The sequence below is a fragment of the Paenibacillus sp. Root444D2 genome (assembly GCF_001426375.1).
Classification (GTDB): Bacteria; Bacillota; Bacilli; order Paenibacillales; family NBRC-103111; genus Paenibacillus_E.
Genome location: NZ_LMEO01000025.1, coordinates 1 through 57671 on the forward strand (window position 1 = coordinate 1; position 57671 = coordinate 57671).

42 protein-coding genes and 1 pseudogene are annotated in these 57671 nt (G+C 46.8%); 6 read left to right on the forward strand and 37 right to left on the reverse strand.

Annotated elements, in window-relative coordinates:
- The first annotated feature begins 309 nt into the window (after positions 1–309).
- Positions 310–918: a DUF3298 and DUF4163 domain-containing protein gene (locus ASD40_RS16435; protein ID WP_057304289.1), complete on the forward strand. Its 609-nt coding sequence runs from the start codon at positions 310–312 to the stop codon at positions 916–918.
- 2 nt (positions 919–920) lie between these two features.
- Here ASD40_RS16435 and ASD40_RS16440 read toward each other — a convergent pair whose 3' ends face one another.
- Together ASD40_RS16440 and ASD40_RS16445 are read right to left on the reverse strand one after the other, a co-directional pair.
- Positions 921–1967: a TRM11 family SAM-dependent methyltransferase gene (locus tag ASD40_RS16440; RefSeq protein ID WP_057304290.1), complete on the reverse strand. Its 1047-nt coding sequence runs from the start codon at positions 1965–1967 to the stop codon at positions 921–923.
- Between the two features lie 92 nt (positions 1968–2059).
- A complete protein-coding gene (locus ASD40_RS16445; protein WP_057304291.1) occupies positions 2060–2935 on the reverse strand; it encodes a LysR family transcriptional regulator in 876 nt (291 codons plus the stop codon).
- Positions 2936–3061: 126 nt separating this feature from the next.
- Here ASD40_RS16445 and ASD40_RS16450 point away from each other — a divergent pair, with 126 nt between their 5' ends.
- Positions 3062–4132, forward strand: a complete 1071-nt coding sequence (locus ASD40_RS16450; RefSeq protein WP_156390040.1) for a branched-chain amino acid aminotransferase — start codon at positions 3062–3064, stop codon at positions 4130–4132.
- Between the two features lie 701 nt (positions 4133–4833).
- Here ASD40_RS16450 and ASD40_RS16455 read toward each other — a convergent pair.
- The 10 genes and pseudogenes from ASD40_RS16455 to ASD40_RS16505 form a co-directional block, all read right to left on the reverse strand.
- Entirely contained in the window at positions 4834–5268 is a 435-nt protein-coding gene (locus tag ASD40_RS16455; RefSeq protein WP_057304293.1) for a YkvA family protein, read from the reverse strand.
- A gap of 281 nt (positions 5269–5549) precedes the next feature.
- Positions 5550–7463 (reverse strand): annotated as a pseudogene (locus ASD40_RS39075) (protein phosphatase 2C domain-containing protein).
- Positions 7438–9018, reverse strand: a complete 1581-nt coding sequence (locus ASD40_RS16470) for an extracellular solute-binding protein (protein ID WP_057304296.1) — start codon at positions 9016–9018, stop codon at positions 7438–7440. The pseudogene ASD40_RS39075 and the gene ASD40_RS16470 overlap by 26 nt, the downstream one beginning before the upstream one ends.
- A 52-nt stretch (positions 9019–9070) precedes the next feature.
- A complete protein-coding gene (locus ASD40_RS16475; protein WP_057304297.1) occupies positions 9071–9949 on the reverse strand; it encodes a carbohydrate ABC transporter permease in 879 nt (292 codons plus the stop codon).
- Between the two features lies 1 nt (position 9950).
- Positions 9951–10916 (reverse strand): ABC transporter permease, encoded by a 966-nt coding sequence (locus tag ASD40_RS16480; RefSeq protein ID WP_057304298.1) that lies wholly within the window; start codon positions 10914–10916, stop codon positions 9951–9953.
- A 169-nt stretch (positions 10917–11085) separates the two neighbouring features.
- On the reverse strand, positions 11086–13380 hold the full coding sequence (locus ASD40_RS16485) for an AraC family transcriptional regulator (RefSeq protein ID WP_057304299.1): 2295 nt from the start codon (positions 13378–13380) through the stop codon (positions 11086–11088).
- A gap of 129 nt (positions 13381–13509) precedes the next feature.
- Entirely contained in the window at positions 13510–14451 is a 942-nt protein-coding gene (locus ASD40_RS16490) for a DUF1861 family protein (protein ID WP_057304300.1), read from the reverse strand.
- Between the two features lie 663 nt (positions 14452–15114).
- Entirely contained in the window at positions 15115–15735 is a 621-nt protein-coding gene (locus ASD40_RS16495) for a LysE/ArgO family amino acid transporter (RefSeq protein WP_057304301.1), read from the reverse strand.
- A gap of 5 nt (positions 15736–15740) precedes the next feature.
- On the reverse strand, positions 15741–16616 hold the full coding sequence (gene aguB, locus ASD40_RS16500; RefSeq protein WP_057304325.1) for an N-carbamoylputrescine amidase: 876 nt from the start codon (positions 16614–16616) through the stop codon (positions 15741–15743).
- A gap of 5 nt (positions 16617–16621) precedes the next feature.
- Positions 16622–17656 carry an agmatine deiminase family protein gene (locus ASD40_RS16505; protein WP_057304302.1) on the reverse strand — a complete coding sequence of 345 codons (1035 nt, stop codon included), beginning with the start codon at positions 17654–17656 and terminating at the stop codon, positions 16622–16624.
- Between the two features lie 231 nt (positions 17657–17887).
- Between ASD40_RS16505 and ASD40_RS16510 the strand changes: the two genes are divergently transcribed.
- Positions 17888–18523 carry an FMN-dependent NADH-azoreductase gene (locus ASD40_RS16510; protein ID WP_057304303.1) on the forward strand — a complete coding sequence of 212 codons (636 nt, stop codon included), beginning with the start codon at positions 17888–17890 and terminating at the stop codon, positions 18521–18523.
- 93 nt (positions 18524–18616) lie between these two features.
- Here ASD40_RS16510 and ASD40_RS39080 read toward each other — a convergent pair whose 3' ends face one another.
- The 3 genes from ASD40_RS39080 to ASD40_RS16520 form a co-directional block, all read right to left on the reverse strand.
- Positions 18617–18748 (reverse strand): hypothetical protein, encoded by a 132-nt coding sequence (locus tag ASD40_RS39080; protein ID WP_268795898.1) that lies wholly within the window; start codon positions 18746–18748, stop codon positions 18617–18619.
- 414 nt (positions 18749–19162) lie between these two features.
- The gene (locus ASD40_RS16515; RefSeq protein ID WP_057304326.1) at positions 19163–19897 is read right to left on the reverse strand and encodes a metallophosphoesterase family protein; all 735 of its coding nucleotides are present in this window, start codon (positions 19895–19897) and stop codon (positions 19163–19165) included.
- A gap of 19 nt (positions 19898–19916) precedes the next feature.
- A complete protein-coding gene (locus ASD40_RS16520) occupies positions 19917–21212 on the reverse strand; it encodes a hypothetical protein (RefSeq protein ID WP_235549282.1) in 1296 nt (431 codons plus the stop codon).
- Positions 21213–21223: 11 nt separating this feature from the next.
- Between ASD40_RS16520 and ASD40_RS38640 the strand changes: the two genes are divergently transcribed.
- Positions 21224–21511 (forward strand): hypothetical protein, encoded by a 288-nt coding sequence (locus tag ASD40_RS38640; protein WP_235549283.1) that lies wholly within the window; start codon positions 21224–21226, stop codon positions 21509–21511.
- Between the two features lie 540 nt (positions 21512–22051).
- Positions 22052–23266 (forward strand): NO-inducible flavohemoprotein, encoded by a 1215-nt coding sequence (gene hmpA, locus ASD40_RS16525; protein ID WP_057304305.1) that lies wholly within the window; start codon positions 22052–22054, stop codon positions 23264–23266.
- A gap of 28 nt (positions 23267–23294) precedes the next feature.
- Here hmpA and ASD40_RS16530 read toward each other — a convergent pair whose 3' ends face one another.
- From ASD40_RS16530 to ASD40_RS16540, 3 genes are all read right to left on the reverse strand, one after another.
- A complete protein-coding gene (locus ASD40_RS16530; RefSeq protein ID WP_057304306.1) occupies positions 23295–23798 on the reverse strand; it encodes a Crp/Fnr family transcriptional regulator in 504 nt (167 codons plus the stop codon).
- 72 nt (positions 23799–23870) lie between these two features.
- Positions 23871–24374 carry a hypothetical protein gene (locus ASD40_RS16535; protein WP_162251261.1) on the reverse strand — a complete coding sequence of 168 codons (504 nt, stop codon included), beginning with the start codon at positions 24372–24374 and terminating at the stop codon, positions 23871–23873.
- 99 nt (positions 24375–24473) lie between these two features.
- On the reverse strand, positions 24474–25652 hold the full coding sequence (locus tag ASD40_RS16540) for an ROK family transcriptional regulator (protein WP_057304308.1): 1179 nt from the start codon (positions 25650–25652) through the stop codon (positions 24474–24476).
- 171 nt (positions 25653–25823) lie between these two features.
- Between ASD40_RS16540 and xylA the strand changes: the two genes are divergently transcribed.
- Positions 25824–27143, forward strand: coding sequence for a xylose isomerase (gene xylA / locus ASD40_RS16545; protein WP_057304309.1), 1320 nt, complete (start codon positions 25824–25826; stop codon positions 27141–27143).
- 978 nt (positions 27144–28121) lie between these two features.
- Here the strand turns inward: xylA and ASD40_RS16550 are convergent.
- The 19 genes from ASD40_RS16550 to ASD40_RS16640 form a co-directional block, all read right to left on the reverse strand.
- Positions 28122–28874 (reverse strand): MgtC/SapB family protein, encoded by a 753-nt coding sequence (locus ASD40_RS16550; protein WP_057304310.1) that lies wholly within the window; start codon positions 28872–28874, stop codon positions 28122–28124.
- Complete coding sequence (locus ASD40_RS16555) at positions 28871–31123, reverse strand: glycoside hydrolase family 88/105 protein (RefSeq protein ID WP_057304311.1); 2253 nt, start codon at positions 31121–31123, stop codon at positions 28871–28873. The genes ASD40_RS16550 and ASD40_RS16555 overlap by 4 nt, the downstream gene beginning before the upstream one ends.
- 14 nt (positions 31124–31137) lie before the next feature.
- Positions 31138–32874: a hypothetical protein gene (locus tag ASD40_RS16560; protein WP_057304312.1), complete on the reverse strand. Its 1737-nt coding sequence runs from the start codon at positions 32872–32874 to the stop codon at positions 31138–31140.
- Positions 32875–32886: 12 nt separating this feature from the next.
- Positions 32887–33834, reverse strand: coding sequence for a sugar phosphate isomerase/epimerase family protein (locus tag ASD40_RS16565; protein WP_057304313.1), 948 nt, complete (start codon positions 33832–33834; stop codon positions 32887–32889).
- 109 nt (positions 33835–33943) lie between these two features.
- A complete protein-coding gene (locus ASD40_RS16570; protein ID WP_057304314.1) occupies positions 33944–34966 on the reverse strand; it encodes a Gfo/Idh/MocA family protein in 1023 nt (340 codons plus the stop codon).
- 27 nt (positions 34967–34993) lie between these two features.
- Positions 34994–36073, reverse strand: a complete 1080-nt coding sequence (locus ASD40_RS16575) for a Gfo/Idh/MocA family protein (protein WP_057304315.1) — start codon at positions 36071–36073, stop codon at positions 34994–34996.
- Positions 36074–36200: 127 nt separating this feature from the next.
- Positions 36201–37871, reverse strand: a complete 1671-nt coding sequence (locus tag ASD40_RS16580; RefSeq protein ID WP_057304316.1) for an extracellular solute-binding protein — start codon at positions 37869–37871, stop codon at positions 36201–36203.
- A gap of 57 nt (positions 37872–37928) precedes the next feature.
- Entirely contained in the window at positions 37929–38801 is an 873-nt protein-coding gene (locus ASD40_RS16585; protein WP_057304317.1) for a carbohydrate ABC transporter permease, read from the reverse strand.
- 20 nt (positions 38802–38821) lie between these two features.
- Positions 38822–39676, reverse strand: a complete 855-nt coding sequence (locus ASD40_RS16590) for an ABC transporter permease (RefSeq protein ID WP_082562255.1) — start codon at positions 39674–39676, stop codon at positions 38822–38824.
- Positions 39677–40500: 824 nt separating this feature from the next.
- Complete coding sequence (locus ASD40_RS16595) at positions 40501–43269, reverse strand: alpha-mannosidase (protein WP_057304318.1); 2769 nt, start codon at positions 43267–43269, stop codon at positions 40501–40503.
- 32 nt (positions 43270–43301) lie between these two features.
- Positions 43302–44345 (reverse strand): family 20 glycosylhydrolase, encoded by a 1044-nt coding sequence (locus ASD40_RS16600; RefSeq protein ID WP_057304319.1) that lies wholly within the window; start codon positions 44343–44345, stop codon positions 43302–43304.
- A 30-nt stretch (positions 44346–44375) separates the two neighbouring features.
- On the reverse strand, positions 44376–45329 hold the full coding sequence (locus ASD40_RS16605) for a carbohydrate ABC transporter permease (RefSeq protein ID WP_057304320.1): 954 nt from the start codon (positions 45327–45329) through the stop codon (positions 44376–44378).
- 15 nt (positions 45330–45344) lie between these two features.
- Positions 45345–46250, reverse strand: a complete 906-nt coding sequence (locus tag ASD40_RS16610; RefSeq protein ID WP_414858708.1) for a carbohydrate ABC transporter permease — start codon at positions 46248–46250, stop codon at positions 45345–45347.
- Positions 46243–48843: a DUF5696 domain-containing protein gene (locus ASD40_RS16615; protein ID WP_057304322.1), complete on the reverse strand. Its 2601-nt coding sequence runs from the start codon at positions 48841–48843 to the stop codon at positions 46243–46245. The genes ASD40_RS16610 and ASD40_RS16615 overlap by 8 nt, the downstream gene beginning before the upstream one ends.
- A 75-nt stretch (positions 48844–48918) precedes the next feature.
- Positions 48919–50982, reverse strand: coding sequence for a YIP1 family protein (locus tag ASD40_RS16620; protein WP_057304323.1), 2064 nt, complete (start codon positions 50980–50982; stop codon positions 48919–48921).
- A 15-nt stretch (positions 50983–50997) separates the two neighbouring features.
- Complete coding sequence (locus ASD40_RS16625; protein WP_057304328.1) at positions 50998–51870, reverse strand: carbohydrate ABC transporter permease; 873 nt, start codon at positions 51868–51870, stop codon at positions 50998–51000.
- A gap of 5 nt (positions 51871–51875) precedes the next feature.
- A complete protein-coding gene (locus ASD40_RS16630; RefSeq protein WP_057304329.1) occupies positions 51876–52799 on the reverse strand; it encodes a carbohydrate ABC transporter permease in 924 nt (307 codons plus the stop codon).
- A 66-nt stretch (positions 52800–52865) separates the two neighbouring features.
- The gene (locus ASD40_RS16635) at positions 52866–55817 is read right to left on the reverse strand and encodes an extracellular solute-binding protein (protein ID WP_082562254.1); all 2952 of its coding nucleotides are present in this window, start codon (positions 55815–55817) and stop codon (positions 52866–52868) included.
- A gap of 74 nt (positions 55818–55891) precedes the next feature.
- A complete protein-coding gene (locus tag ASD40_RS16640; protein ID WP_057304324.1) occupies positions 55892–57280 on the reverse strand; it encodes an ABC transporter substrate-binding protein in 1389 nt (462 codons plus the stop codon).
- Positions 57281–57671: the final 391 nt, after the last annotated feature.

Below are 57671 nucleotides of genomic sequence, written 5' to 3' on the forward strand. Positions count from 1 at the left end.
TGGTGGTACTTACACTTTCGATTAGATGGGGAGGTTCTCCTTTTTGCATGCTCCGGAAACCCTTATGCCATGCAGGTTTTGAATTGTGAAACGTACTCTTCGAGACTCTTATTTTCGTAAAAAGGGGATTTGGGTTGGTATATGGGGGGAAATAGAAGTCTTTTGGGGCTTCTATTCATGTGTTTGTTGTATTTTATTCTGAAATAGGAGCCTTTGGAGACTCTTATTCCCCAACATTCCCGAGAACATTGAACCAAACGCCCACCTACGGAATAAATTGTAGCAAAAACGTATGGATGGATGATGAAAATGAACGGATTAGATGAACCCGTTAGTATACAGACGTACAAAGTGCTTCGTGATAAATTAAACCTGCTGTACCCAGCTGTTGTGAAGCATACGCCTTACACGGCAGAACTTGCAATGAACACAGCGATTGTTAACGCAGTTAATAAGCAGCTTCGTGAACAAGGCTATCCGCAAAATCCGCAGACAGACGTGACGGCCCATTATGAGCTTAAGACGAATGAACGCGGCATCCTTAGCTTAACCTTATGGAATTATGCTTTTTCGGGCGGAGCCCATGGACTAACGATCCAAAATGCACTGACCTTCAACACGGAATCAGGCAAAGCCTATGCGCTCAAAGATTTGTTTAAGCCCGGCAGCGATTACGTTGCCAAGCTTAGTGCCATAATTAAGGCTGAGCTTAAAACACGGGATATTCCTTTGTTGGTAGAATTTAATAGTATTAGACCAGATCAGGATTTTTATATTGCCGATAAGGCTTTGGTCGTTTATTTTCAAGTGTATGAGCTTGCCGCTTATGTCTACGGATTTTTGTATTTTCCTATTTCTGTGTATGCCATCCAGGATATCATCGCTGAAGATGGTCCGCTAGGTAAAATGCTTTATTAGTGCTATATGCAGACGATAATTTGTCTGCTGAAGTTACCTTTATTGACGGTGCAGCGCTCTGCAATGCGAAATCCTGCTAGCACGATGAGCGGATCGATCTGCTCCGTTGTAACGATAACTGCGCGCTTCGCTAATTGCCGGGCGCTTTGGAGCATTTGCAGCTGCTCGTCCTCTGGCAGCTTCGAGCAAAGATTATACGGCATGTCTAGGATGAGCGCATCATAGCGGATCAGCGGGCTGGTCGGTGACTCAGTCACCTGCTCGYCTATGCGTCCAAGGCTGGTCGGTGACTCAGTCACCTGCTCGYCTATGCGTCCAAGGCTGGTCGGTGACGAAACCATCTCACCTACCAAGCCTAGGGTCCGCATATCTGCGATGTTCACCACGTTCGGCATGCCGAAGTGGTCGAGATTCACCCGCGCGCCGCGCACCGCCAGCGGGTTGATGTCATAGCCCACGATGTCGATCCCCATCGACATCGCCTCCACCAGCACCGTGCCGATGCCGCAGCACGGGTCAATGGCCTTCGTGCCCGCAACAATGGGCACGGCAATGTTCACCACCGCCCGCGCTACGCGCGTACTCAGGGCGGTGGAGTAGTTCTGTGGCTTCTGCTGATGCTGAAGCCACACGGCTTCGCCGTAGCTGCAGTGGCCGAACAACCATCGGCCTCCCAGCTCCGTCACGGCGAACCATTGCTCCGGCCGTCGCATTTCGGCTTTGCCGCGAAGATGCCGGCCTATCTCGCGAGCGACCTCGCGCTGGCCGTCAGAGCTGACCGCAGCGCCTGTCTCCGCGAACGCAACCTTGAACGTTGACCCCTGCACGGTCAACGTTGCCACCAACGAGGCCAGCTCCGGCAAGCTGCCGGCCTCGAACAACACGTCCAGCCGCAGCTTTAGAAACGGGCTGCGGCTCGGCTCCACACGACGCGCGCTAACCGCGTAGCGCGCGCCAAGCACTGTCTCTGCGCCCAGTAAGGTGCGCAGCTCTAACTGGCACAGCGCCTGCTCGTCTTCGTGGCAGGCGTATACGTATATATGTTCCATGCTTCATCCCTCATTTTACATGTTAAATGCCAATCAGTTTAAATCAGTTTTGCTTTTAAATTTCTGTTTTCCCGGCACCTAACGCAAAACAGCTACAAAAACTGCTGCATCAACTGCTTCATAAACATATCCGTTGTCTTACATAGGAACATATCCTTACGATACACAATGCCGACATCCTTCTGGGGAATCGGGTCAATAATCGGGATGCTCCGAATGGCGCCGGTGCGGAAACTGTCCACATACGACCTCGGCAATATAGCTCCGCCTTCTACATTGTTTTTAGCCATCTGAAGCAGTGACTCCAGAGTCGAGAGTTCTATCGCTGGCTTCCATACAAAACCAGACTGCTCACAGCAATCATCCATCATTTGCCGAACATAAAATTTTTTCTGGAGCATAGCGACTGGAAGCTGAACCAAATCCGCCAAACGAATAGCTTTCGCCTGAGCAAGCGGATGCTTGTCCGAAATAACAAGCCGCAGCTGTTCCTTGTACAACGGGATGTAATGAAACTGTTCATCTTCATCAGGCAGGAAAACAACACCAATGTCAAGCTGGTTGCTCAGCAGTCGCTCTTTCGTCTCCTCGGTAGCGAGTTCTGTTACAGATAGCTCGATTTTCGGGTAAAGGGCATGGAAAGCAATAATCGTCGCGGTGAGCAAATGATTACCAGAGCAGCCAATACGCAGCCGTCCCCGCTGCATACCTTGGATCTCATTAATGGCCGCCTGCGCTTGATTCAACTCATGGAACATGTTCCTGCTGTGTTTATGAAGGATCTCTCCCGCTTCTGTGACATAAATCTTTTTTCCGATTCGCTGAAAAAGAGGTGATCCTACCCGATGCTCCAACAGACGAATCTGTTGACTAAGTGTAGGTTGGCTGATGCCAAGCTTTTCCGCTGCCTTCGTAAAGTGAAGTTCTTCGCATACCGCTAAAAAGTATTCCAATAACCGATGCTCCATCTTGGTATGCCTCCGATCATAGTTATTAACTATGATGGTAATTGATTATTTGCAATTGATCAATGATTGTTATTTAACTATAGTAACGATAACAAGTATGCACATTCGAAAAGGTGGTTGATGGCGATGTATGGACAGATTCGAATCGAACACAATCTGAGTTGTAAAGCAAAGCCCCGTTTTGAAGAAGACTTAGGATTTGGACGTCATTTTACAGATCATATGTTTAAGATGGATTTCGAGGAAGGAAAGGGCTGGCATGATCCGCGTATTATCCCTTATGGGCCTATTTCCCATGACCCTTCAGCGATGGTTTTTCATTATGGGCAAGCCGTGTTCGAGGGGTTAAAGGCTTTTCGTACGGAAAAGGATGAGATTGTTTTATTTCGACCTGACCAAAATGCACAGCGACTAAACCGTTCCAGCGACCGGCTGCAAATGCCGCAAATGGATGAGAATTTCGTCGTAGGCGCTATTCAAACCCTTGTTCGTATGGATGCCGAATGGGTACCCCGAAAAAAGGGGTCCTCTTTATATATTCGTCCTTTTGTAATTGCTACCGAAGCAGGCCTAGGCGTACGTGCCTCATCGCGCTATTCGTTCGTAATCATTATGTCGCCGGTAGACTCCTACTATGAGGAAGGGCTTCAGCCCATTAATCTCCTTGTAGAAAGCCATTATGCCAGGGCCGTTCAAGGTGGTACGGGCAATGCCAAAACAGCCGGCAATTACGCTGCTACCCTCAAGGCACAAGCCCTCGCCAAAGAACATAACTGCGCGCAAGTGCTCTGGCTGGATGCCATCGAGAAGATTTATATAGAAGAAGCCGGCAGCATGAATGTCTTTTTCAAAATCAATGGGGAAGTTGTGACCCCGAGTCTTAGCGGCAGTATTCTGGATGGCATCACGCGAAAAAGCATCATTCACCTGCTAAAGGAGTGGGCCATTCCGGTTACAGAGCGGAAAATTTCGATCGATGAGATCGTTCTGGCCTATGAGAACGGAACCTTGGAGGAGGCCTTCGGTACCGGTACGGCTGCTGTCGTATCCCCCATTGGCAATCTCCTGTGGAAAGGTACGCCTATGGTGATTAACCAAGGTAACATCGGTGATCTGGTTCGTCGGCTTTACGACACGATTACCGGGATTCAATACGGAAGGATTGAGGATTCTTACGGGTGGACGATTTCTTGTTAGATGCATGTTGCAAAAAAATCAATTTACGCCGTCCTTAGTTGAGAGTGTTTGTTAAAGTTGATGCAACGAAAATTACGCCTATGACGTGTATGGAAGAATCATTCTCTGTTGCTTACACGTGTAATGTTGTATTTTGTACATTATTAGGCAAGCTAATCGGCTTTTTCTATGCAATTGTTGTAAAAAACACAACAATTTCAGCCCAAATTAGCTTTATAGCCTCTAACACGGCTAATTTGTTGCACAACATACAACAATCTTAACTTTCCCTGAAGAAATCAAGGAAATTGTTGTACGCTGTACAACTTGCCTTGCCTTCCCAATTCTCTCTAAACCCAGGAAAATATAATCCCCATCCCCTTGCCCTAAAACATATAAAATAGCCTGTGTGTTTGTGTGTGTGTTGTGTGTCTGTGTTGTGTGTCTGTGTTGTGTGTCTGTGTTGTGTGTCTGTGTTGTGTGTCTGTGTTGTGTGTGTGTGTTGTGTGTCTGTGTTGTGTGTCTGTGTTATGTGTGTGTGTTATGTGTGTGTGTTGTGTGTGTGTGTGTTGTGTGTGTGTGTGCAAAAAAGACACCTCGCGGGTGTCTTTTTTCATGTGGAGGCTATATAGTAGCTCCTTAGGCCTTTAGATTACTTGGAGCAGCTAACGCTTTGCCATACATGTGTGTGTGAACAGCCCAGGGACAGTCAAAGTAGTACCCTATTTTGCTGACTGCTCATCACTCTCTGACTCCTTCTCTTTCTGTTCAACGAGCTGCCCATCAATGTCGATAATATCCTTGCTGTTCATCACATCATCACCAAGAAAATCCCTCAGCTTGTTCTTCGCTTTGCGTTTCACATCGTCATCGATACTCCTTGCGACAGATGCCAAGGCTAACCCCAAAGCACTTAAATCATCTACATATCCGACAATCGGCAGCAAATCCGGCAAGAGATCCAACGGCAAAATGAGATAGCCCAGCGCGCCGTATATTTGAACTTTTGCTCTAAGCGGTGTTTTCGGACTTTCTAAGGCGTAAAAGAGCAGCAGTCCGCTGTAAATGACTTTGCTACCTGCCTTTTTGGCGCCCTTTTTCAATTTCCACCAGAAGCCGTCGGGTGAGAAATATTTCTGATATTTGGAAGAGTCCATCGCACGATCACTCCAATCATTTATATATATTTACCCCATATACAACGGAAATCAAGCATCCCCTAATGATATTCATATGTGCTATGCCGTTAGTGTGCTCAGCCCAACGCCAAGAAACTCCCGTTTCTAAGCTTGCGCCTCACTTAGTGAGTCTATGTTGATTTTGTCACAGAATTGAGGAGATATGCAAGGAGTCCATGAAGAAAAAGAACTAGACAGAAGAGTGACTTCTCTCCGGCCTAGTTCTAACAAAGAAGTGCGCCGTGCAGCACACGCCTCGTTTATAATTCTAAATAAATAGCTGTTTTATCATCAGACTTTTTCACTCTTGGAAACTGCAAGCAATCTGGATCTGCTTCCTCTATTTGGATAAGCCAATGGATATAATTTTCCAGCCCCATCGATTTGACTCTAAAGACGATCTGCTTTAAATCTTCATCAAGTGAATGCTCCCGTTGAGGATCAATTAGGCCATCAGAGAATAGAAATAATGATGTTAATTGCGCTCTGCTAATTCGGCCATATTCCATATGATCTGCCAGTTCCGGTTCTCCATTTAAGACGGAATACCCATTTACGGTATTCATTAATGCTCTTCCAGCATGAATCTGCGGCTTTACAAACTGCCATAATTCCTCGCGGGAAGTCAGTCCTGACGCAACTCCCTCCGCCCAAAGCTGACGGGTGGGGCGATCCACAACCTCCAACTGGTCTCGGGTTACAAGCCTAGTCGTACCATCTTCATACATTGCGACCAGCATACAATCACCTGCATGTGCGAACTCAACTTGGGTGTCATTTACACGAACAAGTAAAGCACAAGCACTCCACAATTGTTCTTTACGTGTCACGTCCACACCTGTTGCAATCATCTCGTCACGCAGCTGCTGATTGGCTTGCATCAGCATACATTGCGGAGAAAGCTTTTGCCCAATTTTATCCTGGGACAAAGCAATAATTGCTTTGGCTATCAGCTGTGCAGCCAAATAACCACCCGTCTCACCATCCAAGCCTCTGTAAGGTTCTAATGAAGTAGCCCCATCTATGACACCATAAAGTTGAATAGTATCGTTAACAATTAGCGAATCCTCATTCCATACGCCTTCGTGGTAGACGAGACCTTCTACGAAGCATACATGATTGATTTGGCCATTCATTTCGTATTCTTTGTCAGGCATCAAAAAGGGCTTAGTTGAGCGTGCGATTACGACGCTGGGGTCTTTCAGATCGAACAGAACTTGCGCAGCGCAATAAGCGCCTGTCGTATAGTTTGGATCTCCATGTTGACCATGATTTTTGCTGTTATAGATGAGCAAAATCCCCTGTTCCATGATGATGGCTTGCGGACCAGGCTCAATGAGATCACTATCGAAATGATGCTTTCTTATTGACAAAAGAGGAAGCAGAAAAGGCTCAGCATGGTAGCCTCGCGGATCTTCCGCTTCCACTGGTGTCCAGTGGATCAAATCCAACGAAGTGGCGGCATAGATGTTGGACTCACCCCAATACATCCAGTACAAGCCGTCAATTCGTTCAGCGATGAACTTCTCTCCAACACGTTTGGTAACAATAGCCCCTGATTTGGTCCAAATGTCTGCGTATTTGCCATCTTACGCTTGACCAAAGGCCAATCCATGCTTCGACCATGACGTTAGATTAACGGATGTCGCCACACAAAGTCTGGCTTTGATGCCATCATAAGCGGTATACATCATATAGTACGTGCCATTTGTATCCTCTACGATACGCGGGTCCTCGCAGCCACCTTCCCATTCAAGCGTATGGAATGAATCCTGTTCAGGATATAAGACGGGTTCCCGCTCCTTCTTAAACTGCAGTCCATCTCTGCTCACCGCATGTCCGATCCGAGATGTACCTTCGTACTTCCCTACCCTATCCTCCGCACGATATAAGAGATGCACCTCACCCTCTCGAACAATAGCAGTAGGATTGAATAAATCCTTCTCCTCCCAGTTCACCTCACCATTTCGAACCGGACAGATGAATGATGCCTCGGCTTCGGGAAGCAATATGGGATTAATCTCATCTGCTTTGATAAATGGACCCAGCTCCCATTCCAACTTACCATCTCGATACATGTTTATATTCCCCTCACTCATAGATGAGGCTACTCCAGTTTTTCTTTTTGGAGTAGCCCACCGTAGTTCATTATTTTTTGGACGCTTTATAAGCATCTAATTGTTTTTGATACTCTGCTATTACTTTATCAATACCTGCTGCTTTTAGCTTATCAATAGCTGCTTTGCTCTTCTGATCATAATCGAGCACACCATCGTAGATAGGCATAATATCCGATGTATAAACAGCCTGAATATTAGACATCTCAGATTTAACCGCAGTCGGATCGAAGAAGAAGTCTGCGGCGAAGAATGTTTTCGCATTCGGATCTGCAACGAACAAAGCTTTGTTAGCGCTTAACGTATTGGGATCGATACGAATATACTTTAGGTTCCCGATCATCCAGTCTTCCTGCAAATAGAGATTCGTCTTACCATCAGCATCCTTCAGGTATTCAATGCCGCGATCGCCGACTTTTTTGTATGTTTTGCCTTCAATCCCATACATGAACAAATCATAATTTTCCTGGGAGGTATATAACCAATTCAAGAACTGTACAGCGGCTTCCGGATGTTTGCTGTTCGCAGCTACAGCATTAACGTTCTTCGCGTTAAACATTCTGTAATGCGGTTTATCCGGATTTAACCGTTGAAGTGTAAAATCTTCGTCTTTCATATTTGGATACGTCTTTTTCATTTCGTTAACGTTATTTGGTGTACCGAATAAAAATGGATATATGGCGCTATTGATTTGCTTATCGATTTGCTCTTGCTTAACAACGAGAATATCTGGGTTTGTAAGCTTTTTCTGGTAAGCTGTACGGAAGAAAGCCGAATCCTTTTTAAATTCTTCTGTTTCAGCCCAGCTCTTAACTTTGCCGTCCTTATCAATGAAAGCAATTTTATCTTTCACTGCAAACGGATATGAGTCATACGCTCGGTGCAGCACATCGGATGCATCACGTAGTCCGCCGCGAATAGGAAGATACGGCTTGGAAGCGCCATGATCTGTTGACATTACTTTTTCCATAGCTGCAAGCATTTCTTCCTGGGTCTTAGGAACATCCGTGACACCAGCTTGATTCAACAAGATGCGATTCGCCGTGAAGGAACCGTCAACGGCAGGTTCATACCAATAGGATGGAATACCGAACGTTTTTCCGTCTTTTTGTACACCGCTCCAAACGGAATCAGGTATAGCTTTCTTTAACTCCGGCCCATATTTGGCAACCTCGGGTCCAACATCTTTGACAGCTCCGCGACCAATATAATTGGCCAAAGAAATCCAGTCATTCATGACGTGGAACATATCAAAATCTTCACCAGTTGAAAGCTTGAGGTTCAGCTTTTGTTCCCAAGCTCCCCAGTCAATGTATTCTTTGACGATTTTCACATTTACACCGTCTGCTTGCAGCTTCTTATCTACAGCGTCTTTTACGGCAGCCCACTCTTTGGGTTCATTTCCGGGTAACACATATTTCAAAGTGACGACTTCTGCTGGTTTTGCCGATTCTTTGACACTCTTGTCTTCTGGTTTTGCCGATTCTTTGACACTCTTGTCTTCTGTTTTTGCCGATGCAGAAGCTTCAGGCTTTTCATTTGTTGCCCCGCAGCCTGCAATAAAGGATACTGCCAACAGACTAGATATTGACACCATGGATAGCTTTTTCATTTGACCCTCTCCCTTTGAGTTAATCTTATATAAACCTCTTCCGAGGAAAATATCAACCTTTAACTGAACCTACGATAAGTCCTTTGACAAAGTATCGTTGGAGAAATGGATATAAAAAGACGATAGGGCCAAGTGTTATCACTACGGTTGCCATTTTCGCGGATTCTGCAGGAGCGGTATATTGACTGCTTGCGCCTGCCGGAATCATGCTGAGCATTTCAATGTTGGATCGGATTTTAAATAAAACATACTGCAGAGGGTATAAGCTCTTATCATCGACTAACATGATCGCATTAAACCAATCGTTCCAGTAGGCGAGCGCATAGAAAAGAAGAATGGTCGCTAGTACGGGGACGCATAAGGGCAAGTAAATCTGAAAAGCAATTCGTACATCATTAGCCCCATCCATATAGGCTGATTCCCTAAGCGCACCCGGCAGTGCTTCCATAAAGTTGCGTACTAGAAACATATTGAATGCATTGAATAGCAGCATAGGAACAATAAGAGCAAACAGATTATCTACCAGTCCTAACTTTTTACACATGATATACCATGGAACCAAACCGCCGTTAAAAAGCAGTGTAATAAAAAAGTATAAATTAAGTCCTGCGCGATATTTCACCTTCGGGTTGGAGAGCGTATATGCAGCCATGGCCGTGATAATCACAGCGATCAGGCTGCCGACCACGGTTACCGTGATCGTCACCAGATAGCTCTTGAGCAATACGGTCTTATTGTTGAGTAAAGTGCGATAAGCTTCTAATGAAAAATGTTCTGGAATCAGCTGATACCCGTGCCGAATAATGCTGTTTTCATCCGATATGGATACCATCACCGTAAGGAACATAGGCAGAATACATAGGAGAGCATAGATGGCTAGCACAAAATAGATAAACATCCCCGCCAAGTCGAAGCGTTTCATTGTCTTCATCTTAATAAAGCGCCCCTTCCTTGAAATATCTACGGGTAAACCAATTCGCGACGAAAACAAGCACTAAACCTACTGTTGATTGGAACAAGCCTACAGCCGCTGCGTTGGATGGATCTCCTATTTGACGAAGCGATCGAAACACGTACGTATCAATGACATCTGTCGTTGGATACAACACACCATTATCGCCGATGATGGCATAGATCATGCCGAAATCCCCATAGAAGATTTTGCCTAAGTTTAGTAAGGTCAATATCGCAATTGTCGGTGCTAAGAGAGGCATTGTAATCCTCCAAATTTTGTCCCATCTTGTAGCTCCATCGATTTCAGCAGATTCATAAAGCGAATGATCGATGCCAGTGATCGCTGCCAAATATATGATCGAGCCCATTCCCGCTTCTTTCCAAATTTTCATAGCCACGAGAATCCATGGCCAGGCCTCCGCTTTCGTGTACCAGTTCACGGTTTCCATCCTGAAGAAAGTAAGCATCTGATTGATCATTCCAAAATCTGTGGAAAAAAGTCCGTACATCATGTAGCTGACAATAATCCATGAAAGAAAATTCGGAAATATCATTGTTGTTTGTGCGAATCGTTGAAACAAGCGGCTTCTTATTTCGTTAAACAAGATTGCGATGAATACCGCGCTAACGGTGCCGGCGATAAGAAACATGACATTTAACTTCACCGTATTTATGGTAATCAGCATCACATCGCTTGTCTTAAAGAAAAATTCGAAATTTTTGAAGCCGATCCACTCACTGCCAAACACACCCTTTTGGTAATTAAAATGTTGAAAGGCTATCAAGAGGTAGGGGTAAGTGGCATACGAGAAAATAAAAGCATATAGGAGGGCAGGGACAATTAATAAGTAGGAGAACCGGTTGATGAAAAGTTCTTGCAGTACTCCAGTTTTCTTTTTGATTGTGGAAACGCTCTTTTTTTTCAAGGATGTTCGTGTCTGCATACAGCACCTCTCACTTTCGGGTTGACTACAGCATAGGAGATTACCCCGGCACTGTAAATTTCGAGTATTCGTACTCCTTTCAATAATTCGTGTTTCGGCTTATTAAAAATAAGATATGCTATCAAAAAAGACGATTGAGTGCCGGTTAGAGCCCCAATCGTCCAATTTTTTACGTATTTTGTTGATGTTGTTCACGAAAGCGTGAGGGCGTAACTCCGTATTTTTTCTTAAATAGCGTTGAAAAATAAGAAACATTGTAAATCCCGACTTGCTCGCCAATTTGAGCAACGGTATCGCTCGTTCCTGCCAACAGTGTTTTTGCCTGCTCCATGCGAATATGTGTAACATGATCATTAAAAGATGTGCCCACCATACTTTTGAACATTTTACCAATGTAACCCGAAGTTAGTCCTACCTGATCCGATACGATCTCAAGTGAGAGATTAGGGTCGTGGTAGTGCTGCTGTAAATATTGCTTAACCTCTTCAATCACCTTGGAGTTCTTCAAAGCGGCCAAACTCGTTTTATTTTCTTCGATCATATCTACAATTCGGAAGCAAAAAAGCTTCACCATGTTTTGAATTTCATCCAACGTTTCCGCCTGTGGAAGGTCATTCAAAGCCAAATATAGCTCCTTGGGATCAGCATCCCACCATTCCACAATACTTTCAAATTCTCGCGTGATAGCCAGATGTAAAAAGCTTGCATACTGTAACGTTAATGACGGAGAACCGCTGCGGGATAATAAGGAGATCCATTCCGCGATCTCTTTTTGAATGGTTTTGGGCTGACAAAGCTTGATGGCATCAATGATTTTGCGTTCCATTGCTGCTGGGTAACGAATAGGTTCGCCAGGAACGATAGATTTCATCGCATCAAGCAAGCTGCCATACCCCCAAAACAGCTTCAATGCCATATACCTTTGTGTAGATCGATACGAACGCTCTATGTCTCCAATAGCCGACACCGCATCTCCAATACTTACCGATATAGATGTTTTGTAATAATCTTTAACAGTCGCTTGAATTTCATTCAGAATGTAATATAACTGCATATCCGGTGAAGACTGCTCCAATTGAATAATCATCGTTATTTCATTTTCTTCGAGAATAACCTGATCCGTCCGATAGATCTTGCCGAGCATCTCTTGTGCAATATTGCTTATGGCAAAGCGAATGAGTTCCCTGTCAAGAGCGCTGAACGTGTTCTTAAAACTAGGGTATTGATCAATTTGAAACTGAATAACGGCAAAATAAGGACCTTGCATACGAGAAAGCAACTGCTTTTCAATATCCCCTTTATAACCAGATGACTGTAAATGTCCTTTCAGCATGTTATACATATAGCCGTTCTTCAGTAAATCAGAAGAGCGTGACAGCGTCACTTCCATTGATTTGGTCACCTGTATGGAGTTAGAGAATGCCTCCGATAACAGCTTGTACTCATCCAACCGGAGAAGTGATTTTCCTTCAGAAGTTCCACTCTCTGTTACCTTGTCTACTAGTGCTTTGATTGGGTTATACAGGTTACCAGTTACAATTAATGAGATACCAGCCCCTGTAATGAAAAGAAATAGCGCAATAAGGAGCGTCCAATTACGAAGCTCATAAATGTTCGAAAGCAATTGATCATAAGGACGAGCGCTAACAAACACCCAATCCAATTTTTCTGACTTCACATAAGTAATGAGAAATTTGTGATGTTCAAGTGATTGAACAAAGCTGCCATGACTTCCCTCCTCTGATAAAATACGTTGAACATAATCGTTATCCGAGAAATTTTTCATAAATTGCTCAGAATTCGAATGAGAGATCACGGTGCCTTTTGAATCCATAACAAAGGTACTTGTATTGCTAGACGAATTGCTAATACTGCTCATCGTATTCTGAATATATGTCTCTTTTAAATCGAGTACGATTGCCGACTTGGTAGCCCCAGAAAAGACAGGTTCAGGAATAATTTTGAACGTTAGTAATTGTAACGGATGGCCATTTCCATCTAGAACTTTACGAGGATAAAAGCCAAGATAACCGGTTTGTCTTCTTTCCCCCATTTGCGGGTCTGGAGGCAGAGAAGCAACATCAACATAAGCCTTATTGGTGAAATTATAAATGCTGATATTGGCTAAGAAAGGATACACGCTTTGCATCTTCGATAATAGAAGATTAGCATTATAATTCGCGACTTTATCATCATCTTTGGCATACATGAAGGTGATAATCTGGTTATCACTCATCAATTGGTTCGTAATGTTCTGCACTTGTTCAAAAACGACATTCGCCGTATAACTTACTTGCGAAAGCATTTCTCGCGAAGAGAGATCAATTTCTTTGACTGCTCTATTTGAAAACATCGAATATAAAATGGTGCATAATAGACCGATCGTCACCATAATTAAGAACAAGTAGGACAATATTAGTCTTCTATATACGCGATAGTGTTGAATACGCTTTAAAAATCCCATGATGTAGTCCCCCTTGACTCCATCATAACTCATCCCGCTTCATTAAAGCATCCTTGAAAAAGCTGACTCTATTTTAAAAATCAGCAAAAAGCTCCTCCTGATCGACAATCAGGAGGAGCATGTTCTCACCTATTTTTCGTATTCCTCGAATGGATCGTCAATAAGCAGTCTATGTGCTTCTGCATCGCTTACACCTGCATACAGCATCGCCTTTCCATCCTCCAAGCGATGAAGACCCCCGCTGAAAATCACATCGATGAGATCATTTCTCTTGGCAGGTCCTTGCGGAAATTGATCACGTGTTGCGATGATCTTAATTGGACTTCTTTCCGAACTCTTCGGATCGAAAGCAAACGTCATGGCATGGTAATGGCGAATATCGCCTTCTTGCATGTAAGAGATGTGACCAAGAACACCCGCTAGCCCGTTCTTTAACAAGTGTACTTCATTCACGCCTCCCCATTCATCCTTCATAAACTGATCCGTGAATACAGGAGCTTCATCGATCACGGCTTCATTCAAATCTTCGAGCTTTTCAATTTCTGTATAACCAATGACAGCCCGGGCTCCTTCAACACCAAATGGCCGTGTAAATACACCTATTCGACCGTTTGCATACTCAATTAGTCGGATATCTTTCATGTGATCAGGACCGCAGGCAAAGTAAGTTAAATCTTGTATATCCGTCCCCTTATAGAACAAGGTGCGCCATGTTATGACATGCTTAGGATTCTCCGTATCAAAGACGACCTCGACACCGCCGAAAACTAACTCCCCGGAGATAAAAGTGAAAAAGGGGTCCTGCAAACCGAAGGTAACAGCCCCTGCCCTCGGTATCCAAGTACCGCCGCGATTCACGAAAAACATAACCTCTGAACGCTCTGAATCTCGGGACTCCACACGACCAGCAAGAACCATCTCGCCATCATCCATAAAAGGAGCCGCAATATTGTATACATCCTTCTCGCCAACGCCTGCGAAGACAAGTTTTTCCGCACCGTAAGCTTTCTTGTTAAAGTCCTCTAGCAACTGCTTGGAGGACTTTACTTCGTTACGCAAAGAAAGTGTCAATGTACCTTCTCCCCATTCCTATTTGTGATGTTTTTGATCATAAAATAGGCATAGCGAAAAGTAAATTTCGATTTTCAGGAATGAGTATTGAGAATTAACAATCGTTGATTTTTATAGATTCTCGCTATTTTTCTTTACTTAGCACCTCGTAGCTAGCCAGCCATTCTTTGCCGTTGCCCCATGCTTTCACCGGGTTTTTCTCACCAAGAATGTATACATGCATAGGCCATGATCCATTCTTTGAGACAATTTTTCTCGCTGGCTTTGAGAGTTTGCGTCAAATAGACGAGCGCTGCATCCCCGCGGCTGACGATATCGTCGTAGGATTTTTGTTGACTAGAAATATAGACACCGGGATTACTACTTAATTGCGACATAGGGTCAGTCGTGATCTATTCAACTAGTTAAACAGAACGTAAAGCCCTTATTTCTCCTCCGCAGGCAGTATTTCAATGAAGAATTGGCAAAATAACGCCTCCATGTTCCCTTTACGCTCAAAAAAGCTGGATATTGGATACATAGCGCATCGTAGTTCCGTTTGCTACATCCGAACCCTGCAGGCGTTGCCTAAATGAGCGGTTCCCACCATCGCCACAGCTTTTGTTCGACAATGAAATCAGAGTCAAGCTTCCGGTTTGGCATAAAATCGAGTCAAAAAAAGGGCTACTCCCCAAGGAGCAGCCCTATGATGGCTACCAAGCCAAACACGGTTAATATGACACCCGATATTCGGTTGATCCAACGAAAAGCCGAAACATGAATGCGATCTCGAAGCATGCCAATCACAGTACTTAGCGCAAGCCACCATAAGGCGGAGCCTACGAATACACCGATCACCAGGGCAACAGCTGAAGCAATGCCTGTCTGTGAGCCACCCATTCCCAAACCAGCAAAAGCGCCAAGAAAAGACATAATGGTCATCGGATTCGTAATGGTCAGCATCAGTGTGGAGGCGTACGATCTGAAAAGCGTATTACCTGAGGCTTTGGCTGCCTCGGCAGCAGGCCTAGAGCTGAAGGTCCGCACGCCCAAATAACATAAGAACAAGCCACCGACCGCTTGCAGCAGCACTTTTTGGTCAAGCAGGAAGCTGGTGATCAGCGTGAGACCGAAGCCGGCGATGAAGCCGTAGAAAGCGTCAGCCGACGCAGCTCCCAATCCTGACAAAAACCCATGCAGTCTGCCTAATGTGATCGTTCTACGTATACATAAAATACCGATGGGTCCGACCGGTGCAGCGATCGAGAGCCCCAGTACAATTCCTTTCAACAACGGAATGAGCATCTTGACTACAGTACCTGCTCACCATCATACGTAGCAATCTTCTTATAAAGATCCGGACGGCGGTCACGGAAAATGCCCCACTCGATACGCTGAATTTCTAGCTGATCGAGGTCAAATTCGGCAACAAGCACCGTTTCCTCATTGCGGCCAGCTTCCTCAATCATATTGCCCTGCGGGCCTGCGATGAAAGACGAACCATAGAAGTTGATGCTGGATTCCTCATCTTCTTCCTTGCCGATGCGATTCGACGCGATAACAGGCATCAAGTTTGCCGCGGCGTGGCCGCGCATGCACATTTGCCAGTGATCCTTAGAATCGATTGAACCATCCTGCGGCTCGGAGCCGATAGCGGTCGGGTAGAACAGCAGCTCTGCACCCATCAATGCCATAACCCTTGCAGCTTCCGGGTACCATTGATCCCAACATACGCCTACGCCGATTTTGGCATAGCGTGTTTTCCAAACCTTAAACCCGGTATCGCCAGGGTTAAAATAAAATTTCTCCTCATACCCCGGACCATCAGGGATATGACTTTTGCGATAGAGGCCTAGCACTTCACCATCTGCATCGATGACAGCTAACGAGTTGTAGCGCGCATAATTCTTTTTCTCATAAAAGCTTATCGGCAGTACGACCTTAAGCTCCTTAGCAATTTCGCGGAAATGTTTGATCGCTTTGTTGTTCTCCAGCTCAGTCGCATAATGGTAGTAGTCGGACTTCTCTTTTTGGCAGAAATACGGTGTCTCAAATAGCTCTTGGATCAAAATAATTTGAGCGCCCTTCGCGGCAGCTTGACGAACCAAAGTCTCTGCTTTGCGAATATTTTCTTCTATATTATCGGAACAGCTCATTTGTGTTGCTGCTACTGTGACATTTCTCAATGGAATCACCCTTTCTTGCTTGCTGGCATTTGCTGTGTCGTACAGTGGACGTTGCCGCCTTCTTTGATAATGGACATGCCGTTAATGGTGCGGATTCTGCGATCTGGGAAAGCTGCGCTTAGCACCTCTGCCGCCTTACGATCCGTCTCTTCCGCAGTTCCGCCAAACACCGGCAAAATAATGCCGCCGTTTACGAAATAAAAGTTCAAATAGCTCAGCGTCAGACGCTGCTCTTCAAAGAACGTTAACGGAGGCTGCTCGATCTGGATAATTTCAAAAGAACGTCCCTTAGCATCCGTCGCATTGCGTAGAATTTCTAAATTCTCCTGTGTAATCGCATAGTTTGCATCCGCTTGGTCGTTGCAGACCTGTAAAATGATTTTGCCTGGACCCGCGAAGCAAGCAATATTGTCGACATGACCGTCCGTTTCATCGCCGTCCAGCCCTTTATTCAGCCAGATGATCTTCTCGACGTTGACGAAGTTTTTCACATACTCCTCAATTTGTTTGCGGCTTAGGTCCGGATTGCGGTTCGTGTTCAGAAGACATTCCTCCGTAGTCAAAAGCGTACCTTCTCCATCCACATGAATGGAGCCGCCTTCCATGACGAGCGGAGCGTCAAAACGCTTCACACCGTGATGCTCCAAAATTTGCGGAGCCACGTTATCATCAAGATCCCACGGCGCATATTTGCCGCCCCACGCGTTGAATTTCCAATTCACAGCTGCGATTTCCTGCTGTTCATTTAACAAGAATGTTGGGCCGTTATCACGGAACCAAGCATCGTTATGCGGAATGATCAGAAAATCAACGTTCTTCTCGTCAAACATAGCCTTTACTTGCTCAGCATCCGCCGGGTTCACAATCACTGTCACTGGCTCGAACTCAGCAATGGCCTTGGCCAAATCTGCATAGCCTTTTGATACAATCGCGTGATCCTCTGGGTAAACCATCGAAGATTGAACGGGCCAAGAAATAAAGGTACGTTCGTGTGTTGTCCACTCTGCTGGCATTCTATAGTGTAAATCCTTAGGTTTCATCTCATCCATCTCACTTTATATAAATTTGTCGGCAGCCATATGAAGGGCAAATTTCGAAGTCAAATGCACCGTCTTTCATCATATACCAAAAGGAGCTTAGGCTCAATGTACATAGGTTTACAAATTTAGCAATCGTTTAAAAACAATTTGCTCTGCCCTGCATATTTTGTTTGCTTTTAATGAACATTATATATGGCTTTAATATGCAACCAAATGAAAGGGCGGATCACATTGGCAACAGTTTTACACATCACAGCACATCCCCATGACCACCAAACATCATTCAGTATGGCTGTAGGAAAAGCCTTTATTGATACCTATCGGGAAGCCAACCCTAATGATGAAGTCATCCATCTGGACTTGTACAGTATTCAATTGCCTCACATTGATGCCGATGTATTCAGCGGGTGGGGGAAATTACGAGGCGGTCAGCAATTCTCAGATTTGAGCAAGGAAGAACAAGCAAAAGTAGGTCGACTAGGCGAAATAACGGATCAGTTTGTAGCAGCGGATAAATACGTATTTGTTACGCCAATGTGGAATTTCTCATTCCCACCGCTTATGAAAGCCTATATTGATGCGATTTGTATAGCTGGCAAGACGTTTAAGTACACAGAAACTGGCCCTGTAGGCTTGTTGCCTGACAAAAAAGCGCTGCATATTCAAGCTAGCGGCGGCGTTTATTCGGAAGGGCCTGCTGCCGCTATGGAAATGGGACATCGTTATTTAAGTGTCATCATGTCATTCTTCGGCATTACAGATTTCCAAGGACTTTTTGTTGAGGGCATGGCTCAGTCACCTGACAAAGCTCCGCAAATTAAAGAGGATGCGATTAGCCGTGCGCAAGCATTAGCTAAAACGTTCTAGCAAATGATAAAAGAGTCTATCTCAAAAGTAACAAGATAGATGTGTGGGACAGATCCAATTGTTTAAAATAGTGATATTTAAATGAAAAAGGAGCTAAGCGGCTTGAATGTGCTTAGCTCCTTTGTTTTTGACGTCCACCGGCTCGGGCTCGATCATACGTCGAACCGCTAGCGCGCTGCCTTCTTCGCTCTGAAATTTTTCACGTGCCTGATTTTTTAAACGCAAATACTTTATGCTCACTTTGACAAGCCAATTTGATCCAAGGTATATGGATTTTTTTACACAGACGCTTTTGCTGCAATGATGTATTTCATCGTTAGATTCAAGTTGAGGCACATTGCGATTGCTGCATCGATGTTTTACATCGTTAGGAGGGCGAATGGGAGTATAAACTCCCATAAAAGATTAATGGAACGATGTTTTACATTGTTGCAAGGGAGCTCAATCATCGTTTTCATGCTGTAACGATACTTTTCATCATTGCGTCACAGGTCGGCAAACTCTGCATGTACAGCCTGTCTCTCAGACATCTTTGACTACTTTTTTGACAGCCACTAGTTCAGCAGCGCCTAATGGAGACCTATGGTAATAAAGAGGCTGCCCGAAAGCAGATACTACTTTTGAAACAGCCCTTGGTACCTATTTCGTCTTTCTCCCGCGATATTGACCCGTTCGCAATTCCAAGATATAGGCGTCCGAATCTGGCATCCGCTCATCCTTCGCGTGCTGAACAGCGAGTTCAATGTCGTAAGGCACTCGCACATGCTGAAGATTGAACGCTGCGGGCTGTTTGCTGTGGTAATTCCCCTCAAGAAGGACATAGGAAGCTTGTGTTAAATCCAGCGGATTTCCTACGCTTCCTGTATTGAAAAGCATTTTACCCTTAAGAATCTGCAAATAGGCGTTGTGAACATCACCATACCCTGCCACGTCGGCTTGCAAAGGCTCCTCGCACACTTCCGAGGACTCAAACATCGACATACGGCTTTCCATCTGGTCCCATGGCTGAATACGTTCATATACGCTTCTTGGCGAAGCATGAAATAACCTCACGAACTTCCCGCTCATCCAAAATTCATAGCAAAAAGGCAGCCCTTTCAAATAAGTCAACCGCTCGTGCCCAAGCCTAGTCTGCTGCCAAAGCAAAACCTGATCTTCGGTAGGATTACCGATGAAATCATCCCAGTTTCCCATAATAACCTTATGGCAAACCTCCCTCACGTGATCAACAACGAGATCCGAATGCGGTCCCTTCCCTACTAAATCCCCTAGACAAATGATCTCCGTAACATGTCGATGCTGAATATCCTTCATAACCGCTTCGAATGCAGGCATATTACCATGGATATCTGAAATAATGGCTAGTTTCTCCATCGACCCACCTGCCTTTATGTTAATATTTTTCGTTACGCGCAATGGATGCTTCTCTCCTACCCGCTCTGCCAACCAAAAACGGATACATCAGATACAATCCAACGACATACAGCAGAACGGCTATATAAACAGGCAACAAATGAATGAAGTCCATATAGCCAATGTGAACATGCACCAGAAGTCCGGCCGCAAATCCGGGAAGACCGCCCCAGAGAAACGTCCACCACAACCAGCTTTCGCCTTGGTTGACCCCCCATAAAGCGGAGGCTGTAATCGCTACCGCTAATGAAAAGAGCGCTCCGCCGAATCCTGCCCGGTCATGAGCAATGAGCGGAATGATGTGATCGTTCCAAGCAGCAAGCTGTTGGACTGTCAGGTCAAGATAGGCTAAATCTGTCGGTACGAACACGGTAGTGATACCTACGAAAGATATCGTCAAGCCTCCGATTGCTAAACCAAATCCGAGTATAACGAAGCAGCATTGCCCCCACTGCGCTCTGAGCCAAACAGAATCATTCTGCACGCCAGGCTTCTTACGGGAAGGATAATCTTTCAATTCGCGCAAGGTCAGCAGCAGCATCGGAAGGAGCACGGCCGCAACTGCGGCATGAAGAGGATCAAAATAGCCATAGCCGAGATAAAGGAAAAAGCTGCCAAACCCCACCGCACTCGAAGTAACCACCGCAGTTCGCGCCCAGTGAAGCCCGTAGCGCAAGCCATGACGAGCCAGTTGATAATAAAAGACACCTATCGAAATCATCGTTCCGGCTAAAGTAATGCGGTCATGGGACATGAAATGTATAATATGCCCATTAAAACGATTTATGACACTTCGGCTCACGCCAAGAAAAGTTTCGTCGTATGGCAATAGAACGCTTGTGGACGCAATAAGCCATGCGAGCACACCGCCAATCATCATGCCGATACCCAGCAGGCTCATCCAGCCCCAGTTGGCCCAAAACGAAGGCGGCTGGGGCTCAGCTGTTTGCTTGATGCGATCATGAATGATCGCTTCGTTGATTCGCTTGGGCAGCCCTGGCCCCGCGTACACCAGACCGCTGTGCAGCTGGACGCTATTTGCTCCGGCTGCCAATAGCTCTAGTGCATCCTGCGGCTTATGAACACTGCCAGCCGCGACAATCGTGCTCCGCTCGCCGAGCGACTCGCGGAGCAGCCGGACCTGGCTCAGCTGCGCAGTGAGCGCCTCCGCACCGCCGCCGACGCGTTCGCGGCGGGTGCCCGGCTCGCGCAGCGCTTCGCCGACGACGACACCGCTGATGCTCGCGGCGGTGTCGGCGAGTTCACGCAGCAGCATCCCAATGGGAGTTGGCTGCGGCAGGTAGAGCAGCAGCGGCTTCCCTGGGGCCGCTGCTTCAGCTATATGGCGTACCTCGCGGAGGTACGCTATGGCTTCATCCGGTGGCCAGCCTTCGGCGAGGCCATCGATGTAGAACCCCGCCGCGTACGGCGCCAGCTTCGAGAGCAGCTCCTGCTGCTCAAGCAGCGCCTTGCGCGGCGAACTGCCCGGCATCGGCCGCAGCCGCACGAAGTGCGGCAGGCGATGCCCAGTGCCCTTGCGCAGGCGCTGGACGATTGCATCCGCGCCGTCATTGACATAGCCATCGGGGTAGATGATGGCCTCACACAAAGCGTCGCACTCGATCGGCGCGTCATTGCGCACTTCTCGGACCGTCACAGGTCCGATCTCGATGAAGCCGAACCCGAACTGGGCCAGCGCCTTGTGCGCGGTCCCGTGCGGATCAAGCGTGCCGCTGAGGCCGATAGGACATTGAATCGGCACCCCCGCCAGCTCATCCTCGAGGATCGGCGACAGCTCCATGTGACCCATAGTTTTAATCACGAACGTTCCGCCTGGGACACGGCTTAAACCACCTATGGCATGAAGGGTCAAGTTCCGGGCTATGCGCCCTGGCAGTCGAAATAGCAACGGACGAAATATCGCGTGATAAGACCAATCAGGCATCGATAGGTACTCCTGTATTTGTTTATTTTACCCAGTATACCGCTTATTCGGCGTCATGCCTACGTCACAGATTGTTGCTATTCCCTGTGATTAAAATCACACCGCCTCCATCGTCTTGTTCTCTATACTAAGGGTATCAAGTTAATCTATGTGAAGTGAGGCGTTCCTTTATGTTAAATGAGCAAACCATCCGCGTTATTAAATCTACAGTTCCCGTACTGGAAGTTCACGGTGTAGCGATAACCAAACGTTTCTATGAAAAGTTGTTCACAGCACATCCCGAGCTGCTGAATATCTTCAATCATGCGAATCAAAAACAAGGCCGGCAGCAAACAGCACTAGCCAACGCCGTGTATGCGGCAGCCCTGCATATTGATCGGCTCGAGGCCATTTTGCCTGCTGTGAAACAAATTGCCCATAAGCATCGTAGCCTAGGCGTCAAGGCGGAGCATTATCCGATTGTCGGCCAACATTTGCTTGCAGCTATCAAAGAAGTGCTGGGCGATGCAGCAACCGATGAAATTCTTCAAGCTTGGGCTGAAGCCTATGGGGTCATAGCGGATGCTTTCATCGGTATTGAAGCCGAGATGTATGATACATCTGCACAACAACCCGGAGGCTGGAAGGATTTCAGACCGTTCCGAGTCGAACGCAAAAACAAAGAAAGCGACGTCATCACTTCCTTCTACCTGGCACCCCAAGATGGAGGCGCACTCGCAACATTTGAACCGGGGCAGTATGTGAGTATCCGAATTCAGATTCCAGGGGAAGAACATACCCATATTCGGCAGTACAGCCTCTCGCATGCACCCGGGGAGATTTACTATCGCATCTCCGTAAAACGCGAGGATCACAATCCTGCTGTTCCTGCTGGCAAAGCTTCGGTCTATCTGCACAACCAGGTGCAAGAGGGCGATGTGCTGTGGTTGTCCGCGCCTGCTGGCGATTTTACACTGGATCAAAAGGACACTCGGCCTGTCGTACTTATCAGCGGCGGTGTTGGGCTGACGCCAATGGTCAGTATGCTTCACACCCTTGCAAACACGTCACCGAATCGTCAGGTTACTTTTATCCATGCGGCTCAGAACGGTCAGCATCACGCGCTGCGCAGGGAAGTTGAAGAACTCGCCACGTTGCATCCACAAGTGACTGTTGCCTGGTGCTATGAGCAACCGACGGAAGCTGATGCAGCCGAGCAGGCTTTTCAAAAAACAGGATATATCGATTTGCCATGGCTCCAAAGCATTGTTCCGACTGTCGAAGCTAGCTTTTATTTCTGCGGACCCGTACCGTTTATGAAAACAGTGAACCAAGCGCTCCGCGAATGGGGTGTTCCCGACTCAGACCGCCACTATGAATTTTTTGGTCCTGCGGGCACTCTGTAAACGGATTGGTGATCTGATTTCGCCTGTATTATGGTTTTGTGTTCTCCCTCAGTAGACGATTCACGGTCTCCCGGCGAAGCCCGATGAACTGACCGATTTCCTCCTGCGTTAGCACGTCTGTCAGCTTCGACGTTCCCAGGTAGTGCCCAAACCAGCGTTCCAGCTTCTTCAGCTTGACAGCGGGAGCCATTTCGGTCAATTGATCAATACGCTGCTGCATCATGCGCAGTTTATCCTGTAATTGTCGGGCAATCGTGCGGAAATGCTCCGGGCTGCGCTCCAGCTCCTCGTACCACTGTGCAGCAGGAAGTACCTCTATGTCACTAGTGACAAGCGCTATCGCAGTACCGTAGTAAGGACTTGGACTAATGAGCGAATGATGTGGAATGGTCTCGCCAGGCACAATGATATTCACGAGTGTCGTATTCCCATCCTCATGAGCACGGACAATTTTCAACAGACCGGTTTGGAGCTGGTACAGTGGACCCGTGTCTCCTTGCCGGAATAGGATTTCTCCTTTGTGCAGTTTCATTTTCATTCTCCTTCATATCAAAAAAAGCGACAGCATTCACCTGCTGATCGCTTTTTTTGTATTTGCTAGCTGCTAACCAGCTACATCCTCTTTTTTAAACGGCTCCAGCTTCGTGCGAAGCGGCGAAAGTGCAAGTGACAATCTGGCAACCCAATTAAACTGCTCAACCTTGCCAATGAGCCAAATCGATCCTATCAGCCCCAGGAGTGAAACAAGGACAGCTGCAGGCAGCGCCCAGAATGCGACTGGATGCGCAAAAAATGGAATGAACGAAACGGCCAAAATCGGGGCTGCGTTCCATTTGAACCACTGGATGAGAGAGATGGTAAGTATTGCTGTTATGAAAAATGACATTGCGCCGTGACTTATCGCATACATGCTGCTGCCGATTGTCACTGCAATGATAGCACCCATCGTGATGCGTCCTATGTCTTTAATTTGGTCCACACGGTGCATAAAAAGAAAGCTGAATGCTCCAAGCGTTGGATAAAACACCATCTTCATTGATGGGAAATGGTAGGAAGCCCAGTAAGCTCCCATGAGATAGCAGCACATCACTAGTGAACGTAGAAACATCGTTGGTTCCAGTCCTTTGTTCTCGAATTTTTGGCACTTTTCTCATTGTACAAAAGTGACCATCCTTCGGTCAATCATATGGTGTGAATTCCCACTTCCTTAGTTCCGATCAACCGAAACCGTTGTCTCCACGAAAAATGTGGCCACCGCAAAAGATGCCGCCCCAAGCACCGTCGACTTATCGCTCAACTCGCTGAACGCAACTTTCAGCTGCTTGCGCGGATGCGGCAGGGAACGCTTCTCGAGCAGGGCCAGCAGCGGTTTCATCAGCCATCTTTCGGCACTGGCTAACCGGCCGCCGAGAATGATGTATTCGGGATTATATCCATTAATAATGTTAACCACGCCTACACCGAGATAATAACCAAGGCGCTCAAAAAGCGCGATCACCGTCGGATCTCCGGCTTCGGCTTTGCTCAGCAAAGTCTCTAAATCCACAGCGTCATCGCTAAGCTCGCGGCGCGCCTGCGTGAAGAGCGCGTGCTCCGACGCATACAGCTCCCAGCAGCCCAAGCTGCCGCAGCTGCATTTGGGCCCGTCGTGCTGGATCGAGATGTGCCCGATCTCACCAGAGAAGCCGGTCGCCCCGCGGTACAGCTCGCCTTTAATGATGATCCCGGCACCGATCCCGATGCCGATCGACACATACACCAGATTCGCTGTGTCCTTACCGGCTCCGAACTGTTTCTCCCCCACAGCTCCTGCGTTCGCTTCATTATCAATAACAACCGGAATGTTGAACGTTTCCTCGATTTGCTGCTGCAAAGGCACGTTCTCCCAGCCAAGATTCGGCGCGAACAGCAGATTGCCGCTCTCATCACAAATACCCGGCACTCCGATGCCGATGCCGATAATACCGTAGACGCTCTCCGGCGCGCTTTCGATCAGTCCGCGGATGGTCGTTTTTAACAGCTGGACGACCTTTTCGACTGAAGCATTGTCATGCTGCACTCTTACTTCGCGGATGATCTTACCGCTTAAATCCGTCAGCACCGCGAGAATATCAGTAACCCCTAGGTCTACCCCGATGGCATAACCAGCCGTCCCATTAAAAAGCAGCATCATCGGCTTGCGCCCGCCGCTTGATTCACCAACGCCTATCTCTTCGACGACACTGCTCTCGATCAATTCGTTAACAAGACTCGACACTGTAGCCTTTGTCAGCCCTGTAATTTCTGCAATCCGTGCTCGGGATATTGGAGAATTCGTGCGAATATGGTGTAGTACGATGGATTTATTTATTTTTTTTACGAGATTCAAATCGCCTGTTTGCTTCATGTTTGCCCCCACATTGCTCTAATTGCTTATCGTTCTCTTCTAATGAACTGATTTTAACATGAAAGACATTTTCACGCATCAACTAAGTTTGTTTAATGAATTTACAAACTATTCATTTGGTGCTATGATGACTGCATAAGCATTTATCCCTAATTTATGGAGGCTGAATTCATGAGCTACTTTGACAACATTCAACCGATTAAGTACGAAGGCCGCGCATCAACGAACCCGCTTTCTTTTAAATTTTATAATCCTGATCAAGTTATTTTAGGCAAAACCATGCGTGAGCATATGCGTTTTGCAATCGCTTACTGGCATTCTTTTTCCGCTAATGGCTCCGACCCATTCGGCAGCGGCACAGCGATCCGCGCTTGGGATCAATACTCCGGCCTTGAGCTGGCCAAAGCTCGCGTTGACGCTTGCTTTGAGCTGCTGAACATTCTGGATGTCGACTACTTCGCTTTCCATGACCGCGATATCGCGCCTGAGGGCAGCACGCTGCAAGAAACGAACAAGAACCTCGACGAGATCGTTGCCCTGATCAAAGACAAAATGAAATCCAGCGGCAAGAAGCTGCTCTGGAACACAGCTAATATGTTCACTAACCCGCGCTTCGTTCACGGCGCAGCTACGACGAATAATGCGGACGTATTTGCTTACGCTGCTGCCCAAGTGAAGAAAGCATTAGATCATGCCAAAGAGCTTGGCTCCGAAAACTACGTTTTCTGGGGCGGACGCGAAGGCTACGAGACTCTGCTTAACACGGACCTCGGCCTGGAGCTTGATAACCTTGCTCGCTTCCTGCACATGGCGGTTGATTATGCCAAAGAAATCGGCTACGACGGTCAATTCCTGATCGAGCCTAAACCAAAAGAGCCATCCAAGCACCAATACGACTTCGATGCGGCTACGACGCTATCTTTCTTGCAAAAATACGACTTGCTGCCGTATTTCAAATTAAACCTGGAAGCGAACCATGCCACGCTTGCTGGTCATACCTTTGAGCACGAGCTTCGCGTCGCGCGCATCAACGGTGTTCTTGGTTCCATCGATGCGAACCAAGGCGACCTGCTGCTCGGCTGGGATACCGACGAGTTCCCGACAGACCTGTACTCGACGACACTCGCGATGTACGAAATCCTTCTGAACGAAGGCGGCATCGGCCGCGGCGGCGTGAACTTCGACGCCAAGGTTCGCCGTACTTCCTTCGAGCCTATCGATGTCGTCTACGCCCACATCGCAGGTATGGACGCCTTCGCTCGCGGCTTAGAAGTCGCTGCCAAATTGATCGAAGACCGCGTATTCGATAACATCCTCGACACGCGCTATGCTTCCTTCAAGTCCGGCATCGGCGCCGACATCGTGTCCGGCAAAGCGGATTTCAAGACGCTTGAAGCTTATGCGCTTGAGAACAACAGCACCATCGTCAATCAATCCGGTCGTTTGGAATTGATTAAGGCGACGGTTAACCAGTATCTGATTAACTCTTAATTCGTGAAAAAGCCCGCTTAAGCCGTTTTCTTGGCTTAGCGGGCTTTTTGGTTTACCTGACGGCTTGTGCAGATAACGCAGCTTCTCTCTGTAACGATGTTTTTCATCGCTAACGTATAGGCAACGCGGAAATTTGCCTCCTTAGCGTTATAAAACACGCTTAACATCGAGGAAATGACCATTTCACTCCTAGCTTCTTTCTGTAACGATGCTTTCCATCGCTAACGTTTAGGTAACGGGGGAAATTGCCTCCTTAGCGCTATAAAACACGCTTAAAGTCGAGGGGAATGACCATTTCACTCCTAGCTTCTCTCTGTAACGATGTTTTCCATCGCTAACGTTTAGGTAACGCTGAAACTTGCCTCCTTAGCGCTATAAAACACGCTTAAACTCGAGAGGAATGAGCAATGGGGACAGGAACTCCATCTTAATATGCAAAATGCCCGCTCAGGCCAATAATTTCTTATCAACCATAATTTGCTCGAAAATGCCATCGACCAATACTAAGTAACGGAGACCGTCGATTCATTCATCCAATCTAGTTCTACATAGAGGTGTCTTAATCGGGATCCATCGTCAAAATGCAATCCTGCACATCCTACAGGCCAATACGCCGGGGATTGTTGTAAAAAGTGCAACAATTGCAGCCTAAATCTCGCCTCTCTCCCTTCGTTGTTGCATACTGTACAACAATTTTGCCCCCATTCAGGCCATTTCGGAGCAAATGGGTTCGAAATGTTGTACAAACTGCAACTTCAACTGGCAAAATAGCCTTTTTGCTTGTGAATTGTTGCAGAAATTACAGCATTGGTAATCGCTATAGCCCGGCTCTCTTCACGAAGCATACTGAACGACTCTAACATCGAATTTTGAGTAATTGCCCGATTAACTTCAGATTGTCTCTCAGAAAAAACAGAAAAGATCTCTGATCGAAGAGATCAGAGATCCAAAAAGCTAGAACCACAAGCCTACCTTTTCTTAGGCCACCTTTTTATGAAAAATGAAGTTCGCAGCTTCCATTCTAACGACGATGTCCAGAGCGGCAATTTGTTCGTATGCGGCAAGCAGCTTCTCGTGCTTCGGACATCTTAAGCTGAAGCACAAGTGCATCATTGGGGTATTTCCGGTATTCCCTGATAAGGGGGAAGATTCGCTTCCTGGCATCATCTTTAGATTGGTGACTTGGATACCCTGTTCCCCAAAACGGGAGGTAACCAAGCTGAGGAAGCCGGGATGTTCATTGATCATGATCTCAATTTCGTGGGTTCGGCGATGCCTTAGGAAATGCTTCTCCCACTTATTCAGAAGATACAAACTGATGAGTACTAAAAAGGTGCATACCAACGCCCCGGTAATAAAGCCTGCACCTACGCTCAAACCGATAGCCGCTACCAACCAAACGGAAGCGGCGGTAGTCAACCCTTTAATAACACTGCCGTTTCGCAATATTGCGCCTGCGCCAAGAAAGCCGATGCCGCTGACAACCTGTGCAGCCAAGCGGGACGGGTCTATACGGACGTTGGGTTCATTTACAAAGTCAGAGAATCCATACTCCGACAGCAGCATGATGGTGGCAGAACCTAAACAAACTAAAATATGCGTACGAAAACCCGCTGCATGATTGTTCAATTCCCGTTCAAGACCGATCAAACCGCCCAGAACGACCGCCAACACCATTCTAACGATCAAATCTAAATGACTAATTTGCCAGACACTGCTCACAGTCGTCATCTATGCGTCACTTCAAGCGGCTGCGACAGCCATCGCTTCAGCTTCACGACTTCTGTCCCAGCCAGCATCATAATGCCAACACCGTGGTTGTCATTGGTTACGGTGAGCAGGTCCTTTTTATAATAATCAGCGGTAAAGGCATATCGCGAGCCGCTGCAAACTCCATGCACGTTGCCCTGAGCGTCGATGGCCAGACGGGTCAAACCGCCCCATGCCTTCAGCGAAGCATGGATGAAGCGATCTGGCTCCGTGAGCCAGCCGAATCGTACGCCTCTCGCAAAGGCATAGGCGAACATCGCGGTACACGAGGCTTCCTGATAGGCGTCGGGATCGTTCAATACCTGATGCCACAGCCCGCTTTCAGCTTGCAGATCGGCATATCCCGCGCACAGCTCGTTAAAGAAATGCACTAACTCCGGGCGAGCTTCATGGTCTGCGGGTAGAACCTCCAGCACCTCTGTCAGCGAGAAGAGTGTCCATCCATTCCCACGCCCCCAAGGGATGCCGGTAGCCATGCCGTATTTGAAATCAAAGACATGCGACATGATGCGCTGATCCGGCATGTACAAATACTTGCGGAATAACAGAAATTGCTTCGCTGCTTCATCCAGCGCCTCGCTGCTTCCGGTTATCCCCGCATAGCGGCACAGAAACGGCGTGCTCATGTAGAGGTCATCAGCCCACATCGTATTCTCCGAATATTCATCCTGACATATCCGATAAAATGCACCATCTACCTTACGCTCCAATTGCACGAGTATGAAGTCGGCAATTCGCTGCGCTATCGGCAAGAAGCCCAAATCCTTGTCTTCCTGATAAGCTTCCAGCATCGCGGAACCAAAGGAACCGCAGTTATCCAGCATTTTCATCATAACCAACTGTTGATTGATCGCCGGGAAACCATACTTCTCTCGATCCCATAAGGAGTATTCGAACATTTCTGTGCAGCTTTGAACATGATCGAGGGCGTACCCGATAATATCAGGCCGCTCCAGCAACCGACCTGCTTGCAGCAGCCCATAAATGGTAACGCCAAGCGGGTAATCCCAACGGGCATAATTCGTGACGTTGCCGACGGTCCACTTATTGCTCAGCATGGCATTCTCATAATAAGGACGTATCCAAGCGTCTGGACGGTCTAACTGCCAGTACGTCTTGTCATCTGCAGCATCTGACTTTGAACTTTTGGCATAAATGCGATCGGTTCTTACTAATTCCTCATACGCTAACTCAACGCTGGAATCCAGTGGCCCCACATATAACCACGGCTCAGCTGACCCGTGAACCTTCTGAGGAGCGCTTAAAGGGACAACCTCTCCCCTAACAGAGGCATGAAATGTGAAGCCCCATGCATTATTTCCACAAATACTGCGGATTAACAGATCATGTTTGCCAAAAGATAGCGGCACTTCCACCTGAAAGCTGCCTTCTTCCGCGATCTCCAATACTTGCTTCCCATCCAGCCAAACGGTCAACGGTCCTGTCGCATGGCCCTTCAGCAGGCAAGCTTCTTCCCCTGAGCTTACTTTGTTCAGCTTCGTCCACGCGTACGCTTGCTTACCAGGCTGTAAGCCGAATAATCGCTCGCAGACAGGCTTCGCAAGCTCACCTTCAGTCCACTCACAGGTCGGCAGCCAGCTCAGCCCGTACTCTTTCTCCGACGCTAAACCATTTGGCAGCGGACTAACTTCGAATAGATCCGTGTCGACCGGAGCAGAGTACACCCATCCTGCCTGACCACTCCTTTCAGCAAAGGGGGTAAGCACATTCAGAATTCGTACCTTCGCTTCATCAGATCCGAATAAGCAGCCAAAACCCGCAGCCGTATGCTTAGCTTTGATAAAAAGCCGGTTCCAGCCTTTCACAAAGTTCAGATTAAGCTTAACGCTTGCATCTGGCTTAATTTCATCTATTACGTTGGAACGATAGGCACGTTCATCATTGAAATAGAACTCAATTGGCCCCAAACAGCGGAACAACACATCTAGGTTTCGTTCACCATCACTCCATACTAAACCATAGGCATATGAAAATTGGCCGGGTCTTGCTTCGGGAAATCTCCGCCCCAAATTCAAATCAAACATCCCATCCTCGTTTTGCAAAACGCCAGATTGGTAAAAGGCGCGGAAAGCAAACGGGACCGGCGGATTAGCCCCAATGTAGCGGTCCGCAAGCACCTTCAATGTTCGGTTATCGTCGTCTCCTAAGCGAGACTTTATACTCTCTTGCTCATTAAAATAAGTCGTCATCTCGGCCTTCCTTTCTACAGTAGGCGAACCGTAAATGTCCGGTCGAACGGCGTCACCAGGTTCACATGGACGTATTTGCAGCCAGCCGGATGTTGGTCTTCACGAAGCACAGGCAGCAAATGCTCGTAGGCGCCTGTTGAAATCTCAATCGCATCTTCATCCACCGCATATGTCATAGATCCATTTTTCAAGAAATATTTCCCTGCCTCGGTTTGGACTAGATCACTGCCGCTAACCGTACCCTCGTCTCCCAGAATAAAGGATAACTGCGTGAATACATCTTCTCGCTCATCTGAAAGGATACGAATCTTCCATTCCCCGTCTCCTTGTGTAATTTCTGCTTGAAACTCAAGGGTTTGCAGATGTGTCATCGGCCGATGCTGATGCGGAAGCAAGTACCAAGGACTGAGTGTCGATCTCTCCGCGGACTCCGGCAGAAATTGACGCGGAATCGGTCCGTTATATCCTTTTTCCAGTACAATTCCTAGCTTATAAACGCCTTCCTCTGCAGTGAGATGCGCGAACTTCACTATTCCAGGCGAGAAAGATGTAGACAACTTAATGCCCAGCAGCCTAACTTTTCCATGGCGAAGGGAGAAGAATGACGGCGTCTGCGGCATAATCGTCACGCTTTGATCAAGCTCCCGAATACGCACAAGCGGAGCGCCGAAGGCTAAGTGCATACTGCTGTGTTCAATTTTCATATGGTGGCCTACGCCATCGATTTGCGCCAGATGCTCATTGATCGGATGATGCTCATTGATAACTTGGACATATCGATCGGGAAGCGATGTCCGCTCCAAATCGGAAATATCTGCTTCGGGATACAGCAATAAACCCAAAAGCGCATTGTTATTTACCGCTTCCGCATGCTTGATAAAGGTACCTGCATAGTCCGACATTGCAGCGAATAAAGGATCTTTATCGTGAGCAGCCATTAAGCGATAAATGAGGAAGTAAGTCGCCATATTAAACGTTTGCCCGAAATCTTGCCGTCCAGAATAATCGGTTACCACCTCACCGGATGGATGGATCAAATACACCATCATGCGCAAATTGCGGCGCACACATTCTAATAATTCTGGACGGTTTAGCACACGACCCGTATGGTATAAAGCGATATCGCTGACGGCATTATAGATGCCGTTGCTGCGCTCCGTCCATTCGCCGTCATGTGTGATATCCATACCTTCTGCCAACCATTCATCTGCTCTAGCTACCAGCTCAGGCATTTGAAAAATCTCGTACAGCAGAGAAAGTGCCGCTGTAATAACCCAGCGATGGTTCGGTGTATGACATCCACCTGTCAGCATAGCAGGGATCGTACGCTCCAGGAAGAGCTTCAGCTTTACAGAGGCAGGCTTCACAGCCGCCCAGTCATGCGCCTCAAGCAGTTGATAGATTTGCGTAACCCCGCCTACAACAAAGGCTGTATCTGGTGGAGAATTATAGTTCGTTGAACCTAAAGAGATCGTACCGTCGGCATGCTGGCGATTCAAAATGAAATCCGCTGCTTTGTCGAAAGCGGCTAAGAGTGTCTCATCGTGATAGTAACGTGAATCTGGATTAACGATAGCGGAAGCCCATACGGCCAAAACGCTCGGCGTGCTGAGATGATTGACACGAGCAATGCCCGTTTCATCAATAATACCGCCAACATATTTCGATGTAGGATCAAGCACCTGCCGCTGCAGCATAGCTGATGTATGTTCGTCATAAATGTGTACCAACTGTTTATAAGTAGCGTCCATGCTGATCACCTTTTAACCTTTCATAGCTGCAATTTTACTTGTAATAAGCCTGTGGCTTTCATCAATCTCGTCCGGCTGGCACACAGCCTTCAACTCATACACTTTGACCTTGGCAAAATCAATCGCTTCTAGAAAATGATCAAAATATTGCAGATCTTTACTGTGTACATAAGGACACCAGTGATCGGACAGCTCTAGCGTTTCATGGATGTGTACGCCATAAATATAGCGTTTCACTTCCTCCAGCTCCTTCAAGTTGTCATACAAGCCCATCCGATCCATCATCATGGCATGGCCAATGTCGTACCACAAGTAAACCGGACCGCCCTTCAGGTTCTCGCAAATGGTCTTCGCCTCCATTAAAGTCGGCATCTGATATGATCTAGAGCGTGTTTCGATGCCAATGGCCACAGACCATCCTTGTTTGGCAGCATGCTCGCTCACTTGCTCCAGACTTTCTTGAATCCGCTTAGTGTAGAGCGGGCTCAACCGCTCCCGTCTTTCGGACATGTCCTTCCAAAGCTTTTGATATTCCGGTGAATCCTTCCCGTGATCTCTGTAAAGCTTTTTCAAATCCAAATCAATGTTATATTCGAAAGGCACTTCGCCTGGATGCACGACAACGGCCTTCGCTCCATAGCGGTTCGCATATTCCATAGACCGAATCAACAGCTCCACGGATCGCTTGCGCTTCAGCTCATCATCGAAACCAAGCATGACGGAATCTGTATCGTAATCCTTATCATTAATGAAAGGGAACACATTGTGTACACTGGATACGCCAATTTCCCCTTTTTCGATCATCGGCTCAATCGTCTTCATCATTTCTTCCGTCACGTTATAGTTCAATTCCACCTGATGAAAGCCGAGCTCTTTGATTTCCTCTATCATGTTCCTTCCAATCGTATGCTTTTTAATATTCCAGCAGGTAGAAAATGAGTATTCCCCTTTGTCCAGCATGTTTGTTCCTCCTCAGAGCTTTGTTGTCATCATTTCTCTCAAATGAAGAAAAGCCAGATTACCCTTATTTCTTTGCAGGGAATGATCTGGCCTTTCCTCAAGGAAGCCTTTATTCCGCTAGGTCACTCAGCCTACATACAGCACCTGAGCGTGCCGATAAAGTCGAAGCTTCCATTAAACGGGTCAAATCAAGGGCTATTTGTATATTTTCAGAAGCTGTCGTTCCATTTCGAATATGTGACACCCATTGTTCAAAGGGAGAAGGGAGATTCTCAGGCAGATTCGTGACCACTTGCCACCCTGTTGCTGCTTCACCTTCCAGTTTGTGGCTTCGAACTAACAGCTTGTCATCCGTTCTCGTGTACATAAGACTGCCTTCCGTTCCTTGCACCTCAATATCAAATTGTGAGTAGTTATTTACGAATCCCGCCTCAACAATGCCTATTGCTCCATTTGGATAACGTAAAGTCGCTACCGCACTATCCTCTACCTCTCGCGCTGTGATATAAGCGAAACTTGCACTAACACTTTCTGGTAAGCCCAGAAATAAGCGTGTTAAGTACATCGGATGGCAGCCAAGGTCCATCAATGCCCCTCCCCCGCACTCCTCTAAGTTGAAGAAATGGGATGGCAGTGAACCATTCGGATTTTTCTCTGTTCGCAATGCGCCGTTATGAGCAAGCCGTATACGAACTGTCGTTACAGTGCCAAGCTGACCCTCCCGAATGAAGGTATGTACAGCTTGTGTAAACCAGGTATACAGCCGGGGTAGAGAAACCGTTAGCTTGACCCCAGCCGCCTCAACTGCAGCCAATATCTCCTTACATTCCTTCGTCGTGGTAGCTATAACTTTTTCAGTAAAGATATGCTTACCCGCTTTGGCTGCTGCGATGATGACGTCCCGGTGCCGATTCGTCGGCGTATCCACAATAACGGCGTCGATATCCGGATTGGCCAAAAGCGCATGCAAATCGGCATAAAAGCTAACACCATACTCCTCAGCCTTTTGCCTTCCTCGTTCGGGAACTTCATCCCATACAGCCACGATTTCGGTACCCGGGTGCTCGGCGGCTAGACGTGCATAATCCTTTGCATGAACATGCCAAAAGCTCAACATCGCTACTCTAGTCATGAAAGAATGGCCTCATTTCGGGTTATTTTAGTCAAAATAAACCGCTTTTCCCGTTCTATTGGATTCGTAGATAGCCTCGAGTATTTCGGAAACCACACACGATTGCTCTGGCGTTACAATAGGCTGCTTATCGTTCATTACAGCATCAATCCATGTACGGATTTCTTTATCCGACATGCTCTCTTTTTTACCCTCGTAGAAGTCTGCACCTTTGGCATCGAATTGCAACTGATTGACGTATAAACGACTGTGGTTTTCGCCATTTATGCGTAAGCCATCCTGCATGTCCGCTCCGCCTTCTGTACCGCAAAGCGTACACTTTGCTTCCTTCGTATCCAATGTATTTAAAGCCCAACTCGCCTCCACCATCACAGTCGCGCCATTTTTCATCACGATCATCGCAAATGCGGAGTCTTCCACTTTGAATTTCTCAGGATCCCAAGGACCCCATGAATTTGCGGCATTTTCTTTCCGTGACAGCTTATGATAAGCGGTGCCAAGCACCACCTTAGGTTCGTAGTTATTCATCATCCACAGCGTTAAATCGAGAGCATGTGTACCGATGTCGATCAGCGGGCCTCCGCCTTGTTTGTCTTCATCCAGAAATACACCCCAAGTTGGAACCCCACGCCTGCGAATGGCATGCGCTTTGGCAAAATAAATGTCGCCTAGATCACCGTCTTCAACCACTTTCTTCAAATACTGACTATCCGCTCGGAAGCGATTATTGTAGCCAATGGTCAGCTTCTTACCTGTACGCTTAGCTGCTTCAACCATACGCCTAGCATCGGCGGCTGTTTTGGCCATCGGCTTTTCACACATGACGTGCTTGCCTGCTTCCATAGCTGCGATCGAAATCTCCGCATGCGAGTCATTTGGAGTACAGACATGAACGACGTCAATCGAAGCATCAGCAAGAAGCTCATAATAGTTCTCAAACACCTTCGCCCCGGGAGCACCAAACTTCTCTGCCGCTTGCTGAGCACGCTCAAGCACGATATCAAAAAAACCAATAATTTCGACCTGCTCTATCTTTGCTAGGCTGGGTAAGTGCTTACCTGTTGCTATACCGCCGCAGCCAATGATGGCGACTTTCACCTTGTTCATTTCTATTTCCCCCTATGATGTGATCAACTATCCGATGATATGAAAAATGAATGAAGCTGGACATTCAAGCGATGTCTGCAAGGGCAGGCAATCGCATATCCATGTCCAGCTCCTCCTTCAAAATCAGTTACTTCACTTGCTCCATTTGTTGTCTAGCAATTGTCATAATATCCTTGGCAAGGAACGCTTTATCTTTATTTTCCGCATACCATTTGTTCATAAAGTCTTCAAGTTGCTTGCCGCCGGCTTTATCCCATGCCGCTTGTCCGTCTTTAATCGCTTGTTCCGGGCTGTATTTCGCACCGCTGATGATGGCCTTAACAAAAATGTCGTTTTGCTCTTTAAGAATTGTTGTATTAAGAGTTTGGAGATCAGCAGGATAGACCGGCATATGTTCCCCATGAGTCATTCCAGGGTATTGTCTTTGCGAATCGAAATAAATTTTCTGAAGTTCTTTATACATGTCCGAACCGGCTTTCTGTTCCGGTACTGCAGTATTAAATCCGTTTATCGTAAAGTTGCACTTATCTGTTCCTGAAGAGTAGAACATTTCGTAGTCTAAAGCGTAGCCGACTTCATTTTTCGATTTCGTTGGATCGATGGTCTCACGGCAGCCATTGGCACTCTTCTTCCAATGTGTCCCTTCGTCTCCGTTAATAATCTTCAAAGCGGTTTCCGGTTTCATCATGAAGTCAAGATAGCGGCCGACAGCTTCCGGCTCCTTCGCCTTGGCGTTCACAACAGTCGTCATTTGCACAGGATTATCGACACCACCGGTAAATGTTCCCAGCGGCGATTTCGGATAGCCTAACGGAGCAATTTCCGCGCCTGCCACATTTTTCTTCAGCGTAGCAAAGTCGTTCATAACAAGATCATACATGCCGCCGGAAAATTTAACGTAAATGCCGATTTTACCATTCAGGAAGTCTTGTTTTGCCTTTGCGCCGTCTTTATCATTGATGTAATCTTTATCGATAAGGCCATCGTCATAGAGCTTCTTCTTGAAGGTCAGGGAGGCCAGCTGATTGTCCCACAGAGGGGTTACTTTTCCATCTTTAATTCCCCAGGCAATCAAATCTTTTGACGAATTTTCACCGAAAATCTCGTTGATGGCTTGTTCCGAATACGTGCTCATGTTCATCCCGTACGTATCTTTCTTGCCATTGCCGTCAGGATCTTGCTCAGAAAATGCTTTGGCTACTTTCATAAGTTCTTCCGTTGTTGTCGGCATGCTCAAATTCAGCTTTTTCAACCAGTCGGTACGAATCAATAACATATGCTGTATGACTGCTTCTTTTACTTTACCGACTTCATACAGCTTGCCGTCCGGTTTCGTCCCCGCCTTCTTCAACTGAGGATACTGGTCCAGCAGTTTCTGGTACTCAGGCATGTATTTTAAGATGTCGTCAATGGGAAGCAGCTGCTTTTGATCGTATAGGCTGTTCCGAAACGGCGTGCTGTACTCGTTCACAATATCAGGCGCAGAACCGGAGGCAAAAAGAACATTCAATTTTTTCGTAGACTCGCTTCGGAGGACAGGAACGTATTTCGCATTCACAGGACCGTTTTGATTGATATATTTGGTCCAACGATTTTCCTCGTAGTTCCCCTCTGACGCAGGAACCCCTCCTCGATCATACATGGAAACGGTAACATTTCCGCGTTTGGCAGCTGCTGACTCCTTCGGAGCCGTAGTACCGGCTGCCGCTCCTTCTTTCTTGTCGCTGCTGCAACCAACTAGCGTTGCTCCTAATGCTACAACCCCTATTGTCATTCCCATCCACAACTTTCTTTTCATGCGCGAACCCTCCTGTTTATATTGAAAAGTTTTGGTAAACGTGGAACCCCATTTGGTTTAACCCTTAACAGAACCAAGCATAACGCCTTTGACAAAATATTTTTGCAGAAACGGATAAACGATCAGCATCGGGACGACCATAACGACAACGCCGACAGATTTGACCATTTCCGTAGCAACCATTTGCTGCTCCTCTGATACCAGGGAAGGTGAATTCAAGATATCGTTCTTTTGCAGCATCGCTTGGACAACGACCGTCAAATTCTGCATCTCACTCTTATTGATGTACATCAGAACGCTCATAAACGCATTCCAATAGTTAATTCCATAGAACAAGGCTAAAGTAGCCAGCATCGGAAGCGATAGCGGCAATACAATTCGAATGAGGAGCGATACGTCGCTGCATCCGTCAATTCGCGCTGCTTCTTCCACTTCATGCGGAATATTCTCAAAGTAGCTTTTCATGAGCAGCATATTATAGGTGCTGATAAACCCGGTGAGCCATAGAGACCAATAGGAATCGATTAAAGATAGGTTCTTTACGACGAGATAAGTAGGGATCAACCCTCCTGAGAACAACATCGTAAACACCATGGCAAGCACAAATTTGCGTCGTCCTATCAAATAGCTTCTCGACAACGGATAGGCTGCCAATACCGTCCCCGCCATACTAAGTGCAACACCGATAATTGTAATGATAATGCTATTTTTAAAAGCAGAGAAAGCCGGGCTTGTTAGAAAGAAAACCTTATATGCTGTAAACTGCAAGCCTACCGGCCAGAAGAAGACATGTCCCGAATCTACGGCCGAACGCTCACTCATTGATAGCGCTATGATATGAATAAATGGCAGTAAACAGGTTAAGGCAATTGCCCCGAGTACAACATAATTAACTGCGAAGAAAACTTTTTCACCTTTTGTCGCTTTCATGCGGACGCCCCTCCTCATTATCAGAATAAAGCTTGGTCGAATTTGCGGGCGATCCTGTTAGCTACCAGTACGAGCGTACAGCCAATGACGGATTCGAACAGCCCCATCGCCGTAGTTACGCTAAATTGCGCATTTCCCAAACCTATTTTATAAATATAAGTACTTATGACTTCCGACACGTCAGCAACCGCTGAGTTCTGCAGGTTATAAATCTGGTCAAAGCCGACCTCCATCAATTGACCCATAGCCAAAATGAGCAGCAGGATGATCGTGTGACGAATGCCTGGAATCGTAATGTGCCAAATTTGCCGCCACTTCGAAGCGCCGTCCATACCTGCTGACTCGTAAAGGGCAGGATCTATGTTCGTTAGAGCGGCCAAATAAATAATTGTGCTAAACCCCATTTCCTTCCAAACCCCCGAACCAACGAATACGGCAACCCAGGATTTTGACTCGTAAAGGAAAGTTATAGGCTCAATATTGAATAGTTTAAGTACCTTATTAATCGAGCCATAGTCGGTTGCAAATAAGGACAACACGAGACCTGCGACAATGACCCAAGAGAAAAAGTGCGGCAGATAGACGATCGTTTGAACCCATTTCTTGAACCATGTCTTCCTCACTTCATTAAGCAGAATGGCGAGGAAGATGGGTACCGGGAACCCGACAAGCAAATTCAAAAAGCTGAGCCAAAAGGTGTTCCATATAATCTGAAGCGTACTGGCGCTGGAAAATAAAACTTTAAAATTTTTCAGGCCAACCCATGGACTGTGCAAAATACCATCAGCAAAATTGTAATTTTTGAAAGCGATAACAAGTCCGCCCATCGGCCAATATTTGAACAGAATATAGTAAGCAATGACAGGGAAAAGCATGATAAAAAGCGGAATGTTTTGCTTCAATCTTCTTCTTCGTCTCAGCTGCAAAGCTTTATGCTCGCTTGTCGTTAAAGGGAGTCTAGGAGCTTTATTGATATTTCCATTCAAGGCTGCTTCACTCCTTACTTCAATGTTATAAACCTATAATAAAAGTTTTGAGCCCAAAAACCCTTAAAAAATTATAGAAAAATCTATAAATTTATTGGGTATGTGTCCAAATAAAAAAAGTCCGCTTTCAATCGTCATATATGCTCAAATGAGGTTGCTGGATGGTTGAATCCATACTTTCTGTTGAACGATGTTGTAAAAAGTGCAACAATAACGGCCTAAATCTCGCCTTACTCCCTTCGTTGTTGCATCATGTACAACAATTTTGTCCTATCCAGGCCATTTCGCAACAAATGGGCTCAAAATGTTGTACAAACTGCAACTTCAAGTTGCGAAGTAGCCTTTGGGCGTGTGAATTGTTGTACATAATACAACTTTGGTAACCACTATAGCCCATTTGCCCTCATGAAAGCTGAATGATTAAAAGTCGAATTTTGGAGTTTTGAATACCAGTTGTGAGAGACATGATAAATCCATCGACGGTCTCCAACAACATCCTTAGCTTGCTCAGAAGAAATCATGGAAACTGTTGTACGATGTACGACTTGCTTCCTAATTCTCCATTCTCTCAAAAGTCTGAATACAAAACACCAGGAAAATATAGTCAATAAATCTTTTTGCGCTCCAAAGAATTTTCTTATTTAGCAAAAAAAGACTACTTCATATACGGACACTTGATATCCGCTTCTGAAATAGTCTTTTTTCTTACATTTTCATAGTTGTTCAAAACTAATCGTAACGATTTCTGCTGGACGAACGGAAACGGACAAACGCTCCGCTCCCTCCTGCTGCAGACAATCCAAACGCCGTTCTAGAATATCACTTTTATAAGCGTTATGGAACTTCTCAGGGAGGTCTATCTTCAGAACTCTCTCCTGTGCAGAGATGTTATACCAACGCGCAATCATATCCCCTGTCTCCTCGGAAACTTTCATTGCGGAGAAGACCATAGCTTGACCTTCCCAGCCCCCAAAAGCGTTAGTCGGCGGCAGTTCACCGTGATGAACCTCCGTTTGCCTTACGGACCAAGGTATTTGATATTGATGGGCAGCCTGTATGGCACCGGAGCCATGAACTAGCGGATCTTCTTCAGCCGTCTCGACAGGCACCGCATAAGGGATAACGGATAGGTGCACGGTGTGTTCGCCGAGACACTGTGCTTCTGGCGTTGGGAAGTAGCCCCAGTCGCCTAATTCCCCTACAGCTCGAAGCAGTGTGACTGCGATAGTTTGGCCGCTATCTTCTCGAACGATTTCGTATTCGTTCAAACCGCGGTTGGCGATAGTAAGCCCCTGCCGTGCCCCCGCCACGGTTACGAATGCTTGCTGGTGCTGGCAGTTGCTTGGATTTTTCCATTCAACTGTCGTTGTATTGCTCCGCTCCGGCACTTCAAAGACGGAATCAGCAAAATGGGTTTCTGCTTCCAATCCAGTAGGAAACAGCATTCGCAAACGGTGATCTTTGGCTTGATTGTTAAAGGTTGATGCAATATCAACGCGTTTTCCGTTTTTATCCAAGGATACAACGGTCGTGATTTTCAAAATAATCTTTGCATCAGATCGCGCCGACTTGCGCCCAGTAAACCAGACCAGTTCCTTCCTTTCCATTTCCAGCAATTCCTCGGCAGATGCCGGTATTTCCAACTCGTGAACGATCACTATGCTAGCTCGGTAAGGCGTATCTTCCTGAATACGAATAGATGCCGGTATACCACGCGTAGTCACAGCCGTGTCTCCGCAAGCTTGGCGGTACATATACTCATTGCCGATATCTCCCGTATTTTCATATACGCCCAAGCCTTTGTAGACCGTTCCCTCAAGCTTCTCCGTTACCGTAAGCGAGCCGTCTTCAGCGATTTGGACACTCAAATATTCGTTTTCCATCGCGTGTTTACTAACGATTAAAGAAGTCGGTGAAAGGAGCAGCTTTAATGAGGCATCACGGGTCAATGCATAGGTTTTGTACCCCAAAGCAGGCACATTAGCCGCTTCGAAGGTCACACGGACGGCACGCGCGAAATATGGCTGCCTGAACTTGTCGTCAGGTAAATCATACCCAAAGTGAATGCCCATATCCTCTAATCCAAAAGGAATAGGTTTCCCACCCACATCAACCAACACAACATCGTCCAAGCTCTTCTGCTTTACGTCCTGTCTCATATCCCGAAAATCCCTGCCATCACGGAAGTAGACCCTGTTTAATTCCAGCTGTACGGTTACGGTGCCACTTCGTTCCCATCCTGTTGTATTCGTCACCAGAAAAGGCGTCGCCTCTTTGCCGTAACCGGAAAACACAGACGTATCCACTCGTTCTGCCAACCAAGTCAGGCTATCGTGGGCGATAGATTCGGCCACATGCTTGCTTTTCTCAAAACGCGTCATCATTTCGACATGCACTTCGTCGACGCTGCACCCGCAAATGCTGTCATGCGGATGGTTCTGCATTAATGTTTTCCAGGCATAGGTAAACAGATGATGGGGATATGGGCATCCTGCTTGGTAAGCAAAGGCAGCCAAAGGCTCCGCCACCTTTTCCAAGAGTGTCTGGCCTTCTTGATTTCTTTGCTTGATATAAACTCGTGAAGATGCCGTATTTACAAGCGTAGACCAGCCGTCGGTATGCTGGCTTCGAAGCTCTCCGCGAATGACGGATAGGTCACCCGGGATCGTCCGGTTCACTTCACTTAAATAATCTTCAAAATTGGAGTGGATGAACCGAATGTCCGGGTACAGCTTCTCAGCTGTGCCGATCGCATCCGTCAGATCAGTCTGCACAGGCTGATGATCGCACCCGTTCATGAACAACCAATGAGGCGTAGAAGCATATTGGGATACCTCTGCTAGTTTTTTATCCCAATACTTGGATGCCGCTTCTGGATTCACAGGGATCTCATTCCCGTTGCTGTACCAATTAGCAAATAAAATACCCAGCACCTTGGAGCCGTCAGGCGCTTCCCAAAACATCTCCGAATACGGCGACTCATAAGCCTGAGATTCCGATACTTCGTTGTTAAAACCCGTCGGCTTCACACCACGACCGAACACGGCGTTCTTAATGTCTGCTTGCCGCAGCAGCTGCGGTGCTTGCCCCATGTTGCCGAAGGAATCCGGAAAATAACCCAACTTCGAAATGCAGCCATAAGCTTTAGCATCGCGGTGGCCGATTAGCAAATTACGTACATTCGCTTCGCTGCTCGTTAAAAATTCATCCTGCAGTACATACCACGGGCCGATGTGGATGCGCCCTCCGCGAATCAATTGCTCTAGCGTCTCCTTCATTTCCGGCCGTATTTGCAAGTAGTCCTCTAAGATGATCGTTTGACCGTCCAGATGAAAGCTGCGGTATCCATCATCTTTCCTGAGGGTTTGAATCAGCGTATCCATTAACTTGATCAACAAAACGTGATGCTTTTCATAGGGCAAATACCATTCCCTGTCCCAATGTGTATGCGAAATGATATGTACGGTTTTGGACTGTGTCATGGCGTTGTCTCCATTTCTATGTAATATCATCTCTATGCTTCAAGATGCTCTGTCCGTAGTCGGAGCTCCTCCATGACCGTCTTCAGCGTAGCTGCAATGCCCTTAATATCGCCCGTATCTTCGCCTAAGTCACCATCTCCCAGCAGCGCCGTCACCAGTTTGGCACCATTGGCATTCCAGCCGGTCACCAGCATGCCAGGCATGCGGTCAACCGCCCCCCGCTCTTCCGCTTGGCGGATGGACTGCTCGAGCAGATCAAGTGCCGCTTCCGGTGTTTTCCAACAGCTGGGCCACACTTCAAACCCTTTGTCGAGCAAATGCCCGACGGATGGATAAGCATCCAATTTATCGTAGTGCCAATCGCACAATATAATGTCTTTCGGAATAAGATCCACAGCCGGCCAAATGCCGTAAATGTCGCCGTCCCACTCTGTATACCCCATGCCTTTGGCGTCAATTAACCGGTCCGCCCACATGAGCATCTGTACCTTCCGTTTGCGAACCAAATGCTCGTAATAATCATTCGTCGCTTTTGCAAACAGTTCCGCCTTATTTTTCCCACGACACCGTGGGCACCCATCATCCGCTATGGCGAACACTTCGTCCATGCCGACGTGCAGCGCATCCGCTTCAAAAGCATCGATCAGCTCATCCATCAGATCGAACACGAGCGGATTAATGTCCGGATGGGACGGACACCAGCTCGGGCAGTAAAATTCAGGCCACTTGGCATCCTCTGGCACATGCGGGGTTTCATCGAATTCCGGATATGCGCGCAGAAGCGAATTCCGCCCTCCGCCCCAGCCTTGATGACCCAAACAATCAAACAAAGGGATCAACCGGATGCCGTGCCGCTTACATAAGGCGGATAATTCCCTCGCATCTTCCTTCGTCAAAGTGCCACCCGATACTTCCGGATGAGATTGGAACTGAAACGAAGTGTTGCATTCTAGCATCAAAACATTCACACCCATAGGCGCCAACGCTTCCTCGACCACTCGCTTTAAATTCCCAACATCCTCATGCGATCCGAAGCGCATATGGAATCCTTTCAGCTGCCATCCATCTTTGTTCACAGTTTCTCCTCCACCCTATCTTTATCTTTATTAACCTACTAAACCGGTACGTTCCACGCTTTCCACGAAATAACGCTGAACGAACAAATACAACGCAATCAAAGGCCCCATCATCAGCAGTACTCCTGTGTTGAGCAGCATAGACTGGTATACCGGATCCGGCTCTTTGCCTAGAGCTGGCCCCATATCCGTCAGCTGTGTCGAAAGCACCTTCACTTTACTCAAAAACAGGGATACATAATAGCTATCGTTCCACTGCCATACAAACGAGAACAAAACGACAGTGACAACGGCAGGAATGGCGTTAGGCAGCATAATCCTATAAAAGGTTTTGAAAATTCCCGCTCCGTCCGCGAGGGCGGCTTCTTCAATTTCCTTGGGAATCCCCCGGAAAAACTGGCGGAAAATATAAATATAAAGCCCGTTTTTCAGCCCCATTGCTGTGGCAGAAGAGATAAGAAACGGCCAGAATGTGTCGATCAGATTGATACTGCTCTTCCCTGAAAATAACCCAACTAATCCGAAAAGATCAAAATACCGGTATGTTAAATAGAGCGGAATCATGATCGTTTGAGGCGGCACGACGATGGTGAAAATGACCAGACCAAACAACAGCCCGCTGCCTTTAAATTTCAATCTCGCAAAAGCGTATCCCGCTAACGCGCAAGAACAAACCTGAATCAGCGTTGTCGTAGACGAGATAAGGAACGTATTCCATAAAGCTGACAAATAGTTTGTCGCTGAGATTGCAATCTTCAAATTTTCGAGTGTGAAGTGCCGGGGAATCCACAGTACCGTTGGATCATAAATGTCGATTCTGCCACGAAAGGCAACCGATAGTCTTAAAAATATGGGAAACAAAATAATATAGCAAAAGCCAAGCACCAAGATGGCGCGTATGATCTGCCATGTCCAATTTTTTGCCTTTTCCAGCGGATTACGCCTGCTAATCCATCCGTCCATACGTACAGCCTGCGATTTCATAGTCCTATCCCTCCATCAGTCGTAATAAAATACTTTTCTTGAGACAAGCGCAGTGGAGATGACAAGGATGATAGCCACAACAATGAAGTACACCCAGGACATTGCCGCACTTAATCCGAAATCGAAGGTTTTGAACGCCGTTTGCGAAATGAGCGTATTCATTTTATTTCTGCTGAAGGAATCAATAATGGAATAGACCAAGTTCGTTAATATCAGCGGGGACATCATTGGAAACGTCACTTTCCAAAAAATCTCGTATCCTGTTGCCCCTTCGATTTTGGATGCCTCGTACAAGGAAGGGGAGATCGATTGAAGCCCTGCCAAGAAAATCAAAATTTGCACACCAGATGAGCTGATAATTTCATAAATCCGATCTACAGCACTAGTGATGTAATTGACTACGATAGGAGCCATGCCCGAATCCAGCAGCATTTTTTTGAGTTCAAAGCTTTGCAGCATATTAGAACCGTCTCCGCTCCCGCTTCCACTGAGAGCCGAACCTCCAACGAAACTGCTGATATCTAGATTAGCAAGGGCGCTCGACGCCAGAATGACCGGTAAAAAGAAGATCGCGCGCGCAAGGGCGCGCCCTTTAAATTTTTGATTCAATAACACCGCTGCGAACAAGCTGAAAATAATGATGATCGGCACATTCACAACCATGTTGACGACACCTTCCGCCAATAACCGTGGATAGTCCGGATTAGAAGAAAATAAGCTGACATAGTTGCTAAATCCTTTAGGCAGTACGGCAAAGCCGCCCTCTACCATTTGTATGGAACTTAAGCTGAATCGGAACGATTGAATGAGCGGCAGCAGAAAAAGCATGACCATCCCCAGGATGAGGGGAGATACGAACAAAACGCCGTACCACGCTTTCGTCTGTTCCAACGATAATCTTTTTTTCCGCAAATCACTCACCTCCTACCCAGTAGCTCTTGGCCTCTAGTTGTTTATCGTTCACCTGTACCGCAGCGCTGTTGTAATTGATAATAATCTTCTTCCCATTCTCGAAGGTCGTTTGAACTACACCTTCTGCCAATTTACGATGATCCGTAATTACATATTGCCTGACCTCATTCAGCACAGTGCTAGCCTCTTTGTAGAAACCAGCCGCTTGATCCAGCCAATCCCTGTAATGCAGCGCATATAGTTCGTTATAATCCGAATCCTTAACCGCAGATGAATCGCTATAGTACCACTGGTAATAAATGTCCGATCCCGTCTCCAGCGCTTTCAGCAGGGAATCGCGTGAATCGGTTACGCTCTGCATATTAAACGGCTCCCCGGCGAGATCATAAAAACCATGAAGCGCGATTTGATAAAAGGGTACGTCTTCGTCGGTCAAATTCAGGCGACTGCTTTTGGTCGGAGCATTCACAATCATATTAGCGTACGGCAAGCTGTAGGCATTGCCGCCATTCACCATTAGGTTATTGGCTCGCTGCTTCAGCTTCTCGGTTTCGAGAGCGGCAATGTTTAACGCTTCCTGCCGGTTAATCGGATGATCTGGGTTGAAGTCTGAATTCACTTCATTCCCTAAATCCCTAAGAGACAAGCCTGTAAGGCCAAGCTTTTCGTAATCGGAGACAAATCCGTCCACTGTTTTTGCCAGCGCAGACGGCGATAATAAGTAATGTGAAAATTTCGATGTATCTTTGACATACATGACAGGGTCATACTTGTAAATTTTGGCCTTCTGTCTGTCTAAAAAGGAAGCTGCGTCTGAAGCTCCTTTATATTTTTCAAGAAAAGCTACATCTAGGAATAGATGGATGTTCTCCTTTGATACATAATCGATTAGCTTGTTGAGCCCCTTCTTACCACCTAACTCACTAACCACATCAACGTTCGATGGAGACGTATGCCGAATCCCGTCATTAAACCAGCCGACATAGCGGAGCCCGATATCCTTGACTCCTTTTTCTTTCAAAGCTGTTAACATCGACTGCGTTTCATCAAAGGTGGTCAGCGCTTCCGTTGATTGATACGGGACACCGACAAAAGATGCTTGTTTCTGGAACGCCCCCTCCACCTCAAGCAGGAAAGGACTTGCCTTAGCAGGCTCCAGCTTTTTCAGACCGTGTTTATTCACCAAATACTCTCTATACTTGCCAGCCATAGCCGTGTAGTCGGATGAAGGTCCTGACAAAAAGTCATATCGAATCTGATAATCCCCTTGAAACGGCTTCTGCCCGAACATCGGTACGGAGCTCTTTTTGGTTCCTGACGTTAACGTATAGAAGTCCATATCCATGACTCTAAACTTCCCGCCAACTGTGTTGTAAGAATCGTTTCTGCCGGAGATGTCTGCCGTAATATTGGCCAAAGCATCTCCGCCTTCAATCATACCGAGCATAGCGTGATCGTTCTGCTTTATGCCGAAGACGGGCAGTCTCGTGGTTTCGTTTGTTTGAATCTTTTCTTTGACGTCGTAAGTGCCATCTGAACCGTAAACCGGAAGATTGTACGCCTCCGCGTTCTTTTTGTTGTTATTCAGATGAATCAAGGCGCCAGACCCGTCAGGGACGAACATGTAACCGTCTTTTTTATCATCAGCAGCCCCGAAATATTTGAGCAGCTGCAGCATGGCAATCGGATAAGCATTCGTATATTGAAGCTCCTTGCCAGCTGTCTTGACAACAAGATGCTCTCCGTCCAATGTGTACTCAAGTGGAACTGTAAACCTCGGACCTTCCTCTTGTGCACTGCCTCCCGCCCCATTGTCCTTATTGTCCTTGGCGGCTTCTTCGTTCGTATAACCGATTACCTCTAGTTTTTTGGACAGCTCCTCCGCCACAAAATCCTGCAGCTTGCGAACTTCATATACTTGCTTCTGTTCGTCATATCGGAATTTGAAAGCGACATCCTCACGGGTGTCCTTGTCCGTCAGCTTCCCCAGAATTCGCTCCTCAAACCGCTGTTTACCGATCACCTTAGGAATATTGCCGTAATCTTTCGGAATATTTCCCAGCTGGTATACGATTTTGATACCTTTATCCACGCTGCTGATTTTAAATTGCTTCTTTTTTACGCTATCGTCGTAACTGTTGAACGTATTAAGCTGCCCTTTTTCGTTGTAGTAGGTAACTAACAGTTGGGACGATAGCTCTGATTTATACAAAGGAGAAGCTTTGGGATCTTTCTCTCGATCCACTGGATTGGAGAACCAGATATAGCCGTCTCTTTTGTCCTTGACCGCAACCTCGGCCGTCTCGCGTTTGACGTAGAGCATCAGAATTTCATTCTGGGCCACCAGCTCCATGGCTTGAAGAGCCCTCTGTTCCTCCGCTGTATTGGACGATACAGCAACCATTCCACTTCCAGCACGAACCTCCGCGCTTGCGGCAGTTACGGGATTTCTCTTACCTGCTTGATCTGGAAGAATTGATTTGACCTGGGATTGAGCTTCCGCCATGCTTACGGATTGATCCTGCGAGTAGATCACGATCAGACTGCAGGCTACCAAACCGGCGCTCAGGATGCCAAGGGATATTTTCATCTTGCTGGACACCTTCATCCCTCCTTAGCGTTTTCCGAAGGAAAACTTTCTTCGTAAACATAATCTTAGTAAATCTATCGTGTTCCGCTAAAATCTGAATGAGAGTTCGCGGTAAATGGATGTGATAAAATTGATCATTTGCTGCAGCATGCTGAAGAACAATACCCCAAGGAAGATGATGATACCAATGACAACAAGCGTCAGAATCATCGTGATCACCGTCTTGGAAGCTGAATATTGATGAACCGTCATGGTGCCAACAAACAGCAGCCAGATGAACCAGATGTACGCAATTGCATCGAGCAAATAATAAAACGTGCTTTCACTTCCTGTAATTACATTGCTGTAAAGCGTCTGCGGGAGGTAAATCAGAATGAGCGGCATCAGAGCATAGCCTGTTGCCATTACGATTTCTTTAAACTTGCCTTCCCCATCCATCAAAGTGGTCAAAGACCAATTCGCAATACACCAAAGCAGAAACGGAAGAACGATGAATTTCAGCTCATTCAGACTGTTCAGCTCGAGCGGATTGTTCATATTGACGACAAACCCGCTGTACTGTCGTTTCAAAATGGTGAAGAGCACGAGGAGGAGTAAGCAGATGATTACAACCTTCAACCTGCCCTTTTGTTCGTACTTCATCTCCCAAAATCCGTTAAACGGATGCACCATCGTATAAAAAGGATTTTTCAACACACCGATTTCCGTGTAATGCTTTCCACGCATTCTTCTGCCAGCAAGCTTCACAGCTGTATAACCAAGACCGAAGACAAGCGCAAAGCCTAGTACGATGGTGCCAAAATGCGTGAACACGACTTCTTTCCGGTACCGTTTGAAAGCTTCGGAATAATAGTCACGGTTATTTCCCAATTTGAAATAGCTCATCGCCCCGCGGTTGTCGCCATTTTTCAATAACGATTTACCGATCCCGATGTAGGCCACCTCAAAGTTACCATTCATTTGAAGCACTTGCCGCCATGAAGCGGTAGAGGCATCCGTTTTCCCGTCATAGAGCGATTTTACTGCTTCGCGTATTAGGCTTCCATAACGTGTAGGCTGGAAGACAGACAAACGGTTGTTGTCTTTATCGAGCACCAGCACCTTGTCCCCGAGCATTGCAATCGCCGAAGGCGTGCGGAATTTCCCCTGTTCGCTGCCAAGTCCGCCGAATTCGTACAGCAGATTGCCGTCTTTGTCATAAGTGAAAATGCGGCCCCTTTTCAAATCTATTGCACTGTACATGCCGCCTTCATCCTTGGCAATATCGATGAAAATGGAGCTTCCAGGCGCGCTGCCAACTTCTAGCGTACGAATATCCCCTTTAGGCGGGAAATATCCTTTATCCCTTAAAATATCCACACCAGACGGGTTCAGCCGTTTGATCGGGCGATCCGATTTTTCCTCTGAAGTGGTCGTATAAATAAAACCGTCTTCATCAATGTCCAAGTTATTAAATTCAAGCGGAATGAACAGCTGCATTTGCTCGCGCTGCGCTTTCGTCGAAATCCGTTTCCAGAACAAATCCACGGGATTGAACTTCACGCGATTCGTACCGATAAACCCGTTGAATTCACCATCGGTATCAAATTCCATTATTCCTTCGTAGGATCCGCGACTGATGACATAGATCCGCTGCGCTTTGTCGATAACCAGCTTAGTTGGCATGTATTGGAATCCTTCGCGCAGCAGGGAAGACTTCGGCTCCCCCATTACACGTACCAACGCTCCCTGACCGTTCAATTCTACCAGCCTTCTGTTTTGCGTATCCGCGATAAGAAGATGACCGTTGGTTCCGTTGTAGAACACGCCTTCCGGCTTGTTGAACGTTTCCTTGCTTCCGTTATTATCGAACCCGGAAATAACCTGAACTTCCCGAAACTGATCATTCAATACGACGATTCGATCATTTCCGGTATCCGCAATGTAGATTCGGCGATCACTGCCGATGTATAGATCCTGGGGCGACGACAGATTGCCCGTTTTCCAGTCTGTTCCATACATGACCTGCTCCAGCTCATAAGGACTCGGAGCCGGGACGCTCTGTCCCCAAAAATTGTAATTGTACGTATCGTTGTTAGGTGCGGCATATACAGGAGCGGCCATACCGATGAAAAGCACAACGGCGAACATCATGATTAGTATTCTTTTCAAGTGGCTCCCCCCTGTTTACTCTTTCAGACCAGAAGTGGACATGGTTTGGATGATGTTGCTTTGCGTCACGATAAACACGGTAATCGGCACGGCCATCATAAGCAGGGTAACGGCTGACACCGGTCCGGTCCGCACCAATCCACCGCTTGCTATTTGCCCGAATACGTAATCAACGGTCTTCAACTGCTCGCTGTAAATATATTTATGGCTCGTCACGGAACCATTCGTCCACAAATTTTGCAGCGAAAAAATGACCAGCGTCAGCCACGCAGGCTTAACGATCGGCATGACGATCTGCCAAAAAATCCGGTATTCGCTGGCACCATCAATTTTCGCTGCTTCCAGAAGAGAGTCTGGGACTTGCTCCATAAACTGTTTCATCAGATACAAGCCGAGTGTCATGCCGAAGGACGGCAAGATGATCGCCCAATAGGTATTAATGAGATGAAGCCAAGAAATGGTCATGTAGTTTGGTACCTGTGTAACATAAGCCGTAAACATAAGCGACATAACGACCAGATTGAACAGGATGTTCCTGCCTGGGAATCTGATTTTGGCCAGCGGATAAGCAGCGGCGGATGCGATGATGACATGCCCCACTGTGCCGACAATGGCAATTAAGAATGTATTGAACACATAACGCGAGAATGGCACCCATGAATCGGAAAAAATGTTCGCCAAATCTGTAAAGTTTTTGAATGTCGGATTTCGCACTAATAGCTTGGGTGGGAACACGAATATTTCATCGATCGGTTTAAACGCATTGCTAATGGTAAAAATCAGCGGCAGTGCCATAAAGAAGGCTATGCCGCCAAGCAGCAGGAACAGTAAAATATCAACCGCCCAAGAACGGTTCAAACGCTTTGGCATCTTTAATGTCAGCTTCATCCCGGTCATTCACCCACTTTTCCTAGCAGCTTACGCGTCAAGAGGTTTGTTGCAAACATGATGGTAAACAAGACGGTCGCGATCGCCGAGGCGTACCCCATCTCGAAACGGATCGAACCATAGTCGACTAAGTGGGTCACAATCGTATGTGCTGCGTAATCAACACTCGGGAAGCCAATCATGTAGATAGAAATTTCAGCCACAGAGAAAGCGAGCGTGATTTGAATAACCGCGCCGAACAGCAGCTGTGGCCGCATGGCCGGCAGTGTAATAAACCATAGCTCCTGCCAACGGTTACGCACGCCATCGATGGCACCGGCTTCATACAGCGTGCGATCTACATTTTGCAGACCAGCTATAAAGGCTAGAAAGGATGTTCCTAAACTGAGCCACAGCTGTACGAGGATCAGAATCGCAAGAACGAATCTTGGATCCTGCAGCCACTGGATCGGCTCCAGGATCATCCCCCATTTGATCAGAAATGAATTGGCATATCCGTATGAATCGCTGGCGAATAAAGTCTGCCAGATCAAGTACGTATTACCTGAAATCGAAGGTGCATACAGGATTAGCGTGAGCACAGCGCGCAGCTTAGGCCGCAGCTCATTGATCAGCCAAGCGAATAGGAAGCAAGCCATGTAGCTGATCGGTCCTGTAATTAACGCAAACAGGAGCGTATTTTTGAGTGCGATCAAAAAGATGTCATCCTGTACGAACAGTCTGGCGAAATTTTGCCAACCAACCCATTTAGGCGGTTCAAGCATATTGTAGCTTGTGAAGCTTAAACAGACGGACATTAATACGGGAAATACCGTAAATGTAAGGAAAATAAGAAAATATGGCGCTATTAACATATAGGCATGCTTATGTTTTTTGACATCACTGCCCAGTCGGCCGATTTTACCTCGGAACGCCGAGTTGGATTTCATCACGGTTGTTCCAGTATCACGTGGCAAGCTAGGGTTCACTGCAGGCTGTTGTTTCATGGCGCCCCCTCATTTCTCGTAGGGAAGATTAAACTCTTTCCGTTTTAAAGCAATTTCGTCGTTGATATAACGAACGTAATAATCCATCGTTTCGCGTGCATCGTCGCCTTGTACGACGACTCTACGAAATGCGTTATCAATGTTGCGTCCCGTCAAATAACCGCCTGGGACCTCGGGTATCCCTTTCACCCACTTCATTTGCTCCTTCAATCTGTCGAAATCTCTGGAAGGCCAAGGCAGAGCGGCTAAAGCTTCCATGTTGGCCGTCGGATACCTAGCCGAAGATCCCATACGAATTTCCATTTGACGTCCAAACGCGATTTGGGTCTCTTTGCTGGTCCACCATTCCATAAATTTCCACGCCGCATCTTTGTTTTTCGTGCGTTTGAACATGACGACGCCCGATCCCCCGCTGCCAACATCGCGACGAAGGGATCCATCCGGCTTTTTCGTACCAGGTACGGGTGCAAACTCCCACAATCCTTTAATTTCCGGGGCAAAGACAGACAACTTGTTGTACATTGTGTAGTCAGCGATGCCAATTGGCATTTCGCCTGTACGGAAACGGTTAGCGAAGTCCGCTGCGATCGGAATTTTATAATTCACGTAAAAATCAGTCCACTGTTTGAACTCCTTGATCGCTGTTTCCGAATCAAGACCGCTGGAGGTTCCATCTTTTTTATAAAACTGTCCATCATGCTGGTATAAAAACATGGCTAAAGCCGGATTCGGCGGAAGCGTAATGATATCTCTGGTTTCCAAGTCATTACCGAAGGTGTTGAGCGGTTTTTGCGGAAGTCCGAACTGCAAGTTGTGCTTCTGCAGGGTAGGCAGCAAATCGTATACGTCCTCCCACGTTTGCGGAGGCTTCATCTTCAGTTCATCTTCCAATATATCTTTCCGATAGAAGAGAACTGGGAAGGTTTGCGTTTCCGGCAGCGCGTAATAGCTTCCTGAAAACTCATACGGAACCATCGAACTCTCGCTAAAGCGTGATTTCACGCTGTTGAAATCTGGAAACACCGATAGATCCTGCATCGCGTTGCGGCTTGCATAATTGACAGGCAAATCGTTGGGAGCTTGCAGCGCTACGTCCGGTCCTTTACCTGCTACCGTAGAAGGCAGCAAAATATCTGCTGATACCAACTTCAAATTGATTTTTATTCCTGTCTTTGGTGTAAAGGTTTCGTCAATCAATTTCTTGATGGTCTGCGCTTGGTCACGCGCTGAAGTCACCCATACCGAAACCGAATCGGCTCCCTCTTTTGCGTTCGATAACTGATCGTAATTCTCAAAGAAGGAAGCGATGAAAGCTGCAGAGCTGCTTTTGAATTTCTGCCACGCAGTCGCTTCCGGATTCGGCAGCTTAGCTTGCGGCGAGCTTAGCGTCAGATAATCGATGGCGAGTGGTTGTTCATTCACCGAAAGCAGCCACGCCCCGAGTCCTCCTACATTGGTTTTGAACTGATCAATCCGGGATGGCACCGTATCCGGTCGGTCTGCCATATCACTGAGCTGGTAAGCCAGCGTATTCAACATCGCGGTCCGCTCGTCGTTCTTTCCGTTCTGTCCTTGAATCAACTTCGTAATTTTATAGAGCAGGTCGCTTTGTTTGCGAAACTCCCCAGCCATCTCAGGAATTCTTTGCTCGAGCTGATAGTCCCGGAACGAATCGGGCACCGTCCCCGTAAAGCTAATAATCTTACGATACAGCGCATTTAAGTCCAAAACGCTCGTTTCCACCGCATTCAGAATCGGGGCCAAATCCCCCAATGTTACTTCGAGCCGGACTTTGTGTTTGCCCTTCGTGAAATAAAACAAGTACGGATGTTCAGCATCTTGGCCAATCACCGTCGTCTGCCATTCGCTATTGAAAGGAAAGCCGACATGCTGAAGCTCCTGAAAGGGTATTTTACCGTCGATGTACATCGTTCGAAGCGAAGCCATCCCCCGCAAATAGTTTTGGTGATTTTTCACTGCTATTTGATACAATCCGTCGCCTGGCACATCCACTTCCCATTCGATCCATTGGCCAGGAAGCCGCCATGCCCACCCGCCCATTGCATTATTCCGCAATTTAGATACGTGATACGGCTCTACCGCGGGACTGGAACGATCATTATAAGGTAAAAGTGTTGGAGAAGATTTATATAAGGCGCGTTCGCCTTGAACTTGCAGCATCACATCTTTCGCAAGCTGGTAACCTTTTTGCGTATATGTGCTCGCCAACGTATCATACGAAGGCGCTGTTGCCGAGTTTGTAAGATGAAGTGAATGAATAATGAGCGGTTCTCTTACCGAAGTAAACATGATGGAGTGCTTGCCTTTTGAAAAATAAAACAGATAAGGATCCTCATTAAATCCAGTCGCATCCTTTAATAATGATGCCTGCCACATCGGCTCTTCCACTTGCGATGGAACCAACTCGTTGCCCTGCTCGTCACGCTCGAACTCATTTTTATCGTTTTTCCATATACGTTGAAACGTTATGCTTTTGGCCTCGGAAAAAGGGACCGAACCGTCAATGCGCAATTCTCTTTCAATATCCGAATCTTTCCCACTTACCGTGTAGTATTGGATGCCAATGTTGTACATGCCTTCTTGCTCGACTGTAAATTGCCATTCAATGGATCCCGTATCCGAAGTCAGGATAGACTTCCCGTTTTCCCCTTGATAATTGTCTAAAACAGAGACGTTCATGCCTTGGGTCGAGCTGAATTGTTCTGTAGGAATGACGGCTTCAGCGCTCGGGCGCGCCGATTGTTTGTACTTGGCCAAATATTCCGCATAGCTGCCTTTTTTATATGTATCTGCCAAAACCGATAGCGCTGTGCTGCTTATTGGACGCTCTTCCGCTGAAGCAATTTGGCGGGAACCGCCGCCGAGCCACTGATACGGTACGAACCCGGTTGTAAAAAACAAAACAAATATGAGGAACACTTTGGCGTATGCTCGGCGCATGGGTTTTCCCCCTTTTCTTAACTTTGCCCCTAATCCCTGCTAGCATGGAATTAGGGGCATGGCATTATGCATGTTTATTTGCTATCCTCGAGCAGTTTACTGATTTTTGCTTCAAATTGAGGCTTCACTTTGTCTACCGCCGTTGCCGGAGATACTTTACCTTCTGTGATGTCCTTCACAATACCTTCGAACAATTTTTCTCCGTCAGGAATCCCATAGTACGAAATGTAATTAATGTTATTACTCATTTGCTTACGAGTATCCATGGACTCTTTGTTCGGGTAGGACTGCTGCCAAGATTGCTCGGAAAGCTTTCTGCCTTCTTCGTTCAAGCTGATTTCGTCCATAATATGTAGAGCAACTTCCGCATTCTTCGAATACTTGGATACCATCCACATGTTGCCGAATGGCGTATAGGACACATACTTGTCGGCCTTCGGACCTTTCGGGAAGAAAACGTAGCCTAGTTCTTGGCCCTTCATATTATCCTTCAAACCACCGAGTTCCCAGCTGAAGCCCGCGTACATGACACCTTTACCCGCTACGAACTCTTTGCTTGCATCTTCTGGAATCGGCTGTTCGATTGATTTGTCCACGTTGAACAAATCAGACGCGTATTGCAGCGCTTGGATGGAGTTTTCACTGTTCAAAGAGAACTTGATAGCTCCGCTTGCGTCTTTATCCACGGCCCCTTTGTTCGTGTAAACCAATTGCTCCGTGAAAGCTTTCACTTTGCCATAAGCTCCTGTAATGCCCCATACGTCTGTTTTACCGTCACCATTCGTGTCCTGTGTCGCTTTTTTGGAGAACTCGCGGAATTTCTCCCAAGTCCATTGACCTTTTTGCTGCAGTTCATACGGATCTTCCAAACCAAGCTTCTGCACTAACGTTTTATTATAGAAGATACCGTACGGGGACGGAGAGGAATCAACCAAGCCATATTGATGGCCATTGTAACTGCCGCCTACCCTCATCCAATCGATATATTTCGGATCGGATGCTTTGATCCATTGATCGATCGGCTGAACAAATCCCTTGTTCACAAGCTGTGGGAATGACCAGAATAATTCCAATCGCACGATATCCGCGAACGGCTGTCCAGAAAGCGAAGTGGTCGTGAAATTCTCCACGTATTTGTCGTAATCCCCAAATTTAACAAACTCGATTTTACAGTTGTATTTCTTCTCAGCAGCTTCAATTAATTTGATCTGTGCTTCTTCTGCTGGGCCTTTCTCTTTCACTGTTCTTGGGTCGGTTCCGTCATACCAGGCACCAATTTTAATGCTTTGACCTTTCAAATCGACTTTCTTTTCATCCGGCTTCGCACTTTGCGGCGCTGCTGTTGATTGTGTCGTTGGCTGTGGTGTCGGCGATGTCTTGCTAGCTGTACCCTGTGAACAACCAACTACACCCGCGACCATCGTAAGAGCAACTGGAATTGCAAGTAATTTAAACGCTTTCATTCGAACCCCTCACTATCCTTTGGATTTGAGAAAAATTGAAACGCTTACAAAACGATCTCTTTACAAGAACAAGTTGAATTCCATTGTGAACATCCGAGTTATGTATGCCAACCAAAATCGTTCGACAGATGTTTAATTCTCCTAATTCAGGAGAATCGACACAATTAGATATATCTTTAACCTCGTTCTTTAATAAGATTATAGCGAAATGACCTATCTTTGTAAATAGTTAATATATCTTTTGTTAAAATGCATAGCTTTAGTTATACTCAATTTGTCCCGTGCACAATAAAGGGCTTATGCCTTCCTTGGTTGAGCGTGTTTATAAAGGTTGATGCAATTCAAGTTACACCTGAGTGAGGATTACTTGAACGTGTGAAGTTGTACTTTG

Excerpts from the sequence above, each read along its gene's own strand:
- ASD40_RS16435 (WP_057304289.1), top strand. The coding sequence starts at position 310 with ATGAACGGATTAGATGAACCCGTTAGTATACAGACGTACAAAGTGCTT.
- ASD40_RS16445 (WP_057304291.1), bottom strand. The coding sequence starts at position 2,935 with ATGGAGCATCGGTTATTGGAATACTTTTTAGCGGTATGCGAAGAACTT.
- ASD40_RS16450 (WP_156390040.1), top strand. The coding sequence starts at position 3,062 with ATGTATGGACAGATTCGAATCGAACACAATCTGAGTTGTAAAGCAAAG.
- ASD40_RS16455 (WP_057304293.1), bottom strand. The coding sequence starts at position 5,268 with ATGGACTCTTCCAAATATCAGAAATATTTCTCACCCGACGGCTTCTGG.
- ASD40_RS16470 (WP_057304296.1), bottom strand. The coding sequence starts at position 9,018 with ATGAAAAAGCTATCCATGGTGTCAATATCTAGTCTGTTGGCAGTATCC.
- ASD40_RS16475 (WP_057304297.1), bottom strand. The coding sequence starts at position 9,949 with ATGAAGACAATGAAACGCTTCGACTTGGCGGGGATGTTTATCTATTTT.
- ASD40_RS16480 (WP_057304298.1), bottom strand. The coding sequence starts at position 10,916 with ATGCAGACACGAACATCCTTGAAAAAAAAGAGCGTTTCCACAATCAAA.
- ASD40_RS16485 (WP_057304299.1), bottom strand. The coding sequence starts at position 13,380 with ATGGGATTTTTAAAGCGTATTCAACACTATCGCGTATATAGAAGACTA.
- ASD40_RS16495 (WP_057304301.1), bottom strand. The coding sequence starts at position 15,735 with ATGCTCATTCCGTTGTTGAAAGGAATTGTACTGGGGCTCTCGATCGCT.
- ASD40_RS16505 (WP_057304302.1), bottom strand. The coding sequence starts at position 17,656 with ATGAAACCTAAGGATTTACACTATAGAATGCCAGCAGAGTGGACAACA.
- ASD40_RS16515 (WP_057304326.1), bottom strand. The coding sequence starts at position 19,897 with ATGGAGAAACTAGCCATTATTTCAGATATCCATGGTAATATGCCTGCA.
- ASD40_RS16520 (WP_235549282.1), bottom strand. The coding sequence starts at position 21,212 with ATGCTGCTGCGTGAACTCGCCGACACCGCCGCGAGCATCAGCGGTGTC.
- hmpA (WP_057304305.1), top strand. The coding sequence starts at position 22,052 with ATGTTAAATGAGCAAACCATCCGCGTTATTAAATCTACAGTTCCCGTA.
- ASD40_RS16530 (WP_057304306.1), bottom strand. The coding sequence starts at position 23,798 with ATGAAACTGCACAAAGGAGAAATCCTATTCCGGCAAGGAGACACGGGT.
- ASD40_RS16535 (WP_162251261.1), bottom strand. The coding sequence starts at position 24,374 with ATGTTTCTACGTTCACTAGTGATGTGCTGCTATCTCATGGGAGCTTAC.
- ASD40_RS16540 (WP_057304308.1), bottom strand. The coding sequence starts at position 25,652 with ATGAAGCAAACAGGCGATTTGAATCTCGTAAAAAAAATAAATAAATCC.
- xylA (WP_057304309.1), top strand. The coding sequence starts at position 25,824 with ATGAGCTACTTTGACAACATTCAACCGATTAAGTACGAAGGCCGCGCA.
- ASD40_RS16550 (WP_057304310.1), bottom strand. The coding sequence starts at position 28,874 with ATGACGACTGTGAGCAGTGTCTGGCAAATTAGTCATTTAGATTTGATC.
- ASD40_RS16555 (WP_057304311.1), bottom strand. The coding sequence starts at position 31,123 with ATGACGACTTATTTTAATGAGCAAGAGAGTATAAAGTCTCGCTTAGGA.
- ASD40_RS16560 (WP_057304312.1), bottom strand. The coding sequence starts at position 32,874 with ATGGACGCTACTTATAAACAGTTGGTACACATTTATGACGAACATACA.
- ASD40_RS16565 (WP_057304313.1), bottom strand. The coding sequence starts at position 33,834 with ATGCTGGACAAAGGGGAATACTCATTTTCTACCTGCTGGAATATTAAA.
- ASD40_RS16570 (WP_057304314.1), bottom strand. The coding sequence starts at position 34,966 with ATGACTAGAGTAGCGATGTTGAGCTTTTGGCATGTTCATGCAAAGGAT.
- ASD40_RS16575 (WP_057304315.1), bottom strand. The coding sequence starts at position 36,073 with ATGAACAAGGTGAAAGTCGCCATCATTGGCTGCGGCGGTATAGCAACA.
- ASD40_RS16580 (WP_057304316.1), bottom strand. The coding sequence starts at position 37,871 with ATGAAAAGAAAGTTGTGGATGGGAATGACAATAGGGGTTGTAGCATTA.
- ASD40_RS16585 (WP_057304317.1), bottom strand. The coding sequence starts at position 38,801 with ATGAAAGCGACAAAAGGTGAAAAAGTTTTCTTCGCAGTTAATTATGTT.
- ASD40_RS16590 (WP_082562255.1), bottom strand. The coding sequence starts at position 39,676 with ATGCTTTTCCCTGTCATTGCTTACTATATTCTGTTCAAATATTGGCCG.
- ASD40_RS16595 (WP_057304318.1), bottom strand. The coding sequence starts at position 43,269 with ATGACACAGTCCAAAACCGTACATATCATTTCGCATACACATTGGGAC.
- ASD40_RS16605 (WP_057304320.1), bottom strand. The coding sequence starts at position 45,329 with ATGAAATCGCAGGCTGTACGTATGGACGGATGGATTAGCAGGCGTAAT.
- ASD40_RS16625 (WP_057304328.1), bottom strand. The coding sequence starts at position 51,870 with ATGAAGCTGACATTAAAGATGCCAAAGCGTTTGAACCGTTCTTGGGCG.
- ASD40_RS16630 (WP_057304329.1), bottom strand. The coding sequence starts at position 52,799 with ATGAAATCCAACTCGGCGTTCCGAGGTAAAATCGGCCGACTGGGCAGT.
- ASD40_RS16635 (WP_082562254.1), bottom strand. The coding sequence starts at position 55,817 with ATGCGCCGAGCATACGCCAAAGTGTTCCTCATATTTGTTTTGTTTTTT.
- ASD40_RS16640 (WP_057304324.1), bottom strand. The coding sequence starts at position 57,280 with ATGAAAGCGTTTAAATTACTTGCAATTCCAGTTGCTCTTACGATGGTC.